Annotated in this window: 59 protein-coding genes (1 of these 59 only partly in view); 17 read left to right on the top strand and 42 right to left on the bottom strand. The window is 48.2% G+C overall.

Going from position 1 to position 55,470, the window contains the following annotated elements:
• From aat to CLV82_RS05070, 4 genes are all read right to left on the bottom strand, one after another.
• Positions 1-183, bottom strand: partial view of a leucyl/phenylalanyl-tRNA--protein transferase gene (gene aat / locus CLV82_RS05085; RefSeq protein ID WP_394346154.1) — the beginning only. The gene continues 477 nt to the left of window position 1, outside the view; 183 of the gene's 660 nt are visible here — the first part of the coding sequence; it begins with the start codon at positions 181-183; the stop codon falls past the left edge of the window.
• A 26-nt stretch (positions 184-209) separates the two neighbouring features.
• Positions 210-1,586: a short-chain fatty acid transporter gene (locus tag CLV82_RS05080; protein WP_133643197.1), complete on the bottom strand. Its 1,377-nt coding sequence runs from the start codon at positions 1,584-1,586 to the stop codon at positions 210-212.
• Positions 1,587-1,649: 63 nt separating this feature from the next.
• Positions 1,650-2,027 (bottom strand): DUF3127 domain-containing protein, encoded by a 378-nt coding sequence (locus tag CLV82_RS05075; protein WP_133643196.1) that lies wholly within the window; start codon positions 2,025-2,027, stop codon positions 1,650-1,652.
• Positions 2,028-2,030: 3 nt separating this feature from the next.
• Entirely contained in the window at positions 2,031-2,906 is an 876-nt protein-coding gene (locus tag CLV82_RS05070) for a flavin reductase family protein (protein ID WP_133643468.1), read from the bottom strand.
• Between the two features lie 118 nt (positions 2,907-3,024).
• Here CLV82_RS05070 and CLV82_RS05065 point away from each other — a divergent pair, with 118 nt between their 5' ends.
• Both CLV82_RS05065 and CLV82_RS05060 read left to right on the top strand, forming a co-directional pair.
• Complete coding sequence (locus CLV82_RS05065; RefSeq protein WP_133643195.1) at positions 3,025-4,179, top strand: sensor histidine kinase; 1,155 nt, start codon at positions 3,025-3,027, stop codon at positions 4,177-4,179.
• A complete protein-coding gene (locus tag CLV82_RS05060) occupies positions 4,176-4,532 on the top strand; it encodes a hypothetical protein (RefSeq protein ID WP_133643194.1) in 357 nt (118 codons plus the stop codon). The genes CLV82_RS05065 and CLV82_RS05060 overlap by 4 nt, the downstream gene beginning before the upstream one ends.
• A gap of 5 nt (positions 4,533-4,537) precedes the next feature.
• On the opposite strand, the gene CLV82_RS05055 is transcribed toward CLV82_RS05060, so the two are convergent.
• Both CLV82_RS05055 and greA read right to left on the bottom strand, forming a co-directional pair.
• Entirely contained in the window at positions 4,538-4,930 is a 393-nt protein-coding gene (locus CLV82_RS05055) for an HIT family protein (RefSeq protein WP_133643193.1), read from the bottom strand.
• 107 nt (positions 4,931-5,037) lie between these two features.
• Positions 5,038-5,514: a transcription elongation factor GreA gene (greA, locus tag CLV82_RS05050; protein ID WP_133643192.1), complete on the bottom strand. Its 477-nt coding sequence runs from the start codon at positions 5,512-5,514 to the stop codon at positions 5,038-5,040.
• 257 nt (positions 5,515-5,771) lie between these two features.
• Between greA and CLV82_RS05045 the strand changes: the two genes are divergently transcribed.
• The gene (locus tag CLV82_RS05045; RefSeq protein WP_133643191.1) at positions 5,772-6,227 is read left to right on the top strand and encodes a Rieske (2Fe-2S) protein; all 456 of its coding nucleotides are present in this window, start codon (positions 5,772-5,774) and stop codon (positions 6,225-6,227) included.
• A 4-nt stretch (positions 6,228-6,231) separates the two neighbouring features.
• Here the strand turns inward: CLV82_RS05045 and CLV82_RS05040 are convergent, their stop codons facing one another.
• The gene (locus CLV82_RS05040) at positions 6,232-6,891 is read right to left on the bottom strand and encodes a beta/alpha barrel domain-containing protein (RefSeq protein ID WP_208107967.1); all 660 of its coding nucleotides are present in this window, start codon (positions 6,889-6,891) and stop codon (positions 6,232-6,234) included.
• Positions 6,892-6,973: 82 nt separating this feature from the next.
• Entirely contained in the window at positions 6,974-9,145 is a 2,172-nt protein-coding gene (locus CLV82_RS05035; RefSeq protein ID WP_133643189.1) for a TonB-dependent receptor, read from the bottom strand.
• 392 nt (positions 9,146-9,537) lie between these two features.
• Between CLV82_RS05035 and CLV82_RS05030 the strand changes: the two genes are divergently transcribed.
• The gene (locus tag CLV82_RS05030) at positions 9,538-12,009 is read left to right on the top strand and encodes an ATP-binding protein (protein ID WP_133643188.1); all 2,472 of its coding nucleotides are present in this window, start codon (positions 9,538-9,540) and stop codon (positions 12,007-12,009) included.
• Here the strand turns inward: CLV82_RS05030 and CLV82_RS05025 are convergent.
• The 8 genes from CLV82_RS05025 to CLV82_RS04990 form a co-directional block, all read right to left on the bottom strand.
• Complete coding sequence (locus CLV82_RS05025) at positions 11,991-13,337, bottom strand: sigma-54-dependent transcriptional regulator (protein ID WP_133643187.1); 1,347 nt, start codon at positions 13,335-13,337, stop codon at positions 11,991-11,993. The two genes, CLV82_RS05030 and CLV82_RS05025, sit on opposite strands and share 19 nt — an antisense overlap.
• A gap of 280 nt (positions 13,338-13,617) precedes the next feature.
• Positions 13,618-13,926 carry a hypothetical protein gene (locus CLV82_RS05020; protein WP_133643186.1) on the bottom strand — a complete coding sequence of 103 codons (309 nt, stop codon included), beginning with the start codon at positions 13,924-13,926 and terminating at the stop codon, positions 13,618-13,620.
• A gap of 314 nt (positions 13,927-14,240) precedes the next feature.
• Positions 14,241-14,552, bottom strand: a complete 312-nt coding sequence (locus CLV82_RS05015; protein ID WP_133643185.1) for a hypothetical protein — start codon at positions 14,550-14,552, stop codon at positions 14,241-14,243.
• 221 nt (positions 14,553-14,773) lie between these two features.
• Positions 14,774-16,315 (bottom strand): DUF4301 family protein, encoded by a 1,542-nt coding sequence (locus tag CLV82_RS05010; RefSeq protein ID WP_133643184.1) that lies wholly within the window; start codon positions 16,313-16,315, stop codon positions 14,774-14,776.
• The gene (locus tag CLV82_RS05005; RefSeq protein WP_133643183.1) at positions 16,312-16,875 is read right to left on the bottom strand and encodes an AAA family ATPase; all 564 of its coding nucleotides are present in this window, start codon (positions 16,873-16,875) and stop codon (positions 16,312-16,314) included. The genes CLV82_RS05010 and CLV82_RS05005 overlap by 4 nt, the downstream gene beginning before the upstream one ends.
• A complete protein-coding gene (gene pnuC, locus CLV82_RS05000; RefSeq protein ID WP_133643182.1) occupies positions 16,830-17,468 on the bottom strand; it encodes a nicotinamide riboside transporter PnuC in 639 nt (212 codons plus the stop codon). Before pnuC ends, CLV82_RS05005 begins: the two co-directional genes overlap by 46 nt.
• The gene (locus tag CLV82_RS04995) at positions 17,452-17,712 is read right to left on the bottom strand and encodes a thiamine-binding protein (protein ID WP_133643181.1); all 261 of its coding nucleotides are present in this window, start codon (positions 17,710-17,712) and stop codon (positions 17,452-17,454) included. The genes pnuC and CLV82_RS04995 overlap by 17 nt, the downstream gene beginning before the upstream one ends.
• Before the next feature lie 35 nt (positions 17,713-17,747).
• Positions 17,748-18,383 carry a 4'-phosphopantetheinyl transferase family protein gene (locus tag CLV82_RS04990; RefSeq protein WP_133643180.1) on the bottom strand — a complete coding sequence of 212 codons (636 nt, stop codon included), beginning with the start codon at positions 18,381-18,383 and terminating at the stop codon, positions 17,748-17,750.
• A gap of 85 nt (positions 18,384-18,468) precedes the next feature.
• On the opposite strand from CLV82_RS04990, the gene ahcY reads away from it, so the two are divergent.
• Positions 18,469-19,785, top strand: a complete 1,317-nt coding sequence (ahcY, locus tag CLV82_RS04985) for an adenosylhomocysteinase (RefSeq protein ID WP_133643179.1) — start codon at positions 18,469-18,471, stop codon at positions 19,783-19,785.
• A gap of 217 nt (positions 19,786-20,002) precedes the next feature.
• Here the strand turns inward: ahcY and rpmA are convergent, their stop codons facing one another.
• The 4 genes from rpmA to CLV82_RS04965 all read right to left on the bottom strand — a co-directional run bounded on the left by rpmA (position 20,003) and on the right by CLV82_RS04965 (position 22,475).
• Positions 20,003-20,263 (bottom strand): 50S ribosomal protein L27, encoded by a 261-nt coding sequence (gene rpmA / locus CLV82_RS04980; protein ID WP_133643178.1) that lies wholly within the window; start codon positions 20,261-20,263, stop codon positions 20,003-20,005.
• Between the two features lie 54 nt (positions 20,264-20,317).
• Entirely contained in the window at positions 20,318-20,845 is a 528-nt protein-coding gene (gene rplU, locus CLV82_RS04975; protein WP_133643177.1) for a 50S ribosomal protein L21, read from the bottom strand.
• Positions 20,846-20,936: 91 nt separating this feature from the next.
• The gene (locus tag CLV82_RS04970) at positions 20,937-21,413 is read right to left on the bottom strand and encodes a DUF4199 domain-containing protein (protein WP_133643176.1); all 477 of its coding nucleotides are present in this window, start codon (positions 21,411-21,413) and stop codon (positions 20,937-20,939) included.
• 162 nt (positions 21,414-21,575) lie between these two features.
• Positions 21,576-22,475, bottom strand: a complete 900-nt coding sequence (locus CLV82_RS04965) for a DMT family transporter (RefSeq protein WP_133643175.1) — start codon at positions 22,473-22,475, stop codon at positions 21,576-21,578.
• A gap of 89 nt (positions 22,476-22,564) precedes the next feature.
• On the opposite strand from CLV82_RS04965, the gene CLV82_RS04960 reads away from it, so the two are divergent.
• Positions 22,565-22,999 (top strand): hypothetical protein, encoded by a 435-nt coding sequence (locus tag CLV82_RS04960; protein WP_133643174.1) that lies wholly within the window; start codon positions 22,565-22,567, stop codon positions 22,997-22,999.
• Here CLV82_RS04960 and CLV82_RS04955 read toward each other — a convergent pair whose 3' ends face one another.
• From CLV82_RS04955 to mutY, 5 genes are read right to left on the bottom strand one after another with little or no spacing between them, the layout of a single operon-like run.
• A complete protein-coding gene (locus CLV82_RS04955; RefSeq protein ID WP_133643173.1) occupies positions 23,000-23,938 on the bottom strand; it encodes a pyridoxal-phosphate dependent enzyme in 939 nt (312 codons plus the stop codon).
• A gap of 3 nt (positions 23,939-23,941) precedes the next feature.
• On the bottom strand, positions 23,942-24,502 hold the full coding sequence (gene gldD / locus CLV82_RS04950) for a gliding motility lipoprotein GldD (RefSeq protein WP_133643172.1): 561 nt from the start codon (positions 24,500-24,502) through the stop codon (positions 23,942-23,944).
• Positions 24,489-25,820, bottom strand: coding sequence for a gliding motility-associated protein GldE (locus CLV82_RS04945; RefSeq protein ID WP_133643171.1), 1,332 nt, complete (start codon positions 25,818-25,820; stop codon positions 24,489-24,491). The genes gldD and CLV82_RS04945 overlap by 14 nt, the downstream gene beginning before the upstream one ends.
• Positions 25,821-25,844: 24 nt before the next feature.
• A complete protein-coding gene (locus CLV82_RS04940; RefSeq protein WP_133643170.1) occupies positions 25,845-26,312 on the bottom strand; it encodes a single-stranded DNA-binding protein in 468 nt (155 codons plus the stop codon).
• Between the two features lie 15 nt (positions 26,313-26,327).
• A complete protein-coding gene (mutY, locus tag CLV82_RS04935) occupies positions 26,328-27,374 on the bottom strand; it encodes an A/G-specific adenine glycosylase (RefSeq protein ID WP_133643169.1) in 1,047 nt (348 codons plus the stop codon).
• A gap of 124 nt (positions 27,375-27,498) precedes the next feature.
• On the opposite strand from mutY, the gene CLV82_RS04930 reads away from it, so the two are divergent.
• The 4 genes from CLV82_RS04930 to CLV82_RS04915 all read left to right on the top strand — a co-directional run bounded on the left by CLV82_RS04930 (position 27,499) and on the right by CLV82_RS04915 (position 32,557).
• Positions 27,499-27,789, top strand: coding sequence for an HU family DNA-binding protein (locus tag CLV82_RS04930; protein ID WP_133643168.1), 291 nt, complete (start codon positions 27,499-27,501; stop codon positions 27,787-27,789).
• 249 nt (positions 27,790-28,038) lie between these two features.
• Entirely contained in the window at positions 28,039-29,586 is a 1,548-nt protein-coding gene (locus tag CLV82_RS04925; RefSeq protein ID WP_133643167.1) for an Rne/Rng family ribonuclease, read from the top strand.
• Between the two features lie 88 nt (positions 29,587-29,674).
• The gene (locus tag CLV82_RS04920) at positions 29,675-32,059 is read left to right on the top strand and encodes an alpha-L-rhamnosidase-related protein (RefSeq protein ID WP_133643166.1); all 2,385 of its coding nucleotides are present in this window, start codon (positions 29,675-29,677) and stop codon (positions 32,057-32,059) included.
• Positions 32,060-32,083: 24 nt separating this feature from the next.
• Positions 32,084-32,557, top strand: a complete 474-nt coding sequence (locus CLV82_RS04915) for a regulatory protein RecX (protein WP_133643165.1) — start codon at positions 32,084-32,086, stop codon at positions 32,555-32,557.
• Here the strand turns inward: CLV82_RS04915 and CLV82_RS04910 are convergent.
• The 4 genes from CLV82_RS04910 to bioA form a co-directional block, all read right to left on the bottom strand.
• The gene (locus CLV82_RS04910; protein WP_133643164.1) at positions 32,554-33,444 is read right to left on the bottom strand and encodes a cupin-like domain-containing protein; all 891 of its coding nucleotides are present in this window, start codon (positions 33,442-33,444) and stop codon (positions 32,554-32,556) included. The genes CLV82_RS04915 and CLV82_RS04910 overlap by 4 nt on opposite strands.
• A 64-nt stretch (positions 33,445-33,508) precedes the next feature.
• The gene (gene bioB / locus CLV82_RS04905; protein WP_133643163.1) at positions 33,509-34,600 is read right to left on the bottom strand and encodes a biotin synthase BioB; all 1,092 of its coding nucleotides are present in this window, start codon (positions 34,598-34,600) and stop codon (positions 33,509-33,511) included.
• 75 nt (positions 34,601-34,675) lie between these two features.
• Positions 34,676-35,848 carry a beta-ketoacyl synthase N-terminal-like domain-containing protein gene (locus tag CLV82_RS04900; RefSeq protein WP_133643162.1) on the bottom strand — a complete coding sequence of 391 codons (1,173 nt, stop codon included), beginning with the start codon at positions 35,846-35,848 and terminating at the stop codon, positions 34,676-34,678.
• Positions 35,848-37,116, bottom strand: a complete 1,269-nt coding sequence (gene bioA, locus CLV82_RS04895) for an adenosylmethionine--8-amino-7-oxononanoate transaminase (protein WP_243744145.1) — start codon at positions 37,114-37,116, stop codon at positions 35,848-35,850. Before bioA ends, CLV82_RS04900 begins: the two co-directional genes overlap by 1 nt.
• A gap of 67 nt (positions 37,117-37,183) precedes the next feature.
• Between bioA and CLV82_RS04890 the strand changes: the two genes are divergently transcribed.
• The gene (locus CLV82_RS04890; protein ID WP_133643160.1) at positions 37,184-38,668 is read left to right on the top strand and encodes an ArnT family glycosyltransferase; all 1,485 of its coding nucleotides are present in this window, start codon (positions 37,184-37,186) and stop codon (positions 38,666-38,668) included.
• Between the two features lies 1 nt (position 38,669).
• Here CLV82_RS04890 and bioD read toward each other — a convergent pair whose 3' ends face one another.
• From bioD to CLV82_RS04875, 3 genes are read right to left on the bottom strand one after another with little or no spacing between them, the layout of a single operon-like run.
• Complete coding sequence (bioD, locus tag CLV82_RS04885; protein WP_133643159.1) at positions 38,670-39,287, bottom strand: dethiobiotin synthase; 618 nt, start codon at positions 39,285-39,287, stop codon at positions 38,670-38,672.
• Complete coding sequence (locus CLV82_RS04880) at positions 39,284-39,673, bottom strand: putative signal transducing protein (protein ID WP_133643158.1); 390 nt, start codon at positions 39,671-39,673, stop codon at positions 39,284-39,286. Before CLV82_RS04880 ends, bioD begins: the two co-directional genes overlap by 4 nt.
• Positions 39,663-40,844 carry an aminotransferase class I/II-fold pyridoxal phosphate-dependent enzyme gene (locus tag CLV82_RS04875; protein ID WP_133643157.1) on the bottom strand — a complete coding sequence of 394 codons (1,182 nt, stop codon included), beginning with the start codon at positions 40,842-40,844 and terminating at the stop codon, positions 39,663-39,665. The genes CLV82_RS04880 and CLV82_RS04875 overlap by 11 nt, the downstream gene beginning before the upstream one ends.
• A gap of 75 nt (positions 40,845-40,919) precedes the next feature.
• On the opposite strand from CLV82_RS04875, the gene CLV82_RS04870 reads away from it, so the two are divergent.
• Together CLV82_RS04870 and CLV82_RS04865 are read left to right on the top strand one after the other, a co-directional pair.
• Complete coding sequence (locus CLV82_RS04870) at positions 40,920-41,468, top strand: GNAT family N-acetyltransferase (RefSeq protein WP_133643156.1); 549 nt, start codon at positions 40,920-40,922, stop codon at positions 41,466-41,468.
• Positions 41,469-41,526: 58 nt separating this feature from the next.
• The gene (locus tag CLV82_RS04865) at positions 41,527-42,048 is read left to right on the top strand and encodes a 5' nucleotidase, NT5C type (RefSeq protein WP_133643155.1); all 522 of its coding nucleotides are present in this window, start codon (positions 41,527-41,529) and stop codon (positions 42,046-42,048) included.
• 79 nt (positions 42,049-42,127) lie between these two features.
• Here the strand turns inward: CLV82_RS04865 and CLV82_RS04860 are convergent, their stop codons facing one another.
• The 3 genes from CLV82_RS04860 to CLV82_RS04850 all read right to left on the bottom strand — a co-directional run bounded on the left by CLV82_RS04860 (position 42,128) and on the right by CLV82_RS04850 (position 44,173).
• The gene (locus CLV82_RS04860; protein WP_243744144.1) at positions 42,128-42,718 is read right to left on the bottom strand and encodes a lipid-binding SYLF domain-containing protein; all 591 of its coding nucleotides are present in this window, start codon (positions 42,716-42,718) and stop codon (positions 42,128-42,130) included.
• A 224-nt stretch (positions 42,719-42,942) separates the two neighbouring features.
• Positions 42,943-43,428 (bottom strand): hypothetical protein, encoded by a 486-nt coding sequence (locus CLV82_RS04855; RefSeq protein WP_133643154.1) that lies wholly within the window; start codon positions 43,426-43,428, stop codon positions 42,943-42,945.
• Between the two features lie 133 nt (positions 43,429-43,561).
• A complete protein-coding gene (locus CLV82_RS04850; RefSeq protein ID WP_133643153.1) occupies positions 43,562-44,173 on the bottom strand; it encodes a TetR/AcrR family transcriptional regulator in 612 nt (203 codons plus the stop codon).
• A gap of 71 nt (positions 44,174-44,244) precedes the next feature.
• Here CLV82_RS04850 and CLV82_RS04845 point away from each other — a divergent pair, with 71 nt between their 5' ends.
• Together CLV82_RS04845 and CLV82_RS04840 are read left to right on the top strand one after the other, a co-directional pair.
• On the top strand, positions 44,245-44,697 hold the full coding sequence (locus CLV82_RS04845) for a cupin domain-containing protein (protein ID WP_133643152.1): 453 nt from the start codon (positions 44,245-44,247) through the stop codon (positions 44,695-44,697).
• A 13-nt stretch (positions 44,698-44,710) separates the two neighbouring features.
• Positions 44,711-45,508, top strand: a complete 798-nt coding sequence (locus CLV82_RS04840; protein ID WP_133643151.1) for a DUF5602 domain-containing protein — start codon at positions 44,711-44,713, stop codon at positions 45,506-45,508.
• 220 nt (positions 45,509-45,728) lie between these two features.
• Here the strand turns inward: CLV82_RS04840 and CLV82_RS04830 are convergent, their stop codons facing one another.
• Positions 45,729-46,205, bottom strand: a complete 477-nt coding sequence (locus CLV82_RS04830) for a GNAT family N-acetyltransferase (protein WP_133643150.1) — start codon at positions 46,203-46,205, stop codon at positions 45,729-45,731.
• 847 nt (positions 46,206-47,052) lie between these two features.
• Here CLV82_RS04830 and CLV82_RS04825 point away from each other — a divergent pair.
• Complete coding sequence (locus CLV82_RS04825; RefSeq protein ID WP_133643149.1) at positions 47,053-47,937, top strand: EamA family transporter; 885 nt, start codon at positions 47,053-47,055, stop codon at positions 47,935-47,937.
• A gap of 72 nt (positions 47,938-48,009) precedes the next feature.
• Here the strand turns inward: CLV82_RS04825 and CLV82_RS04820 are convergent, their stop codons facing one another.
• Both CLV82_RS04820 and CLV82_RS04815 read right to left on the bottom strand, forming a co-directional pair.
• Positions 48,010-48,690 (bottom strand): LytR/AlgR family response regulator transcription factor, encoded by a 681-nt coding sequence (locus CLV82_RS04820; protein WP_133643148.1) that lies wholly within the window; start codon positions 48,688-48,690, stop codon positions 48,010-48,012.
• On the bottom strand, positions 48,687-49,721 hold the full coding sequence (locus CLV82_RS04815) for a sensor histidine kinase (protein ID WP_166636669.1): 1,035 nt from the start codon (positions 49,719-49,721) through the stop codon (positions 48,687-48,689). Before CLV82_RS04815 ends, CLV82_RS04820 begins: the two co-directional genes overlap by 4 nt.
• Positions 49,722-49,913: 192 nt before the next feature.
• Between CLV82_RS04815 and CLV82_RS04810 the strand changes: the two genes are divergently transcribed.
• Positions 49,914-51,329 (top strand): serine hydrolase, encoded by a 1,416-nt coding sequence (locus CLV82_RS04810; RefSeq protein WP_133643466.1) that lies wholly within the window; start codon positions 49,914-49,916, stop codon positions 51,327-51,329.
• A gap of 207 nt (positions 51,330-51,536) precedes the next feature.
• Here CLV82_RS04810 and CLV82_RS04805 read toward each other — a convergent pair whose 3' ends face one another.
• From CLV82_RS04805 to CLV82_RS04790, 4 genes are all read right to left on the bottom strand, one after another.
• The gene (locus CLV82_RS04805; RefSeq protein ID WP_133643146.1) at positions 51,537-52,184 is read right to left on the bottom strand and encodes a YceI family protein; all 648 of its coding nucleotides are present in this window, start codon (positions 52,182-52,184) and stop codon (positions 51,537-51,539) included.
• Complete coding sequence (locus CLV82_RS04800) at positions 52,177-52,803, bottom strand: intradiol ring-cleavage dioxygenase (RefSeq protein WP_133643145.1); 627 nt, start codon at positions 52,801-52,803, stop codon at positions 52,177-52,179. Before CLV82_RS04800 ends, CLV82_RS04805 begins: the two co-directional genes overlap by 8 nt.
• Positions 52,804-52,887: 84 nt before the next feature.
• A complete protein-coding gene (locus CLV82_RS04795; protein WP_133643144.1) occupies positions 52,888-53,658 on the bottom strand; it encodes a LytR/AlgR family response regulator transcription factor in 771 nt (256 codons plus the stop codon).
• 913 nt (positions 53,659-54,571) lie between these two features.
• On the bottom strand, positions 54,572-55,447 hold the full coding sequence (locus tag CLV82_RS04790) for an alpha/beta fold hydrolase (protein ID WP_133643143.1): 876 nt from the start codon (positions 55,445-55,447) through the stop codon (positions 54,572-54,574).
• Positions 55,448-55,470 lie beyond the last annotated feature (23 nt).

Genomic DNA, 55,470 nt, shown 5'->3' with positions numbered 1-55,470 from the left:
CCACCAGAGGATCAGTGAATCTTCATTGAACCAAGGAAAAATCCCACTGCGGTAGGCCAGCAAAAGTCGGTCTGCAGAAAGGTCTCCCCCTACTGCCAGCAGGCCCTCGGAATTGGCATTTTCAATGGGCGGAAAAACCAGTGCCTTGGTCAGGAATGCTATGGAATCAGGAGAATTATTCACGGATATAGCTTTTACGCAAATTTAGGCTAAAAAAGCAGGAGACCGGTCAGGTAGATCACTGATCCGACCAGCATAAACATCAAAGTGTAAGGCAGTATCTCACTGGCTTTGAGTTTTGTGATCGCCAGCAGTGGCAATGCCCAGAAAGGCTGCAGCATATTAGTTACCTGGTCCCCGTAGGCAAGCGCCATCAGGGCCTTCGGCAGAGGCACCCCGAGTTGAAGGGCTGATTCGATTACCAGGGGACCCTGGACCGCCCACTGACCTCCCCCGCTGGGAACAAAAACGTTGACAAGGCCAGCGCTGAAAAAGGTTAGTATCGGTAATGTAGTACTGTTAGCAACCGACGCGAAAAAATCTGAAATATCACCGATCATCCCGGTCCCGGCCATAATGCCCATAATCCCGAAATACAAAGGAAACTGGATGAGTATACCGGCCGTATCTCCTATGGCAGCTTCAACAGCACGGCCGAAATTTGCCAGGCTTCCATGCAACAGCAAAGCCAGCCCCAGCATAAAGAAATTAAGCATATCAGGGGTGATATTCAGGGCAAGCAGGAACGAGGTGTATTGCAGGCAGAATACCCCGAGAATAAGAAGTCCGAAGACCGCAGAAAGCCAGGGAGACCTGTCCAGCTTTTCAGAACCGATGGCCTCTGTTTCCTTTTCTTTCTCCATAGTGAGAGCGGGCAGGGAAGTAGGTGTACTATTCGTGTTCCTCCCCAGGTAATATGCAATGCCGGAGATAGCGATCAGGACTGCGACAAAGATCAGCAGGTTAGAGGTACTGAAAACAGTGAAGGAGGTAGGTATACTTCCAGGCAGGGCAGAAAGCAGTTCCTCGTTACCGGATAACTGCAACAGTTCTGTGATATGACCTTCCTCTGAAGCTTTGATGGGTGCAGATCCACTGATGCCACCATGCCATACCATCAGCCCCAGGTATCCGCAGGCACCTACCAGGGGGTAGTTGACAGGAATACCGGCTTCCTGGGCATATTCCCCCACTTTCCGTGCCAGGAGAGCGCCGAAGATCAGTCCAAGTCCCCAGTTAAAAAAGGAAACCAGCATAGTAGGCAATGCTACCAACAGGGCTGCATTCGCCGGGTTGCTGACCAAGCCTGTAATCTTCTGAATTAGTTTCTCTACCGGTCTGCTCAATACCAGGACATGTCCGAGCACCAGGATCAGCATCATCTGGTAAGCAAAGACCAACAGACCTGTATTCCAGATCCCGGATTCCCAATGCGAGAGAACAGATCCCAGGTGCGATCCCGATCCAGGGGCATCTGTTGCGATCCAGGCAAGCAGGATAGTAAAAAGGGTCAGTAGTACGGCTATGGTAAAAGGAGAAGGCAAGTACCTCCTGAAAACCGTTTCTATGGCCCTGGTAAGTTTCATATAACAGGGTGAGATCCGGCCAGGACAAAAGCATCAGGCCGGATCATCCCAAAGTTTTTAATCTTAGAACGGAAGGTCATCGTGATCTTCCTCGTTCAGGTCATCAGCCGGTTCAAAGGCCTCCATAGGAGGAACCGGAGGGATATTCCCATCACCTTGTTCAGCCTGTGCGGCTTCTATTCTCCAACCCTGGATAGAGTTGAAGTATTTGACCTCTCCCTGTGGGTTGGTCCATTCGCGACCCCTCAGGTTGATGCTGATCTTTACCGGTTGTCCCGGCTTAAAGTTGTTCAGCAGGTCTGTCTTGTCCTGTACAAACTCGACCATAATGGTCTGGGGATATTGCTCATCGGTAGTAATTACCACTTCACGCTTCCGGAAACCATTATTTCCAAATGTTTTGGTTTCGCCGATTAATTTGATCGTTCCTTCTAATTCCATCTTCTAATTGTTTGCCAACAATACTTTCCAGGCAGAAAGCATGTCATTATTGTTTAAATATTCTTGTGCCATTCTGAACCTTCTCTCTTCATCACCGGCACGGATGATTTCTTTCAGTTCTTTCTTTTCCTCCACAAAAGCAGCCACTTCTTCTGTAGCGGGAAGTTCTTCCACGTTGCCCAGTTTACCGAGGTCATTTCCAGTCAGAAGCTTGCTGTGCCTGATCCTTTCCGGGATAGCGTCTATACCAATTCCCAGGGTAGATAAAGGTTTAGGCACCTCGAACATTCCTTTATTGGCACGACTGTACCAATTTCCTCCCATCCTGGCTACCTGGTCGATCTTATGCTGGTCTATACTGCCATTTTCATCCAGGATAGACTTATGGATATGTATTTTAACTACTTCCGAGAAAATTAAATTTCCTGCGCCCCCTTCATACCCCAAAGCTTCAACCTTGGTCACACGACATTCAAACTGCACCGGTGATTCTCCCACGCGGAATGGTTTTACTATTTCTGAAGGAAGCATTGTCAGCCCTGCCTTAACGAACTCGTTCTCACCCTCCGGGTATTCTGTGCTCGAAAGAGACATCTGCTGAACCATATCGTAGTTCACGATATTGATAACCACTTCCTTGGTTTTAAGGATATTTTCCAGGGTATGCTTGGTCGTATTATTGCGTACCCTCCTGGCAGGTGAAAAGATCATCACGGGCGGGTTTGCGCTGAATACATTAAAGAAGCTGAAAGGCGAGAGATTAGGTCTGCCCTCAGCATCCACAGTGCTTGCAAACGCTATAGGCCTGGGGCCCACGGCTCCCAGCAGATACCCATGTAACTCAGGGGTTGCAACTTCATTGGGACTAATTGTGATCATCTCTTGCATAGGTGGCAAATGTACGTAATTTGTAGGCTATATAAAACCGGATTAAGAGGTGAAAACCATCGCGGTCCCCCAATTTGGTTTATCTTTAAATTCGCAAAGAACAGCCCTGATGAAATTCAGCCGACCCAGGAAAACCTCGAATATTTTTTTGCTGATCGCCTCCTTCGTGATCGTTAGCCTGATCCTTTGGAATACGAACAGTTTCTTTAAAAAATTTAAAGAGGAAGAACGGTACAAAATGGAGATATGGGCCACAGCCCAGTCAGAGCTATTGCAGTCTTCAGAGGACCGGGACCTGGGTAACCTGCACGTCAAGATCTTCCAGAATAATACTGCCACTCCTATGATACTGGTGAACCAGGATGGTTCTATCAAGACAAACAATATGGAGGAAGATGCGGTATCGGACCCCGAATACGTTCAAAAGCAGATAGAAAGGTTCCGGGAAGAGAACACTCCCATTGCAATAGATTATAAAGGAGAACACCTGGCCACTCTATATTACGGGAATTCCGAGGTACTTAACAAACTGAAATATTACCCCATCGCCCTGTTGCTGATCATTTTCCTCTTCGGGGCAGTCATCTTCTTCTTTTTCCGGACCAACAAGGCCTCTGAACAGAATAAGCTATGGGCAGGGATGGCAAAGGAGACAGCGCACCAGATCGGAACACCGCTAACCTCGCTTCTCGGCTGGAACGAGCTGTTAAGGGCAGAGAACATCAACCCTGCAATCACCTCCGAAATTGATAAGGATATCAGCAGGTTACAAACCATTACGGAACGCTTCTCTAAGATCGGGAGCCTCCCCAAACTGGAACCGGCGGATATCGTTGAAGAAACCAGGCAGGCTTACGACTACCTGAAGCTGAGGAGCTCCAAGCTCATCCACTTTTCATTCCATTCCAAAGTCGAAAATTTTCCCGTACTTTTGAACCGTTCTTTGTATAACTGGACCATAGAGAATTTGGTGAAGAACGGCATTGATGCCATGAAGGGAAAAGGGCATATCTCTATCGAGATCCTACCGGACGGGAAGTATGTCCAAATCCTCGTCTCCGATACCGGTCATGGTATAGCCAAAGGAGATTACAACTCTATCTTCACCCCAGGTTTCACTTCCAAGAAACGCGGATGGGGTCTGGGTCTCTCCCTGGTCAAAAGAATCGTTGAGGAATACCACCAAGGAAAGATCAAAGTGCTTAGCTCGAGCAAGGAAGGCACTATTATGCAGATCTCTTTAAAATCTTTAGGCTCGTCATGATGAAGGAAAAACTGATCGTATTAAAAGAGGCTGACCTGACCAATAATTGTCCTGAATGCTTTGCCCAGGACCTGCGGCTTACTTTTTACCAGAAGGAGAGTTATGGAAAACTATTTCACCGGACAACGCGAAATCTCAGCCACGAAATCCAATGCAGGAAATGCGGTTCCGTGATCTACCCGGTACAGTGGACCCAGGACATAGACCGCACTTTTGAATACTACCAGAAACTGGTTAGCCCAAACCGGTCATCCATACGATTTACCACTTTGTTCTATGTATTAATGCTGTTGCTGATAGTACTGGTCGGGGCGGGCACTTATATGTTCATTCAAGGAGGGTTCCCAGAATAGCAGCCCTACTCCAGGGCTTCCCTGATCTTTTTGGCAATAGCTTCAAATTCTTCCTGTTCTAAAGAAACCTTATGCTGAAAAGTTGCATTCTGCATACTCTGAAGCGGTATCAGGTGCACATGAACATGAGGGACCTCAAGGCCGATTACGGCCATACCTACTCGTTTACATGGAATTGCTTTTTCGATCGCCTTTCCTATTTTCCTGGAAAAGGCCATTAAACCCATGTACGCCTCTTCCTCCATGTCCATGATCTTATCAACCTCCTGTTTCGGGACGCAGAGGGTATGACCTTCGGCATTGGGATTGATATCCAGGAAAGCGAAGTAGTTGTCATCTTCTGCGATCTTATAGCAAGGGATCTCGCCATTGATAATCTTGGTAAACAGGCTGGGCATCTTTTTGATATTACGGACCGGTGATCTGCGGCCCAGTTAGGTGAACTAAAATAAAAAATCCTTTGCTGAAAACAACAAAGGATGGGATAACATATTTACGTGGAGAATTAATTCCTGCTGATCTCCAGTATATCAAACTTCAATGTTCCATTGGGAACCTGTATTTCGGCCACTTCCCCAACGCGCTTACCGAGCAACCCTTTACCAATAGGTGAAGTCACGGAAATCTTCCCGGCCTTCAGGTCTGCTTCGCTTTCTGACACAAGGGTGTAGTTCAGCACCATGCCATTCTGCTGGTTCTTCAGTTTCACTGTAGATAATACCAACACCTTGGAAGTATCCAACTGGGATTCATCGATCAACCTAGCATTGGCTACCACCTCTTCCAGTTTCGCTATCTTGAGTTCCAGCAATCCCTGGGCCTCTTTGGCTGCATCGTATTCTGCGTTCTCCGAAAGATCCCCTTTATCACGGGCCTCGGCAATAGCCTGTGATGCTTTTGGCCTTTCTACGTCCCTGAGATGGTTAAGTTCATCTTTCAGCTTTTGTAAGCCTTCTGCCGTATAATAAGAAACATTACTCATAACTAATTCAATTTCAGGAATTACTTCTTCGAAATCCCCATGATCACCCAGTTGTAACTTACAATGGATGCTACATTACTGTCCGCCACGAAAGCAGTCACCAATCCTGGACACCTTTAAATTGCCTGCCTGCGGCAGTTACCTCAACGCTTGTAGAGTGGAAGTTGATACCTAGGTACCCTAATAGGAAAATCCTCTTTTTTCAAGAGGATTTAACGCAAATATACATAATTTTTGCTCACTTTTGTACCCTAAATATGAAATCGTTCCCACACATATCCCGCTGTCTATCAGCCCTTTTATTATTACTGACCTTCTCCTGCTCCAGTGACGGTACGAACAGGAATCCTTTCCTACCGGAGATCGGTTTCCGCTTTGAAGTGAACACCAACCTGCCCCTGTACAGTGCCCTTAACAACGATGGGAATTCTGTCTATATCAATACGCAGGGGGTGGGAATCAGGGGAGTATATGTGACTAATACAGGCTTTAGCACCTACCGTGCCTTTGAAGCTTCATGTCCCAACCACTCTCCTAATGAATGCTCTACCCTGGAACAGGACGGGCAGGTGGCAGAATGCGGTTGTGACAATTTCCGGTACAGCCTTTTTACCGGGCAACTCCTCAACAGGCCTGACGACGGAAATCGCTATTATGACATGCTGGAATACCGCGCTACGCGAAGCGGTAATGTTATCCTGATCTCTAATTAAAGATTTATTCTGAGCGGTAACGCTGCATCACCTCCCGGAAAAGGGTACCTGTACTTGGCGGGGTATAAGAGATGGCATTGGCTCCTGCATTTATGGCATTCATTATACTTTCCTCTGTCTTTCCGCCGGTGGCAATGATACTGATGTCCGGGGCAATATCCCTGATCTTCATGATAATATCCGGAGTACACTCTGCCCCTGAAACATTGAGGATATCCACCCCGGCCGCGATCCTGCCGCGGATATCATCCTTGAGGGAAACTACGGTTACGGTGACCGGGATATCGATGGTATCCTTGAGTTTTTCTATGAGTTTATTGGGTGTAGGCTTGTTAAGTACTACGCCCAGTGCCCCCTGGAACTCGGCATGCAGGGCAAGCGCCAGCGATCGTTCCCCGGTGGTCACTCCACCTCCCACCCCGCAAAAGATAGGTTTATCTGCGGCCAGGATAAGTGCCTGGGATATGGTAGGCTGTGGGGTAAAAGGATAAACAGCAATTATTGCATTGGCGTTGGTGTTCCTTATGATCGCTACATCCGTGGAAAAGAGGAAGGACTTCAGGACCTGGCCAAATACTAATATCCCGGAAGCTTCCGATATACATTCCGGGACCATGACAATATTATTCCGGAGCTTACTCCCAAAAGAAGGGGCTTGTTTCAATGCAGCTGTTTTTATCATATACGAAAAAACCGCCCCAGGCAGCTATGTCCGGAAACGGTTTTTTTCAGGGTTTTGTTACCGATCAGAACTGCAGCGTAGCCCCCAGCAGGAAGTTGATCCCGGCTTGCGGGTAATAACCCGCTCCTTCTATCGTAGTGATGGTTCCGGGGTTTGTGAAATCGTCATCATAGGTAAAGAAATATCCATTGGACACATACTGGGTATCGAAGATATTATTGACCAGCCCGGTAAGTACCAGTTTTTTAAGGATGCGGTCAAAATCAAAGGTATACTGCAGGTTCAGATCCGCCGTACCATAGGCCTCCAGCACTGAAGCCGCAGAATCTATATTTCCCATGTACTGTTCCCCGACGTATTTAGCGAGTAACGAAGCCTGGAAATTACCGGTGGGCATATAGGTAAGTACACTCCCAGCCACCACTCCCGGCGAGTAGGCGATCCTGGTATCCCCCAGCTGCTGCAGTTCCCCGTCTCTCTGGAAGACAAAATCCTGGTTCCTGTTAATGCTGAGCGCCAGGTTCGGTTGCCATAGCAACTTATCCGTCAATCGCATGCTGGCATCAATTTCCAGCCCGGTACGATAACTATCCCCCACGTTTGCACGTAACGGAGCCCCCACATCGTTCAGTTCGCCGGTCAGTACCAACTGGTCCTTATACTGCATATAATAGAAATTGGTATTCAGGGTAACAAAAGGGCTGACAAATCTCCATCCCAGCTCGATATCGTCCAGTTGTTCCGGCCTGGGATTCCCGTTCTCATAATCATTCCGGTTGGGTTCCCGGTTGGCACGGGCGTAAGAGAGGTAGAAATTGTTGTTCGCATCCAGATCGTAGGTAAGACCGAACTTAGGATTAAAGAAATTAAAAGTGTCGTCTACCAGGCCGGTGTCATCCCCATTTGCCCGGTAAGCTACACCCCTGTACTGCAGGTCGCCATACAGACTCCACTGCTCGTCCAGGGTAAAAGTGGCTTTGGCATAGAAATTAAGATCGGTCTTCCGGGAATCATCGTCATAATACCTGTCCTGGTATTCCAGATCCCCGGCATATTGCGCCCATATCACTTCTCCGTAGTGAAGGCCTTCATAGATATGGTATCCGCTTCCCAGGATCAGGTTAAACCTCTCATTTTCATATTCGGCCGAAAAAAGCGCCCCGTAAAAGTCGTTGTCCAGCCATCTTCTCCTTACCAGGTCCGTAGTACTGACCGTTTCCCCGTCAATCGTAGCCGGTGCTATCCCGTAGGTTTCCAGGTCGTCGTCTTCCCGGAATTGTTCAAAATACCCCCTGCCGCGGGTAAAGTGAAAGGATAGATTAGTTCTCCAGTTCGTGGACAGCCTCTGATTCCAATGGAGCTGCGCGTGGTCCTGTTTGTAATTATCCACTTCATTATCATAAAACCTCAGCTGCCCGTCATCATCCGTATAGGCACCTGCAGGATTAAACGTCCGGTCGGTCTCCAGGGTTTGGGCATCTATTCCGAACCATGCCTGGTAAGTGATCTCGTGACCGCCAAAAAGCAAACCTTTGATCAGGGTGTTTTCATCCAGGTATGCAGCCTGCAGGAAATAAGAATCGAGGTCTGCCCTGGCCCTGTCTATATAACCGTCTGAATTGATGCGGGACAGTCGACCAGAAATTTCCAGGTGTTCATTCAACAATCCCGTACTGAACTTAAATGTATTTTTCAGGGTATTAAAACTACCTACGGAAGATGACAACTGTGCATAAGCTTCCCGGGAAACGGCATCGGTAAGCAGGTTAAGGCTGGCTCCAAATGCTCCGGAGCCGTTGGTAGATGTGCCCACGCCCCTCTGCAGCTGCAGGTTCTCCACGGAACTGGCAAAATCTGGCATATTCACCCAGAATGTACCCTGGGATTCTGCGTCGTTATAAGGAATTCCGTTGATGGTGACATTCACCCTGGTAGCATCGCTCCCCCGCACACGGATACCCGTGTATCCTATGCCGGCACCTGCATCAGATGTGGTGACCACAGCCGGGAGGTAATTCATAAGGATAGGGATGTCCTGCCCCAGGTTCCGCGGTTGCAGGGCTTTCTTATCGAGATTGGAGAAAGTGACCGGGGTTTCCTTGGTCACCCTTACCGCAGACACCAGCACTTCGTCCAGTACGATCTCTACGCTTTCTAATGAATCCTTTTGTTTTTGCTGGGAATAGATTCCCTGGGCGATGGCAAATAAGACCATCATGGTCCACACTCTTTTCATTCGTGCTGTTCTTTAGACGAATAAAAGGGGCATTATCCTGGTTTATTAATCAGATTATTGTGCGGTTCTGCCGCCACCCTTCCGGAAAGATGTTGCCCTGCAGGAAATTAAAGTTCCAGGAGGCACTCCATCTCAGGCCACCATCCTTGCCGTATTTGCCCGGCTGCTGATTTAGGCCATCCCTTCGCGGCATTACCCGCGCAGGTTCATTGGGTATGATCTCAGCTTATCCTTCAATGCTTTTTGCACTGCAGGAGTTCGCACCCCTTTGAGATGGCACAAAGATACATGCCCGCTTATCTTTTTCATAGAATATTTTAAAAAATAAATTGGATAGAGAACATCAAATAGGCGCGGTTAGCCGTATTTACTTAGGAGTGATACAATTAAGAATGAGAAACTCATCCAACAAGAGGGTTACTTTCAAGATCATCGTGAGCTACCTGGTACTTGCTGTACTGGCGATAGTGGTCGGGTATCTCCTCTACGCGGAAGTCCGGACTTATTTTTCGACAGAATCCACGGACAGGAGCGATAATAAACTGTTACGGACAAGCTCTTTACTGACCCGGTTATACGAAGCCGAGAGCTTTTCACGACTCGCCCTCCAGACCAGGACCGCAGAAAATTTTGCCATCTACAAGGAGAACATAGATTCTATTCAGGTAGAAATAGATTCGCTTAAAATGCTGACCCAGAACGATTTTCAGCGGCAGTTACTGGATAGCGTGCAGGGTCTGCTGAACCTGAAGGTGGCCAACAACAACGAATTAAGCAGGTTAAAGGAAAAGAACCGGGCAGATAATTCGTTTGACAGTGCCCTGCAGCAATTTAATTCCCTTGAAGCTTCCCTGGGCAGAATAACACCGGAGGCCCTGGCCCCTAATATTGACCAGCTTTCGCCCAAAGCCCAACAGGTCATCAGGGATATGGCAAAGTACCTCAATGATAATATTCCGGAAGAAGGTGACCGGGTGGACAGTCGCCAGCTCGATTCTATCCTGCAGATCTCACGCCAGCTACTTACCCAGGCCAAACAGAAAGAATCTCTAAGCCAGAAGTCACTGGCCGACAAAGAAAAAGAGATCGTGAGGAACGATCTGGAACTTTCGCAGCAACTAAGAAGTATCATTGCCGCTATTGAACAGGAAATCCTTATAAATTCTATAAACGATAACCAGAACAAGCGGACCCTTTTCAGGAGAAGTATGCGGGTAGCAGGCATTGCAGCCATGATGGGGCTGGTCATCGTGGGTATTTTCACCTTCCTTATCTACAGGGATTTCTGGAGGGTTCAATCCTACCGCCAAAAGCTCGAAAAGGAAAAGAAGTACTCCGAGTCGCTGTTGCGGAGCCGGGAGCAGCTGATCGCCACGGTGAGCCATGACCTGCGTACCCCGCTGAACACCATCAGCGGGTATTCTGAACTTATGGAACACTCCAGCCTTGACCGGAAACAAAAATCCTACCTCACCCAGATAAAGTCCGCCTCGCGCTATGTAGACCAGCTGGTAAACGATTTGCTCGACTTCTCGAGGCTGGAAGCAGGGAAGGTACATCTTGAAAAAGTTCCTTTTATTCTGGAAAACCTTATCCATGAAACGGCAGATAATCTCCGGGCTGTCTATAAAGGAAAGGAAGCGGTGGAATTGCAGGTCTCGGTAGATAGCCCGCTGGATTTGCCGGTTCTCGGTGACCCGTTCCGGATCCGGCAGATCATCACTAACCTGCTCGGCAATGCTTTTAAGTTTACGGAGAAAGGACACATCCGGGTAAAAGCTACAGTAAAACAACAAAGGAGTAACCACCTGCAGGTAGTAATAGAGGTGTCAGACACAGGTATAGGGATCGATAAATCTAAGCAAGACCTTATTTTCCGGGAATTCACACAAGCCGAAGAGCAGACCGAGAAACGCTATGGAGGCTACGGGTTAGGACTGACTATTTCCAAAAAACTTGCCGGGCTGTTGGGAGGTTCGCTTTCCCTTAAAAGCGAACTGGGTAAAGGAAGCTCCTTTTTCCTGCAAATACCGCTGGAGCTTACCCAGATGCAGGTACAGGATAAGGTGAAAACGGAAAAGAAAAGTGTTCCAGAGAATTTCGGGATACTGATCATTGACGATGATACGGCCATGCTGAAATTGTTGAAAGAACTGTGCCTTCAGATGAATATCGAAGCTCTAACCTATGATGATTTTAAGAAAATCCCACGAGATGGTGCCCTCACTTACCGGGCTGTACTCACAGACATCCAGATGCCCGGGACAGATGGGTTTGAAGTGCTCAGTTCTCTTAGGCAGGGACATTTTTCCCATTACAAGGAGCAGCCGGTCATCGCCATGACAGGGAGACGGGACCTGGAAGAAGAACATTACAAGCAGGAAGGTTTTGCCGCTGTCTTACAGAAGCCATTTTCCAGGAACCAGTTGCTTGAGGTACTGGGTCGTCTTTTGGAACTGGAGCTGCATACACCCGTTAAGGAGCCGGATGGGGAAAGAAAGAAAGCGCTACCGGCCTTCTACCAGCTGGACCTCCTGAAATCCTTCCTCGGTGAGAACGAGGATGTGATCAACGAGGTACTGATCACTTTTATACAGGACACACGGGAAAACCTGGGTTTAATGCAACAGGCCATCCAGGACAAGGACATAACCCTTTTGCGGAACACCGCACACCGGATGCTTCCTATGTTCCGGCAACTTCGCATCGTATCAGTTATCCCCTTCCTGGAAAGACTGGAACAACCGGGTAACTATAAGAATACAGGGGAAATCCCGGGGCAGGAACTAGAACAGATGAAGGGGGAAACAGAAAAGATCCTTGTTTTAATGGAAGAGAAGCTGGGTCAGAGATCAAGCTTATAATGGTTGATCTTGTTGTACAGGGTCTTGCGTGTCACCTGCAACAATTTGGCAGCCTTTGTCTTGTTGAAATTGGTTTTCTTTAAAGCATTAACGATGCGTTCCTTTTCAAAATCTGCCTTTGAAAAATCATCGATGGCCGCCACGTCATTCTTGGCCATAAGTACTTCCTGGGGCAGGGATTCCACGGCCACCTCATCTGTAGTGGTCAGCAGTACGGCCCGTTTGATCACATTCCGCAATTCGCGCAGGTTACCCGGCCAGTGGTAACGCTGAAAAGCCTCTATCACCTCGTCGGAAAACCCCATGACTTCCTTTTCCAGGGCGTCATTAGCCTGCTGCAGGAACGCGTCTGCAAAAAGTAAGAGATCCTCAAAGCGTTCGGATAATGAAGGAATAGCAATAGAAAATTCGTTCAGCCTGTGGTACAGGTCTTCCCTGAAATTTCCTTTGGCCACGGCCTGCCGGAGGTCCTCGTTCGTAGCCGCAATGATCCTGACATCAACTTCGATCTCCTTGGTTCCCCCTACCCTTTTGATCTTTCGTTCCTGCAGGGTCCTTAGTAATTGTATCTGGTGTTCGTAAGACAGATTACCAACTTCGTCCAGGAAAAGAGTGCCTTTATTGGCCGCTTCAAAATGACCGATCTTATCTTCAACGGCCCCGGTAAAACTACCTTTCAGGTGTCCAAAGAATTCGCTTGTAGCAAGCTCTTTGGCAATAGCCCCGCAATCTACCGCTATAAAGTTCTCATCCTTCCGGGGACTGTGATCGTGGATCGCCTTTGCGGTAACCTCTTTCCCGGTACCGCTCTCCCCGGTGATCAGCACGGACATATTGGTCGGAGCTACAAGTTTAATATATTCCAAAAGCTTACGAGAGGGTTCGCTCACGCCTTTAATTACCCCGGGGGAATCTTCTGTAGATTTTTTCTCCGTGCTCCGGGGGGCGGACTTTTTTTCCGGGGATTTCACCGCCTGCAGCGCATTGGAGATCACCATCAGCATTTCTTCGGGTGTAAATGGCTTGGAGATATAATCGTAGGCACCTTTTTTCATGGCCGAAACCGCGGTTCCTACTTCTGCATAACCTGTCATAATGATAACCTGGGTGGCCGGGGCTGTGTCTTTGATATGGCTCAGCATGCGGATCCCGTCATAGTCGGGCAACCTTAGATCTGTTACGACGAGGTCAAATTGCTGTTTCTTAAGTGCTTCTTTTGCCTCCGGTGCATTGAAGCTTATTTCTACCTCATGGCCATGCCTGCCCAGGAAGCGTTGTAGCATCTGGCAAAATGCAGCATCATCTTCAATTATAAGGATTTTTGGCATGGCAGCGTTCTGTATACCTATGTACGCAAATGTACTGCTGAATAGATGCTGAGAGGGGTTATTTATGCGAAAAGATGTGCGCAATAGCGAGATACACAAAAAAATAACCCCGGGAGAATTTCCCGGGGTTACAAGGTCAGGCAGTCAAATCTGCCTTAGCAAGATGTGGGGTGCCGTAGCACAGTAGAAAGAAAGGGGCCGATTCACCGAGCCCCTTTCTAACCAAACCAACTTGATACAAAACAAATAACTCGGTTTTTAGATCAAACCGGAGTTATTTCTACTGCTCCAGCCAGTTACCTTGTTCGTCAGCATACAGCGTTCCGGTTGTACCGTCCTGCAGAGACACTTCCAGCTTATACTGGTTCTCCTCGTTCTTGTATGCTTTATCTATAGTTGCAGTTGGGTAGTTCTTCTCTACTGCATCTGCTACTGCCGCTGGAACCTCGTCCACAGCGATCTCAGAATAATTATCCTGTGCAGTTGCCACTACTTCAGTTCCTTCTCCTTGTACAGATTGGGCATCCTGTTGTGCAAATGCGGTTAAACTACCTAATGCTAATACTGATGCAAACATTAACTTTTTCATATTGTAAATTTTAAGATTAAACTTCTTTAGTAATTAAATTCACTTTACTTAATGCTATAATAGTACCAACATTTTAAAAAGCATCATATTTAACCTTATTAACTGATTTACAGTGTTTTAAAATTTTTTTTGAAATAATATACACGTGTAATTCTGTGATCAGCCTGCACAAAGTGTGTAATTCTTACACATTATTCAGCACCCTCAATAGGCAATACATCAACTCCTGCCGGGTAAAAAAGAAAAGCCCCGGGTTACCCGGGGCCTTACTAACTACTGCATATAATCATTTGCGCTTCGCTATGAAGCCGGTATTACATGTCCAGCCAGTTACCTTCACTATCTGCATACAGTTCTGCGGTATTACCATCTTCCAGGGTTACCTCCAGTTTGTACTGCTCTTCTTCATTTACGAAGGCGTTATTTATCTCAGCATCAGGATAATCCCTGGACAATGCCTCAGTAATGGCAGCAGGAACTTCACTTAATTCGATAGCTGAGAAGTCGTCCTGAGTTTCTGCGGTAGCAGCAACTTCAGTATCAACATTTATTTCTGCTTCGGTCTCCTGGGCAAAAGCGGTAAGGCTTCCCAGAGACATAACTGTGATCAACAATATTTTTTTCATGTGTTCTGTTTTAAATTATTTAAATGTTTGTTTTGTACTCACTCATACATACGAAATAATTGTGCCAGCGGGATCTCGCTACTGAAAATATAGTTAAACTACTTGTTTTCAGCATTTTAGGGTGTATGTCAGTCCTTTCCGGAACGTATAGCAGTGGGTAAGAAGCAAGAAAAGTGTGTAAACCTTACACACTTTTCTGTACAATATGAAAAAAGAGTTGATTACCGTACCTGGTGAGCGGGCTTTAAAAGGTCATTTACCGTCTTGACGGGGTTAAAGGTCTCCAGCGGTACTTCAACAAAAATAGTATTCCAGAAAGCCATGGCTCCATTCCACAGCCCCGGTAATTCGAGCGCCTTAAGTTTCTGACCTTCCTTTGTCTTCTGTGTAATGAAGGCGAGGCGTGGATTCACATAATTAGTAAGGTGATACTTTTCGCCGCGATGATTCTTTACCGAGCAGACCAGGTCTACCGGGTTAAAATGTGTGGCATCCCTGAAAAGGGATAATTGTTTCCCGTTCTTGGTATCCACCTGGGCAGATTCAATGATCTGCAGGGACACGTTGTTGTGTTCATCCCTGATCCAGAACGGGCCTCCCCCGGGCTCCCCTTCGTTCTTCACCATCCCGCAAACCCTTATCGGGCGATCCAGCTTATCTTTCAGTATTTCCAGTTGCTGGGCTGCACTGTAACCCTGGAATTTGTCCGTAAACCTTACGTTCAGCCGGTTTTCCAGGAATTCGCGAATCTCCTGTATCTGTTCTCCATGGAGGTCTCCTTTATCGAGCATGGCTGCATATTCAAAAGCCTTTTCCTGCACCTGCAGCAGCAGGCCGGCAAGAAGTTTTTTAGAGCGGATCACCTCGCCCGCCTGTTCAGGAACAACTACGTTATCAATATTCTTAATAAAGATCAGGTCTGCGTCTTGCTCGTCTAAATTCTCGATCAGTGCCCCATGGCCGCCCGGCCGGAATAAAATACTTCCATCCGCTTCCCTGAAGGGTTCATTCTCCATGTTTACCGCAATGGTATCCGTGGAGGACTTCTGATAAGAATAGCTGATATTGAAGGAGGTCTGGGTCTGGCTGGATACCCTGTCTTTTATAGCACTGAATTCGTTGTTGAACAGGTCCCCGTGCTGTTCGGAAATGGTGAAATGCAGGCTGGCATTGTTATCCTTACTCGCATAGGCAGCGCCTTCTTTCAGATGTTCTTCAAAAGGGGTAGCGAGGTAATCCCGGTAATTATGGAAGGGTAATAAGCCTTTGGGATAGAACCCATAGTTCAGTTTGTCTTCTTCCAGCATCTCTGCCACGAAGAGGTAAACCTCCTCATCCTTGGAACTAACTTTTCCCTTTATCCTGCTGCGGATCATTGTATAAAAAGGAAAATCCGTAATCCCGTCCACGAAACGTTTCATGGCTTTATCTCCCGTCCGTTCAAAGTAATCGTCCAGCGATTCCTCGCTGGGATCAAAATCAGAAAGAAAGGTGAACAGCGTTTTGAACATACGGGAGGCTGCGCCGGAGGCCGGTACGAATTTCAGCAGATCCTTATCCTTTTTATTCTCCTCGAAATAGTGAATATATTCACTTTCCTGTCCCGGGGTAAGCTTAAGGATACCATCATCGACCACAGCAGCCTTTTCCAGTTGCACGAAGGGAATCCCCTCTTTAAACATCTCTATCTGTTCCCGGACCTTCTGTTCAGAAATTCCCCTTGATTTAAATTGTTTCTGATCCTTTTCTGTGAATGTACTCATGCTGCTAATAATTTATCTATATGGGCGATTGCGGTTTGGAAACGGGAGGATTCGTCTCCTCTTAAAGTAACGAAATTACGATGATATTTTTCAAGGGTTGACCTGAAATAATCAAACATTTGCTCTCTTTCGTTTGGTTTGTCACGCAGGTCATCTTTTTCCCAGGGTACATCGATCCCTGTCAGGAAATACAGGTTGTACTGATTCTGTAAGGCGTATTTTTCGAGCAGCGGATCACAGCTTCCGAGGTAGTAGGCTTCGGAATACACTTTAGTTTCGAGCAGGTCTGTATCGCAGATCAGCAGGCGGTCTGCCTTCTCGGCCAGGGCATTTTCCAGCCGCATCTGCCCGATAGCAATGGGCACAAGATCTTGGGGTTCGCAGGTTTTTTGCACCCGGTCCCATTTCTCCTGCAGGTATTCCCGGGCATACTCAGGCACCCAGGGTTCTTTATAATGTTCAGCCAGTTGCCGGGCGAGGGTGGTCTTACCGGTAGATTCCGGACCGAACAACACTATCTTAATAAGGTCTGAGGGCTTTTGTTTAAGTCTTTCTTCCATGCTAGGTAACCAAAAATTGCAATCAGGGTGAACAGGAAATACTGCAGGGAAGTAAAGATAAGGCCTTTATACCAGTAGAGCGGTACCGAGATCAGGTCCCCGATGATCCAGTATACCCAGTTCTCCAGTTTCTTCCTTGCCATCAGCCACATTCCCACGAAAAAGATCGCAGTGGTCAGGGTGTCTACATAAGCAGTCCAGGTATTGAACCGGTCCAGCAGGTAATAGACAATGGTGACAAATATCACAGTACCCAGGAATAACAGGACGGACCATCGCTTCTCTTTTACTGTCGTTGTGGTGATGGGGATATAATGAGTATCATCGACCTTCCGGGTCCAGTTGTACCACCCAATTATACTCATGGCAAAGTAATAACCATTGATCAGCATATCGCCTATCAGGCCAAAGATTGCAAGGATGTATACAAAGATCGCTGTACTGATAATGCCGGTGGGGAACACCAGGATGTTCTCCCGTTTGGCGTACCACACGCTTAGGAACCCAAAGAAAACCGCGATCATTTCCAGTATTACCAGGTAAGCCTCCACCCCTTCATACTGTGAAAAGATCCAATCAGAAATGAGGTTCATAATCGCTTCGGTCAGATTTGACTATCTTCATGTATAACAACCCTCTTTCAACTGCATCAAAGGCGATCCTGATTTCCTGTTGCAGGAGTGCCATCACCTCATCATATTCGCCGTAAACCTGGGTACTGAGGGGATTTTCAAGTACTGTCAGGCCGGAATCCCTCAGTTTTTTAATAAAGTTGATGATCGCCGGTTCGTATTCGTCCTGTAATGGAGTAAGCGTAAGTTCTACAGAAATATTCATTGTGGTGCTCTGGATATTTTGGGTTTATAGATGACTCAGGAATTCTTTATGGCATAGACGCATGTGAATCCTTCAAATTCCAGGAAGGATATACGGTATTCGGAAGCATCGCCGTGATAAAGAATCTCCGCGGTGGTCTCACTGTCGTCAAAAGAAAAATCCTTGACATCAACATGGTGAAGGAAGCTAAGCCCTTGTTTCGCATAAATTTTATAGAGCGATTCTTTTGCTCCCCATACTATTGTAAGCTTGCGGATCAGCGCCTCGGAATTCGCCAGGGTCCTGTATTCTTCCAGAGGCGTAAATTTGTTGGCGATCCGGAGGATCTTTTCGCGCTGCATCTCGATATCTATACCCACCTCTTGTTCCTTGCTGATAATTATTGTGGTGAACTGGTGGGAGTGACTAATGCTTATTTTATTGCCGTCTTTCAGGTGGGGCTTGCCGCCTTCATCGTAAAACAAATCTTTATCCTCGTATCCAGCTTCTGCCATCAGGTGGCGTATACTCAAAAAGCCCCGGCGGTGCAATTCAGATTTCATGCCGTCCATCCTGCTTTTGCATTCGGGGGTCAGCTGTATACCTTTGGCCAATTCCTCCTCTGATTCGGTGATCTTCCAGATGTACACTGTAATGTGCTCAGTTACTGTTATAGTTTTGTAAAGAGGCATAGGATTACTTAACTTATTATTACCTTTGTTTTCGCTGTTTCAGCGCGAAAAAGGCTCTTTAACGAAAGTAAAAATAAAAAAGGATATGAGTACCAAAACTGTTCCTTATGTACCCTATAAGGTAAAAGATATTGCCCTTGCAGATTGGGGCCGGAAAGAAATAACCCTGGCCGAGGCAGAGATGCCCGGGTTGATGTCATTACGAGAAGAATACGGGGAATCCCAGCCTCTTAAAGGGGCGCGTATTGCCGGTTGTCTCCATATGACAATACAGACAGCAGTGCTGATCGAAACCCTGGTTGCGCTTGGGGCCGAGGTTACCTGGAGCTCCTGCAATATTTTCTCTACCCAGGATCATGCAGCAGCAGCTATTGCAGCAGCAGGAATCCCGGTATATGCCTGGAAAGGGATGACTGAGGAGGAATTTAACTGGTGTATAGAGCAGACCCTGTTCTTCGGGGAAGAAAGGAAGCCACTTAATATGATACTCGATGATGGGGGCGACCTTACTAATATGGTACTGGACCAGTATCCTGAACTAGGAGCAGGGATCAAGGGACTTTCAGAAGAGACCACCACCGGGGTTCACAGGTTGTACGAGAGGATGAAGAAAGGAACACTTCCGATGCCTGCCATTAACGTGAACGACTCTGTGACAAAGTCTAAGTTTGACAATAAATATGGTTGCAGGGAAAGTGCAGTAGATGCTATCCGCAGGGCTACTGACACCATGCTTGCAGGGAAACGCGTTGTTGTGGCCGGTTATGGAGACGTTGGGAAAGGAACCGCTGCTTCTTTCAGGGGTGCCGGAGCCATTGTAACAGTTACGGAGATCGATCCTATCTGTGCCTTACAGGCTGCCATGGACGGCTTTGAAGTAAAAAAGCTGGAGACCGTTATCGGGAATGCTGACATTATCTGCACCGCTACCGGGAATAAAGATATTATCCGTGAAGAGCATTTCAGAGCTATGCGCGATAAGGCTATAGTTTGTAACATCGGTCATTTTGACAACGAGATAGACATGGCCTGGCTGAACGGTAATTACGGGGATACCAAGGACGAGATCAAACCCCAGGTTGACATGTACACGGTAGATGGGAAGAACATTATCGTTCTTGCTGAAGGCCGTTTGGTCAACTTAGGATGTGCTACCGGGCACCCAAGTTTCGTGATGAGTAACTCCTTCACCAACCAGACGCTGGCACAGATCGAACTGTGGAAACACACTGACAAATACGAGAACAAGGTTTATATGCTTCCAAAACACCTGGATGAGAAGGTGGCTGCACTGCACCTCTCCAGGCTGGGTGCCGAGCTGACCGAGTTAAATGAAGAGCAGGCCGAATACATAGGGGTGACCGTAAAAGGTCCGTTTAAACCGGATTACTACCGTTACTAATCTCTGAGAAATTCAAATAAATTATAATCCCTGTGACTTTTGTCACGGGGATTTTTTTTGGCGTAAACCCCCCGCGTGGGTCGGGATCTTCCCTATGCTGAGATCGCTGCGGAAGAGGATAGTGTCTACTGTGAGGTTCAGCCATCCGGCACTTAGATTAAAGCCATAAAAAAACCCGGTAGATACCGGGTTCTTTATGCTGTAATACGTTTGAAAATTATGCTTCAAACGGCTCGATAGAAACGTAGGATTTCCCTCCGGCTTTCTTATCGAATTTTACGATACCATCAACTCTGGCATGTAAAGTATGATCTTTACCGGCGTAAACATTCTCACCGGGATTGTGCTTGGTACCACGTTGCCTGACAAGGATATTCCCCGCCATAGCAGCTTGTCCACCAAAAATCTTCACGCCTAGTCGTTTCGATTCTGATTCTCTACCGTTCTTGGAACTACCAACACCTTTTTTATGTGCCATGATAATTTATTTTATGCGCGTCCCGGGAATAGACCCAATGCGCAGGTTGTACTTTTATTTTTTCTCGATCGCTTCGATCAACTCAGCTTTCTTCATAGAAGAATATCCTTCTACGCCTTTAGCTTTAGCCATTTCTCTAAGCTCAGCTACCGTGTTCTTGCTCAGATCCTGGGAAGCTTCTTCTTTTTTAGCCTTAGGAGTAGCTTTAGCAGCAGTCTCTTCTTTCTTAGGCTCAGCTTTAGCTTTAGGAGCTTCTTTCTTCTTAGATCCTTTAGCAACGATATCAGAAATAACCAGTTCTGTCAGGTACTGACGGTGGCCATTCTTCTTGCGATACCCCTTACGTCTTTTCTTCTTGAAGACGATTACCTTGTCACCTTTAAGGTGCTTAATGACTTTGGCTTCAACTGAAGCTCCGTCTATAGCCGGGGCGCCGATCGTGATGTCACTACCATCTTCTAAAAGAAGTACATTGTCAAAAGTAACTTTGTTACCTTCCTCTTCTTTCAGACGGTGTACATACACTTTCTGGTCTTTTGCAACTTTGAATTGCTGCCCTGCTATCTCTACAATTGCGTACATAGCTTGTGTATTAATTTGTTTCTTAATTGCCTGGTACGGAACACGGGAGGTATCCCAAAGGCGGGTGCAAATATACGCCTAAATTGCAAATTCACAAGGACTTTTTAGGAAATTCAGCCGATTTTTTACCCTGGTTCCTCGAAGTTTTAAAAAGCTGCATAAAAGACAAGGTCAGCACCAGGCTGGTTGCGAACCCCATGATGGCGACGGTGAAGAAAACAATACCTTCAAAATTCTTATAGTCTTTAAACCAAACGGTTGAGAGCTCTTCCAGGAAATCCCGGTTCAGTTCTGTACTGTAGATCGCGAAAAACACCGTAAAGATCAGGGTTGCCATAAAGCCGGTAATGATGCCGGTGGTAAAGCCCATGGTGTAGTTGAATTTTTCACGCTGCTGGATACGCATGTACTTTATGGCCTCGTAGATCCCAAAGCCAGTGATCACCCCGTTAAAAAGGCTGTAAAAGACATTGGTATGAAGTCCGAACAGCGATAATATAAGGAAATATGCTATCAGGGACCCACTGGTGGCGATTCCAAACCGAATTGGTAATGTGAACAATTTCATAAACGGGAACGTTAATTATACTTCTAAAGATAATAATAGTTGAAGTATATTCCATAAAAACCCATCTCAAAGGCTGGTATTTTAAGGATAAATTCCGAAAGTATCCCGGGAGGAGGACCGGATCGCTATACGCTTTCACCCGGACACAGCTGATATTAAGGCTCAGGCAGCACCGGATCCGCTACTGCTTTTGCGTCGGTTCACGAGGTAAACCCCGAAAAGGATCACCGCCGCCGCCAGGAGCTGCCACAGAGAAAATCGCTCCCCGTCCAGCAGGCCCCAGATTACGCCGACAACGGGGATAAGATATGTTACAGAGACCGAAAACACCGGGGTTGAAATATGGACGAGCTTATTGAACATCACTTTGGCAAAGCAGGTGCCTACCACGCTGAGGATAAAAACATACCCCAGGGAACTCAGGAAATATTCACCCGTAGTAACCTTGGTACTGAAAGCCCCTGAGAATGCAAGTACGACCAGGGAAGGCAGCAGCACCACGGCAAAATTCCCGGCGGCAATGCCCATCGGGCTTACCCCGGACAGCTTGTTCTTAATGATGTTGGCATTAAAAGCATAAAAGACAGTTGCCAGGATCACCAGGCCGGCATACCAGTAATTCTGTCCCGGGTTAATATCGGCTCCTATCCCCACCAGCATGGCAGCCCCCACGAGACCTATGATCACCCCAATTACCTGGTTCCTGTAAAAGGGTATTTTGAAGACAATATACCCAACGAAAATGGTAAACAAGGGGACAAGGGAATTCAGGATAGAGGCAATACTGCTGTCTATTTCGGTTTCCGCAAAGGCAAAGAGGAAGGCTGGGAAAAAGCTCCCGATAAACCCCGACAGGGCCACCCATTTCCATTCCTTCTTTCCTATCTTCCGTAGAGAGCGGTAACCGAACAGCAATAGGAAAGTCGCCGTCATCACCATTCTCACCGAACCCAGCTGGATTGGAGAGAAGCCTTGCAGGCCTTTTTTAATAAGGATATACGAGGTTCCCCATATGACCGATAATACGACCAGATAAAACCATCTCCTGTTTACATCACTCATAGGGAACATTGAAAGGCCTCAAAAGTCTGGTTTTTTGTTGAAATATATGCCCGGTTATTTATTAATTTTAACATTCAAAAGATGATACGATGCTAAAAACACTGCAAATTCCTCTACTTCTCATATTTCTCCTTGTTCTCGGTTGCAAGGATCAGGAGAATACCAAAGATTCAGACGCGCGCATGCAGCAGGTCATGGAAATTCACGATGAAGCGATGCCAAGGATGGGTGAGCTCAGTAAGTTGGTCGGGGAGATGAAATCCAGGATCGACTCAACGGAAAGGGGGCAGGAATATGCCGAAGCCATGGAAGAACTGCAGGAAGCGCACCAGGATATGATGGACTGGATGCAGAATTTCGGAGATCGCTTTGAACCGGACGAGATCATCAATGGAAAAGAATTGTCCGAAGAAAAAAAGGAATGGTTGCTGGAAGAAGAAGAAAAGATCAAAGCGGTAAGGGAAAATATTAATTCGAGCATTAAAATGGCCCGCGAATTACTGGAGACTGATACAATACAGTGATTAAAAGGGCAGGTTCTCCAGGTCAACATTACCGCCGGAGATAATGATCCCGACCTTCTTGCCTCTCAGCTCTTCTTTTAACTGCAGGGCTGCGGCGAAGGGAACTGCGCAGGAAGGTTCTGCCGTTATCTTGAGTCGCTCCCAGATGAGGCGCATGGCCGGCACGATATCATCCTCCTCCACTCTTTCTATAGCACTGACATATTTCCTGATGATGGGGAAATTAATGTCCCCCAGCATAGTACGGAGTCCATCGGCTACCGTATCTGCAGTCTCATTGCTTTCGATTTTCCCGCTATGGAAGGAACGGTAGGCGTCATCAGCCTTCATAGGCTCTGCCCCTATAACCCGGCAATTTTTTCCGAAAAAGTGAGCGGAAAGTGCTGTTCCGGCCACCAGTCCTCCCCCGCCGACGGGGCACAGGATCACCTCCAGGTCCGGGTAATCCTGCAGCAGCTCGGTAGCCGCAGTACTGTTCCCGAGGATCACGTTCATATCATTGGAAGGGTGGATAAAAGTTGCGCCGGTCTTTTCTTCTATTTCTTTAGAAAGGGATTCCCTGGCCTGCAGGTTGGGATCGCAATCATACACTTCACCCCCGTACCCGATCACCGCCCTTTTCTTAACCGCCGTGGCAGTTCTTGGCATTACGATATAAGCTTTCACCCCCAGGCTTTGAGCAGCCAGGGAGAGCGCCTGGGCAAAATTGCCCGAGGAGTGGGTTACCACTCCCTTTGCACGCTTTTCTTCGGGCAGCTGCATGATAGCCTGGATTGCCCCCCTCATTTTAAAAGCTCCCATCCGCTGGAAGTTCTCGCATTTAAAATACAAGCTGGCACCCACCATCTGGTTCAGCAATCGTGATGTTAGCACCGGGGTACGGTGAATATGGGGAGCAATGGTCTTATGACATTCCAAAAGTTCTTCAGCCCCTACCATATCCTATTGCCATTTCAGGGTTTCCATGATTTTCCGAATATCTTTCTGCAGGTAAACTGCTGCCGGGTAGATCGAATCGTAATTCGGTTTGGCGTAAAAATAAAGGGAGCCCGTCACAAAATGATCGGTACTGTCTGTTACATAAAATTGTGCCTGGGAGGCAGCATTCCCCCTGACCTCGTAAAACATCCCGTATACCCGTTGATCTTTATTCACAAAGGGTTGCTCCAGGATATTATCAGCTTTGACCACATGTTCATAAGAAAGCTTCTGGGCGTCAGTGAGCAAGGATTGCAGGTTGTCTTCTACCTTTTTATAGGTGATGTAGATAGCTCCTTTCATCCGGGGATAGTCCAGGGTGAGGGCACAACCAGGACCCACTTCCAGTTCTGCCCTGCTGTTGTATTCAAAACCGTAAGGACAATCTCCCTGCCACCCGGACATTTTTGCTTCCGGGTAACTCAGCCGTAACATTGCCCTTGGTTTAGGCAATGGCTCTTCCCCGCAGCCATTAAGGAACAACAGGGCTATGAATATTAGGCTGGCATTTCTAAGTAGTGGCATGGGGAATAGTAACTTTAATTTGTTTCAGGCGTTTCCTGTCCAGGCTTTCTACCACGAACTTGTAGCCGTTAAAATGAACAGATTCACCTCTCTTCGGAAAACTGCCTGCTATTTCCAGGACGAAACCGGCAATAGTCTCTGATTCTCCTTTCTGTGCTTCAAATTCATCTTCATGTTCTATCCGGGCCACCTTGTAAAATTCCTTTAAGGTAGTTTTTCCATCGAATACGTAATTGTGCTCATCCAGTTTGGAGAAGATCAGGTCTTCGTCATCGAATTCATCGCTGATATCCCCGACGATCTCTTCAATAATATCCTCCAGGGTTACGATCCCGGAAGTTCCACCGTATTCATCCACGACCACGGCCAGGTGATTCTTTTTGGACTGGAAGTCGAGCAGAAGATCATCCAGCTTCTTATTTTCCGGGACAAAGAAGGGCTCTCTTATCAGGGAAAGCCAGTTAAAGGTCTTCCGCTCCAGGTAAGGCAGCAGGTCTTTTACATAGAGCACCCCGATTACATTGTCCATATGTTCTGAGAACACGGGGATTCGCGAATAACCATGAGCTTTTATCTCGGCCAGGACCTCTGGGAATTTCATCGATTCAGAAAGGGCAAAAATATCTATCCTCGGGCGCATCACCTGCTTGGTGTCTGTATTTCCGAAAGTCACAATGCCCTCCAGGATGCGTTGTTCCTCCTTGGTCGTATCTCCTTCAGAAGTAAGTTCCAGGGCCTGGGAAAGATGGTCGATACTGAGGTTCGACTTCTGTTTTCCCAGCTTCCGGTAGAGGAAGATGGTTCCTGATCTCATGGGCAGGCTCAGGGGACTGAAGACAAAATCGAGCACCCTTAAGGGGTAGGCCATAAAGTGGGCGAAATTGATCCTGTTCCTGTTGGCGTAGATCTTAGGCAAAATTTCACCGAACATAAGGATCAGGAATGTGGCAATTACCACGTCCACGATAAATCTCAGGGAAACGACTCCAAAGATCATGTAAGTGATTCCGGAAAAGATGTAATCACCAATGATATTAAAGAGAAGTACGATCCCGATGTTGATCGCGTTGTTGGCGATCAGGATGGTCGCCAGCAGTTTCTTCGGGCGATCCAGCAGGTAAACCACGATATTCCCCCGGGTAGTCTTCTTTTCCGCAATGTCATTGATATCCGTGGCAGAAAGTCCGAAATAAGCTACTTCTGCACCAGAGATAAGGGCAGAACAACCCAACAGCGCCACCAACAGGATACTCCTGGCTATTAAAGCGGGTTCTACGGCTATTTCACTTAAAAATATACTTAAGGGGTCAGGATCCAAATGTCAAGTTATTAGTTTGCAATACTAGAATGGCAGATCGTCCTCTTCTTCCTGTTGTACAGGCCTTGTATCCGCAGGTCTTTCTGGCTGGTTTCTCTGCTGACCCTGGGTAGTCGAAGCCTGTGCCCCACCTCCCTGGTTTGGCATCCCGCCTTCTTTGGGAGTGAGAAAAGTAAAATCCTGTACCTGGATCTCCGTAGAATAACGGGTCTGGCCGTCTTCTCCCTGCCATTGCCGGGTCTTTAGCCTTCCCTCTACATAAATCTTATCCCCTTTACTCAGGTATTTCTCACATATTTCGGCGGCTTTGTTACGCACTACGATGTTATGCCATTCGGTAGTGGTGACCTTTTCACCTGTCTGCCGGTTGGTATAGGATTCGTTGGTAGCGATCGGGAACCTACCAATGCAGTTACCTCCTTCAAAATAATGCATTTTTACTTCATCTCCCAGATGCCCGATCAGCATCACTTTATTCAATGTTCCGCTCATAATATTAATCTTGGTTCAAAAGTACGAATTTTTAAGTGTTTTAATATAATCTGCGATCAGTACCGGTACAGGATATTCGTCCAGTTCTTCCAAGGGTATTCCGCGCTCTAACTCCCCCGGAATTTCAACACGCCAGAAACGGGTATGGAGGTGCTGGTGACTTAATTTATGAACGATGGGTTCCTCGTTTTCCAGGGAGACTGAGGAGAGATCATAACCGGGCAGGGTTTCCTCTACCTTATTATATATAGACTCCTGTTCCAGTATTTCCTGGGATTCTACCAGCGGGAACTCGTACAGCTGTTGCCAGATCCCTTTGTCTTCCCGTTGCTGCAACCTGGTATTACCGTGTTCATCGAGGAGTACCAGGTAATTAAAATACCTATTTCGAACTTTAGATTTTTTGAGCTTTACAGGCAGTTCTCCGACCTGGTCTTTTTGCAGGGCGACACAGGAATTGTTGAGGGGGCAGGTATCACAGCCGGGGTTCCGGGGGGTACATTGCAAAGCCCCGAACTCCATCAGTCCCTGGTTGTATTCCGCGGCCCGTTCCGGGTCCATAACCTCCCGGGCCAGTGTTTTAAAATATTTCATCCCCTCCGTACTGTTCACGGGGAGGGTAACCCCGAAATAACGGGAGAGTACCCGGTAGACATTCCCGTCTACCACGGGTTCAGGACGATCAAAAGCAATAGAAGCAATGGCACTCGCAGTGTAATCACCTACCCCTTTCAGCTTTTTGAGTTCCGGGTAGGTATCAGGGAATTTTTCACCGTAATCATAGGTGATGGTCCGCGCTGTAGCATGGAGATTCCTGGCACGGGAATAGTACCCGAGTCCCTGCCATAACTTTAACACTTTTTTTTCACTGGCTTCTGCCAGGTCGCGAACCGTCGGGAAATGTTCCAGGAACAACTCGTAATACGGCAGTCCCTGCGCTACCCTGGTTTGCTGTAGCATGATCTCCGAAAGCCATATTTTATAAGGGTCCCGGGTATTTCGCCAGGGCAATTCCCTTTTATTTGCCCTGTACCAGTCTATTATTTTGGAAGAAAAATGCATGTGCTGGGTATAAAGAACAAAAGTAACGGTTTAAGGACTTAATATTAGTTTGTTAAGACGAAAGAACGAATTTAATTTATATATTTGCATCCCTTTAAAAACACATAGAAAATTAATTTTTGCAATGACGAAAGCGGATATCGTATCGAAAATCTCAGAAAAGCTGGGAATTGAAAAAGGAGACGTACAGGCGACGGTAGAAACGTTTATGGAAGAGGTAAAATCTTCACTGGAAAACGGTGATAATGTATACCTTAGAGGATTCGGAAGTTTTATTGTCAAAACCAGGGCTGAAAAGACCGGAAGGAACATCTCCAAGAATACTACCATAAAGATCCCGGCCCACAACATCCCGGCATTTAAACCTGCAAAGGTTTTTGTAGAAGGAGTAAAAAGTAACGTTCAAGTAAAATAATAACCTTTTAAAAGTAGAACTCTATGCCGAGTGGTAAAAAAAGAAAGAGACATAAGGTGGCTACTCACAAGCGTAAGAAACGCAGAAGAGCCAACCGACACAAGAAAAAGTAGTTTTCATAACTACTTTTTCGCTTTATACGTTCATTGACATAGAAATTCCAAAAGGATTTCGACGGGTTAAATACAACCTGCAACAAATATTGTTTAACCATTCATCCCAATTCGGGGTGGATATAAATTGATTCAGGTGAATAGAGAATTAGTCGTAAGATCCAATTCCAATGCCGTCGATTTTGCCTTACTGAAAGATGGAAAATTAATAGAACTACACAAAGAAGAGGACACCAACAATTTTAACGTGGGCGACATCATGATCGCCAAGATCAGGAAGCCGGTTACCGGTCTGAATGCAGCATTCGTAAATGTTGGCTATGAAAAAGATGCCTTTTTGCATTACCACGACCTGGGACCACAGTTGGCCTCGATGTTAAAATTTGTGAAAGCTGCGAGTACGGGGAAGCTTAAAGACTTTTCCCTGAAGAATTTTCCATTCGAAAAAGATATTGATAAGAATGGTAGCATCAAGGATGTTATCAAAGCGAATCAATCCCTACTGGTTCAGATAGTAAAAGAACCCATTTCCACCAAAGGACCAAGGATCAGCTCCGAGCTTTCGATAGCAGGGCGTTACCTGGTTATGGTCCCTTTTTCAGATCGTGTCTCTGTTTCCCAGAAGATCGGTAGTAAAGAGGAGAAAGACCGACTTAAAAGGCTTATTAAAAGTATTAAGCCCAAGGGATTTGGAGTGATCATCAGAACCGTGGCAGAAGGCAAGAAAGTCGCCGAGTTGGACAAGGACCTTCAGAATTTGCTGGATAAATGGACAGCAATGTGTAAGAAATTATATAAAGCGCCCACCCCATCCAAAGTCCTGGTAGAAATGAATCGTGCTTCCTCTATACTGAGGGATGTTTTCAACGACAGTTTTACCGGCATACATGTGGATGATGAAACGCTTTATAACCAGATCAAGGATTATGTTCTGGAAATCGAGCCCGAAAAGGAGTCTATTGTAAAACTGTATTCGTCACCTGTCCCGATTTTTGAAAAATTCGGAATAGATCGCCAGATCAAAACTTCCTTCGGCCGAACGGCTTCTATGAGTAAAGGTGCTTACCTGATCATAGAACACACAGAGGCATTACATGTAATTGATGTCAATAGTGGGAACCGTTCTAATAAGGCCAAGAACCAAGAGGACACTGCCTTCGAGGTAAACCTGTTGGCCGCTACTGAAATTGCAAGGCAATTGCGCCTTCGCGATATGGGCGGGATCATCGTGGTGGATTTTATCGATATGGTAAAATCGGACCACAGGCGAAAACTGTTCGATCACCTCAGGAACGAGATGAAAGACGACAGGGCCAAACACAAGATCTTGCCTCCGAGCAAGTTCGGCCTTATACAGATCACAAGACAACGGGTACGTCCGGAAATGAAGATCAAAACAACCGAAGCCAACCCCAGTGGTAATGGCCAGGAAATAGAAGCACCCATTGTGCTGATAGAAAAGATCAACGTTGACCTGGAGCGCCTATTAAAAGGTGCCGGGAAAGACAAAAGTATCACATTGAACACCCATCCGTTTATTGCGGCATACCTGACCAAGGGCTTCCCTTCCATACGTTCTAAATGGTTTTTAGAGCACAAGAAGTGGATAAAGATCCAACCCCGGGATGCGTATACGTATCTCGAGTACTGTTTTAAAGACAAAGAAGGTCAGACCCTTAACTAAATTAAAAGCGATTCCCATAACGGGAGTCGCTTTTTTTTTGCCTTAAAATCACTAACTTAAATCCTGATCTTTTAAGTTTTACCAACCCATGAAATCCCTGTATTTCTTTACTTTTCTTTTCCTGTTCCTGGGATGTTCCCCCGGGGAGAAGAACAAAGGTCAGCTGACCGGTATACTGCAGGACTTACCGTCAATTGAAGGCCGGGCAGAATACATCTCTTCCCCTTACGTCACTGCAGGCGATCGAGTTTATATGGTAGGGCAGCAGGACGGAAGTTTCCAGGAAATAGGATGGCACATCAAAGGCGAGATGGGGGGAATCTGGAATCACCCTGTAAAATTAATGGACGGCTTTTCTGCCCGATTGATCCATCAGGGAGATTCTCTATCGCTGGAGAAGGCAGATCGGTTTGTGAATTACCCTATGGCCAATGTCCTGGAATACTATCCGGAAGCGATTCCGATGAAAATAAAACGTCTCCAGGTAGTCCCGGATGGAAAACAAGGAATAATAATTCAGTATCTCTTCTCAAATTCGGGAAACAAAGACCTGGAATTCGATTTTGAATTCACTGCTTTTTCTGACCTTCGACCCACATGGCTGGGTGAGGAAACAGGTATGCATGACACTCTTGATATCGTAACATTTGAAGAAAATCTGGCGATATTCAAGGACCAGGCGAATCCCTGGTTCAGCGTGGTAGGCTCAGAGAACAGAGCCAGGGAATTGCGTGAGACCCATACACATTATTCCAGGCAGGGCGCCGCTGCAGCGTTAGTGTACCCGCTTAAGGTAAAAGCCGGGGAAGAACAAATACTTAACCTTGTGATAAGCGGGTCGTACAATGGGAAAGAACAAGCCCTGGAAACCTTTAATGAAATTCGGGATCAGGTGGTCTCTCTTGTTACTACCAAGAAAAAGCGATACCAGCAGCTTGCATCCCGATCCAAACTGAATATTCCCGATTCCTCAATTGCCGAGGCCTTTGAATGGCTGAAATACAATTCGGATTGGCTGGTAAGAACCGTACCCGAGATCGGGACAGGTATCACGGCGGGCATTCCCGACTACCCTTGGTGGTTCGGGGTCGACAGCGAATATGCCCTGAAAGGATATATGGCTATCGGGCAGTGGGAGCCGGCCTTACGAACCATTTCCCTGCTGGACAGTGTGTCCGAGGCTGAGAATGGCAATGGGCGCATCATTCACGAGATGTCTACCAATGGCAAGGTATTTAATCCCGGCAATATAAATGAAACCCCACAGTTCGCCTCCCTTATCTGGGAAACCTTTTTATGGACCGGAGACCGGGAATTCCTGGAGAAATACTACCCGACTGTAAAGAAAGGCCTGCAATGGCTGATGGACGAGAAGGATACCAATAAGAATCTTTTCCCCGATGGGTTCGGGATGATGGAGATCCACGGGATGGACAGCGAAATGATAGACGTGGCAGTCTATACTCAAAGGGCATTTGAGGACGCAGCACAGATGGCGGTCGTAATGGGGGACTCCAAGGTTGCCGCATATTATCGTGATCTGGCCGAAAAACTAAAAACCAAGATCAATAATGAATTCTGGTCCGAAGAATTTAAGTCTTATGCCGATTTTATTGGAACAGACGAGCAGGCCTTGCGATTGATCAAAGATGCGATCATCAGGGCGGATACCCTGAACAAACCCTGGGCCATTGAAGAATTAAAACGCACCGCAGAAAAAATCAGGAACTCACCCTCCGATAAACCCCGTCCTTTTGTACTACATCACAACTGGGTAGTTAACACTCCAATGGAAATGAAGGTAGCCGATTCTCTCAAGGCCATCCAGGCACTGCAAACTGCGGAAAAATTTGTAAATCCTTATGGCGTATTTGTAACAGGAATAGACCGAGATGAAAGCGCAGGGAAAGAAGAGGGTTCCTTTAAAGGGAGTAAGGTCTTTTCTTATACAGGGGCCGTTATGACCTTACCTACAGGGGTACAGGCAATTGCCGAGAATAACTACGGACGCCCCGAGATGGCTTTGGACTACCTGAAGCGAATGACCCGTACCTTCAGTTATGCCCTTCCCGGCAGCATGTACGAAGTATCCCCGGATTACGGGATGATCGTCCAGGCATGGAACATCTATAGTTTTGCGATCCCGATCGTTCAGCAATTCTTTGGCGTCCGGCCCAGGGCACATGAAAAACTGGTTAAGGTGACACCCCGGATGCCTGAGACATGGTCTGATGTATCCCTTATGAATGTGGCAATCGGGGATAATACCATTTCAGTATATTATACCAGGAAAGACTCCCTGGAAACCCTGACCGTTACCCAGGAGAATCCGGGGTGGACAATAGAGTTAAACCTCCCGGGTCCCGGAACTATTGAACTTACAGAGGGGACTGGGGAAACATCGGTTAGAGCAGATTCGGTTTTATACAGGAGTAAAAGTCAAAAAGTTACCCTTAGAAGGAAAATCCCGTGAAATGTCTTGCTAAATTTGTGGCCTATGTATTTTTCACGTGCAACTTACACCCTGGACGAAGCCAGGAGCAAGATAGAAAGCTATTGCGCCTACCAGGAACGGTGCCATAAGGAAGTGCGGGAGAAACTCCTTAAGATGAATATGATCCCCGAGGCCATAGACCAGATCATAGGACACCTGATACAGGAGAATTACCTGAATGAAGAGCGTTTTGCCAAAGCCTTCGCAAGGGGAAAGTACCACCAGAAATCATGGGGAAGGGTTCGTATCCGGATGGAACTCAAACAAAGAGACATCTCGGAATTCATAATCCGCGAAGCTTTAAAAGAGACCGAGGAAGGATACGAAGAAACGCTGCACGCCCTGGCCCTGAAAAGGCTGGAACAGATCCGGGAGAAGAACCCCCTGAAACGAAAAAAGAAACTGGCCGATTACCTGTTATACCGTGGCTGGGAATCCCACCTGGTCTACGAGAAACTAGGGGAACTTATCGGTTAACCCGCCTGCTCGCTATGTTCCAGGACCTGTAAATGCTCATGGGTTCTCCTGATAGCTTCCTCGTTCTTCCAGCGGATCCATTCTTCCCCTTTAAGTTTGCGCATCATCGCGTCATAATACCGCATCCAGACCACATTATACAGTGCTTTTCCCAGGTTCTTCGGGCGTAAGGGCAATGCTCTCAGGCTCATGGAAAACCCTGCATCCAGGTAGCGCATATAGTGCCAGTACCCTTCCGGCATATATAGCACTTCCCCGTGTTGAAGGGTGGTGCGATGTCCGCTGGCGTGTTTCAGGGCCGGCCAGTGATCCAGGTCCGGGTTGGAGAAATCTATACTCTCATGGGTGATCAGGGAATGAGGCACCTTGTATAAGTACGGGGTCTGGGTCTGGGGAAAGAGAATGCACTCTTTCTCACCTTCAAAATGTACGTGGAAGATGTTCCCCAGGTCTATATCATAGTGCATAAAGGTGTAGGCATCCTGTCCGCCAAAGAAAAGCATAGGCAGGCTTTTTAAAAACGGTAGCCCCAGGTCAGGATAACTGAAGTCCTGCTGCAGGGCAGGAACCTCTTTGAGTAAATTCCATAAAAAAATGCGGTACTGGGTGGGCCCTTTTTTAAGAAGATCGATGTACTCATCCATTCGCATCTTGGCGTGCGCCTGGTTAAAACCATCTTTATGACTCACCGGCCGGTTGTCATATAACGGCACCTCTTTTGACCCTGCTATATCCCGGATGTATTCCAGGCTCCACTTATGGTAAGCGGGCCAATCGGATACCAAACCCTGCAGCACCACAGGTTTCTGCGGTTTGTAGTAGTCCCTTATAAACGCTTCCTTACTGATAGAAGCAACTTTTGGTATCTCTTGTAGGTTCAAAGCCAATCTGGTTCTTTAGCCTGTAAAGTTATAAAAGCTGCAGAAGCTGAACCGGTATATTAACGATAACTTAAGAGCGCCTGGCCTTAGCCTTGGCCTCCTCGTTCCGTTCTATCTTGTGCCCGGGACGTGTCCATTTCGGTTTTTCTCCCAGGGGTTGCAGCACCGATTCCTCCTGTTCTACGGTCTTAGGCTGTGGTGCTTTTACAAAAGCCTGCTGGGGTTTCAGTCCCAGGAGTTTGAACATTTCCATGTCCTCGTTCACATCGGGGTTAGGTGTGGTAAGCAGTTTATCCCCGGCAAAAATCGAATTAGCCCCGGCGAAGAAGCAAAGTGCCTGTCCTTCACGGCTCATATTAGTTCTACCCGCAGACAGCCTTACCTGGGTCTTCGGCATTACAATGCGGGTTGTGGCCACCATACGGATCATATCCCAGATCGGCACGGGTTCCATGTCTTCCATCGGGGTCCCCTCTACCGCTACCAGGGCGTTGATTGGGACCGACTCAGGCTGGGGGTTAAGGGTTGCCAGGGCAACCAGCATCCCTGCCCTGTCCTCGAGTTTTTCGCCCATCCCGATAATCCCACCGCTGCAAACGGTAACATTACTTTTCCTGACATTGTCTATGGTTTTCAGACGGTCTTCAAAAGCACGCGTAGAAATAACATCCTTATAGTAATCCTCGGAGGTATCCAGGTTATGATTATAGGCATATAACCCCGCCTCGGCCAATCGCTGGGCCTGGTTCTCGGTAAGCATACCGAGTGTACAACAAACCTCCATGTCCAGCTTATTGATGGTGCGCACCATTTCCAGGACCTGGTCAAATTCCGGCCCGTCTTTCACGTTTCTCCATGCTGCTCCCATGCACACCCTGGAACTTCCCGAAGCTTTAGCTCTGAGTGCCTGTGCTTTTACATGGGAAACCGTCATCAGGTCGTTCCCTTCTATATCTGTATGGTACCGGGCAGCCTGCGGGCAGTACCCACAATCTTCCGGGCATCCCCCGGTCTTTATGGAGAGCAGGGTAGAAACCTGAACTGTATTGGGATCGTGGAATTCGCGATGAACATTTGCGGCGCGAAACAGCAAATCCATCATAGGTTGGTTATAAATCTCAAGAATTTCCTCTTTGGTCCAATTGTGTCTTTCCGCGCTCATACATCTGTTTTATGTGCCAAAAATAGCCTATAAAGATCACATTTTCCAAGAAAGGGCAACAATTTGCAATGCAGGTCAGGGAGTTTGCGGTCTTTGCAACAGTATGCTTACGGCGTTCCCTCCAAATCCAACGGCATTCACAAGGATGTACTTTAAACGACCGGGAGATGACATATTCCTGAGGTATGGGACTGGGATCCACTGCTGGTGCTGCAGCATAAGGAGGGCCAGTTCTATACTCAGCATGCCGGAGGCTCCGAAAGTGTGACCTATCTTCCATTTATTGGAGGTCAGGGCAGGGAGATCATTGCCGAAAACACTTCTGATGGCATTATATTCTGCCAGGTCCCCTTTCCGTGTGCCTGGGGCATGCATTACCACGGCATCCACTTCAGAAGGATCAATACCGGTTATGGCCATCTTCATAGAGCGCTGGAAACACAGGGCATCGGTAGAAAGGGACACGCTGTGCTGCAAGGGTTCGGTGGCGTACCCTATTCCTGCAACGACGGCCAGCGCATTTTCGACAGCCCCTTTTTCCAGGCAGGCCATGGCGGCTCCTTCGCCCAGGATCATGGTATTCCTGTTTTTGTCCAGTTCTAATGCCCTGCAGGGATATAGTTCTTCGCCTCCCAGGGTCGAATAGATCTTCAGTGCTTTCATCTGCGCCAGGGTGAATGGGGTCAGGGAAGCCTCGCTCCCCCCTACCAGGAATTTTCCGGCCATCCCTGCCTGTAGCCAGGCTACACCATTGAGAAACGCGTGCAGGGCGGTAGAGCAGGTAATGGAATGGGAGATCTCCGGGCCTTCAGTCTGCAGGTCATGTGCCAGCCAGGACGATATATTGCCCAGGGTAGTTGCCGGGGAGGCCTGGGTACTGCTTTGACCATCGCGCAGGAATTCCTCATGGTATCGTTCAAATAACCCGGTTGCGCCCCGGGATGAACCGACATTGATCCCAAAATTATCGCCCTTTTTCCAGCCTGCCCTGTCCGCAGCACTCCTTGCTGCCAGCAGCGCATACAGAACGCTCTCGTCCAGGGAGCGGTAAAAGGGGGATTCGAGCCGAATATTAGCCACAGCCTCCAGGCCTTCGCCGGTAAGAGGCGCGACCCACATCTTTTCCTGCCCAACATCCCGGAAGTTGAAAAAAGCTTTCTCGTCCAGGTAATTATTCCAGATCTCCTCCTGGTTTTGTCCAAGAGGAGATACGGATGCTATGGCTGTAATAGAAATAGGTTCTCTCATCAGAATAGATCCAGTGCAGTTCTGATACTGTCATAGACAGTCATCAATTGTTCTTCAGTGATCACGTAGGGGGCCAGGATATAAATGGTGTTCCCCAGGGGTCTCAGGAATACCCCCTGTTCCATGAAATGCCTGTACAACCGATCCCTGAGATCCCCGTATCGCTCCATGCTGGCATCGAGGTCCAACGCAAGGATCACCCCGCATTGCCTGACATCTGCCACCCTTGGATGGGACTGTAGTTCCCGGGCGAACCCCCTGTGGCTGTCAATAACCCGTTGTATATTTTGCTGTATCTGCTCAGACCTCAGCAATTCCAGGGCCGCCAGGGCTGCTGAACACGCCAGGGGATTAGCGGTATAGGTATGACCGTGAAAGAAACCTTTCCCCAACTCATCGCTGTAAAAAGCATCGTATATCTCCTGGCTGCAAGTGGTTGCGGCCATAGGCAGCAAACCGGCGGTCAAAGCCTTGGAGAGGCAGATAATATCCGGTTGGGTATCCATATAAAGGGAGGCAAAATGTTTACCTGTCTTGCCAAAACCTGTCATCACCTCATCCGCAATGGTCACTACCCCTTTCTTTTTCAGTAAGGCCAGTACAGGTTCAAGACACTCTGCCTTGTTCATCTTCATGGCAGCTGCGCCCTGCACCAGGGGCTCATACACAAAACCGGCGATATCCTGTTTTTCGAGGCGCTCTTCTAACCGCGCCAATACTTGTTTCAGGTTATCTTCAGTCGGGACCGGCAACCGTTCTACTTTCAGAAAAAAATCTTCGAAGGGACCGTTGTAGACGGAAAGGCCTGAAACAGACATAGCCCCGAAAGTATCCCCATGAAAACCATCTTCAAAAGCTAATAATACAGGTCTTTTCTCTCCCCGGTTAAAATGGTACTGCAAAGCCATCTTAATCCCGATCTCCACGGCGGTAGAGCCATTATCAGAATAGAAGACCTTAGCCTGGTTCTCCGGTAAAACCTGCAGTAATTCCTCTGCCAGCTGAACAGCCGGGGCATGAGTAAACCCACTGAATACCACCTGGTCGAGGGTCGACATCTGCGATGCCACCCTGGAGGTTATGCGGGGATTGCAATGACCATACATACAGGTGTACCAGGAAGAGATCCCATCGATGTAAGACCTGCCTTGCATATCGTAGAGCAGGCAACCTTCGGCCCTGGCAATGGGGAGCATTTCCGGGTTCCGCTTGTGTTGGGTCAGCGGGTGCCAAACGAACTTCTTATCTTTTTCCGAAATATTTTTCAAAGAGACCGGATTCACAGCAAACGTCTTTTTTCTATCTTGCAAAGATGGGAATAAAAATAGTGACCACATGCTAAAAAAGGCGCTGGAGCGGCTGCAACCTGACTATCAGAGGCTCAGTCACGGGTCTGTTTTTACCATATTATGCCTGCTTTCCTTTTTTATCCGCCTTCCCTTCTTCTTCAGGGATTATATTGACCGGGATGAAAGTACATTTATCCTGGTTGCACAGTCCTGGGTCGATGGGCATTTACCCTACACCGAGCTATGGGACCTGAAACCCCCGCTGGTCTACTTCTTTTTTGCTTCTGTGATATGGATATTCGGCAAGAGTTTTATCGCCATCCGGATGTTAGGGGTGCTGGCCGTAGCGGGAACTGCATACTTCAGTTACCGGATCGGCAAACAGTTCAACGGCACAAAAACAGGAGTCTGGGCAGGGATCGGAACCGTTTACCTGCTCAGTCTTTTCGGAAGCCTCCAGGGGGTTATGTCTGAACACCTGAGCATGCTTTTCATGGTTCCGGCCATATTTCTCCTGATACAGCCACACAGGTGGTGGACCGTCCTGTTATCCGGGATCATGTTCGGGCTTGCTCTAATGACCAAGCTCAACCTCGCTTACGCGGTTTTCCTGGTGGGCCTGTTCTTCATTTATGAAACCTGGCGGAGTGCAGGCTGGAAAAGAGCCGGCGGCTCCGCCTTCCTGTTGGGAGCCGGAATACTACTGGTCATTACTGCCACTTTTCTCCCCTATAACCTGGCCGGGCAAGGAGCCTTGTGGTGGGATTCGGTCTTTATGGCCCCCTTAGCCTACTCCGAGAATAAAAAAAGATCACTGCTTACCTTTCTTCCCCTCATCCTGGTCATGGGAGCGTTCCTGTACGCTGCTTTTAAAAAAGGCTGGCTCAGTAGCAGGCAGCCCGGGATATTATTACTGATCATGGCCCTGGCAGGAGTACTGTTCTCTTTTATGAAAGTTGGAAGGATCAACGGGCATTACCTTATCCAGTTTCACCCGCTATTCCTCGTACTGTTAGCAGTGGTGGCCAGCAGGGCCCTTCCAGGTCCGCGAACTACAATAAAAAAGGCTTTCATGGTATTATTGATTCTCCTGCCCGCCGAATCCTACCTGGAATATGTGGCCGTGACCAGGCATAAGGCAGACAAGGGCACTTTTTACAACGGCGAAGGTATAAGTGTTCCCCGCTGGCTGAAGGAGCAGGGGTTAGAAGATGAATCCACCTTATTCCTGGAATACCACATTGGGTACTGGCTGACAGACCAGCACCCGCCGACGAAATCGGCCACACATCCCAGCAATATCTGCAGACCGGAGCTTTTTCCCTTTTACAATAACCCCAGGGATACTGCTATGGAAGAAATCCGATACCTGATGCACAGCGTAAAACCCGGGATCGTGGTCGTGAGGAGGGGGAAACCCATATTTGACAAAACGCTACCGGAAGAAAACCATTATATGCAGACATTCCTGGATTCCCATTACCGGGTCATCGGCAGTGTTGAGGGAGCGGATATCCTACAGCGCAAATAGATCAGAGAGCCGCCAAGGCAGGACGGAACCGTTCTGCATAGAAACTTATCCTGGCTTTATCAAAGGAACTTTCTTCGTCGATACGGCCCAGGTAAGTAGCCCCGCTTTTTTTAAGAATGATCTCTTCGGTACTGGGATGCTCGGCCCCACTGAACATAATGGCAGGCCTTAGCCCGCGCTGCTGTAGTTGGTATAGGGTCAGCAGGCTGTGGTTAATACTTCCCAGGTAATGCCGGGATACCACCACTACGTTGTAATGGGGCTTGATCAGGTCCAGGATAGTATCCTCGTCGTTGAGGGGCACCAGGATCCCGCCGGCTCCTTCAATGACCAGGGTATTCTCTGTTTCCGGTTCATGAATATCTGTAAGTCTGATATTTATCCCATCTATGGCAGCAGCAGCGTGCGGGCTCATCGGTGATTTCAGGGCGTAAGCATTAGGGTGGATAACGGTCTTCTGGTTAGAGACCAGGTCGCGGATACGGTGACTGTCCGATTGGTCCAGGTCACCGGCCTGAACGGGTTTCCAGTAATCCGCCTGCAGGGCTTCAGTAATGATGGCAGCAGCTACGGTCTTACCGACCTCTGTCGAGATACCTGTTACAAAGATTCGTTTCATTGAGGATCGGGTTTAGTGATCATCTGGCAGTTTAAACATCGGTATTTAACGGGTTCCAGGAACGGAAACAAACGATGGAATATTTTTTTGCGGCTGTAATAGACTTCAGATCTCTGGGCTTTACAATTAGGGCAGGTGATCAGGTTACCCTCCTTATCCCTCGCATAGCTGCGGATCTCGTCATAGATCTCCATGGCGCGCTCCCGGTCCGAGGCATATACCTGCAATTTAACACCCCCTATGGCTGCACTGATCAGGGGATCCGTGGCAAGGATGGTCTCATCTTTAAGAAATACAGGGATTCCTTCGTATTCCAGCTTGGCCTTCACGATCTGTACGTCTGCCACGTACTCAAAAGTCCCTATGGTAATTAACCTATCCCCCATGATTCCTGACAGAAGCAGCAAGTTTATGCAATACTTCCTTTATTTCTTCTTCTGTATTATAACTGTGCAGGCAGAACCTCAGCCGCTCCTGTCCCCGTGGTACCGTAGGTGACATTATGGGACGGACATCAAAACCTCCTTTTTGCAACTCGCCCGCCACTGCTTTAACCCGGTCATTCCCGGGAAGCAGGCAGCAATGGATAGCTGAAGTACTCGGTATGAATATGTCTGCTATTCCCTGGCACTGTTGTTGTTCCCTAAAATAACGAATGTTTTCCTGAAGTTCCCATTGTTTTTTCTGACCATCCCGGGTTTCCATGAAATGATAGGAAGCCAGGACAGTCGCTACGGAATGGGGAGGTAAAGCTGTGGTATAGATAAAACTGCGGGCAAAGTTCAACAGGTAGAGCCGTAATTCTTCCGGCCCGATGACCGCTGCACCGTGAGCACCTATGGCCTTGCCAAAAGTCAGGATCCTGGCAAATACATCGAATTCCGGGTCAGCAGCAGCAACCATGCCTCCCGCCTGTTTCCCGCAAACCCCGACAGCATGGGCTTCATCAACGATCAGCCGGCAGTTGAGCTCCCGGCATAATCCTGCCATTTGCTGCAGGTCGGGGCTATCCCCATCCATAGAGAATACGGATTCCGTGACTACGTAGATCTCGTTCTCGTCTTCTGACCCGGGAGTGCTGAGCTTCCTGGCTTTCAGAATTTGGCTGCGGAGATCTTCAAGGTCATTATGCGCAAATTTGTAACTCCTGGCGAGGCCCATCCGGATCCCATCCCTGATACTGGCATGCGCAAATTCGTCAAAAAGGACGATATCCCCTCGCTGGGGAACAGCAGAAAAGAATCCTGCATTAGCGTCGTAACCAGAATTGAACACCAGCGAGTGCTGCCCGTAATACTGGTCCAGGAAATCTTCCAGTCTCTGGTACAGCTCGTGGTTTCCTGACAGTAACCTGGAACCGGTAGCTCCGTTAACACTGGCATCGCTATCTTTTACCATCTGGGATGCCCAGGTATGGATAGCTGCATGCCTCGCAAAGCCGAGATAATCGTTAGAATAGAAGTCGGTCCGCCGCTGTGGCTGCTGTAAGTTTCTTAAAGCATTTGAAGACTTTCGGTCAGCCAGTTTACGGCTTAATTTTTTCGGAAAAATTCCCATGAGCTCAAAGGTAGCATATCCTGAAATTAATTAGTAATTTCAAATATGGAAACTACCTCCCAAAACAGGCAAAAAATGGGTATTATCTACAGGCAGGCCCACAGTGCTGACCAGTTGAAACAGATACTGGAACTGCAACGTGAAAACCTAGTAGAAGGGCTGACTGAAGAAATTCGTTCAGCTGAAGGTTTTGTGACCTTAAAGCACAGCCTCGAACTATTGGCGCACATGAACGCGGTTTGCCCGCATATTGTTGCCCTGGACGGCGACAAGGTCATCGGTTATGCCCTTAGTATGCATCCTTCGTTTTCCGAGGAGCTGCCCCTGATCCAGCCGATGTTCAAACGTGTAAAGGCCTTATTGCCGGCCGGCAGCCGGTTTATGGTCATGGGCCAGGTCTGTATTGCCAAGGACTACCGAAAGAAAGGGATTTTCCGGGGACTGTACCACCGCATGCAGATCGCCTTGAGAAATGATTTTGAATGGATCATTACAGAGGTCGACGACAGGAACCAGCGGTCCCTTAATGCACACTACGCCATCGGCTTCAGGGATATGGAGGTATACGAATCTGATGGGCGCACCTGGCACCTTATCCAACTACCCACTGCAGCAGCTTCCTGATTCCCAGTTATTTCAGGAATAGCATAAATATTACGATCTTTGCAAAAAATTCAGATAGATGATCTTATACCTGGACATGGACGAAGTATTGGCAGATACTTACGGTGCGCATATTGAAATATACAACGAAGAATTTGGAGAGAGCCTGACGAAGGAAGATTGTATGGGTCGCGAGGTATGGCAATGTGTCCCCCAGGCAAGGCAGCAGAGTGTAAAGGACCATGCGCGACAGGATGGATTTTTCAGACCGCTGAAACCCATTGAAGACAGTATCCGTGTTGTCCGGGAGTTACAGAAGAAACACGAGATCTATATCGCATCCGCGGCCATGCAGTTCCCGAACAGTTTGCGGGAGAAGAGCGACTGGTTGGATGAATATTTCCCGTTCATCCCGTGGCAGAACAGGATACTGCTGGGTCATAAACACATCCTGGATGGGGATGTCCTTATCGATGACAGGTCTTATAATCTCAAAAATTTCAAAGGGCGCGGTATGTTATTCACCTCACCGCACAACGTGCATGAAAACCATTATGAAAGGGTAAACACCTGGCCGGAGATCGCCGGTTTGTTGCTTTAATTAAAAGAAAAAGGCCGGACCCATGCGACCAGCCTTTCCCCAGTCTTGTACCAAGACAGGTTAGTATGATAATTGTGTATTACTTCCTGTAATCATCTTCGTCATCTTCGTCATCATCGTCACCATCCTTAGCGGCATTTCCAAAGTCGTGGTAATCAAATCGCTGACCACCTACAGAGGCATCTGCCATAAGTCCGGCTTTAGAATGAGTGAAGACTTTTACACCATCATCATACTTTGCCGAATAGGATTTCCCGCTTTTCAAAGCCACAGCTGATACCCCGGCTGAAAATTCGAAATCCTCGTGTTTAAAGCTATCCAAGTCTTCCTGGGTTTCAAAGAATATCGCTTCAATGATCGATGCTCCGCCTGCCTGTAAGCCGACGGTCAGTTTCTTAAGGTTAGCCACTCCTATGGCTTGCCCGTTTTCAAAGACAATCCCATTACCGGCGGCTCCACCAACGATAAATCCACCCTTCCCTACATTCGGGAAAATGACATATCCTGCACTATTATCAAAATACACCTGTATATCAGGATTAGTGGATAATAATGTTTGTTTTGCTTTTTCAACATCCTTCATTAATTCGGCATCTTTATCAGACTGTGCCAGCCCGATAGCACCTATCAGTAAGGCGGTAATTATAATAATGTTCTTTATCTGTTTCATGATAATCTGGGTTTGAGTTAATAATGATAAAATTACCCATAGTCTCATGGAAAGACCGTCGTTATCCATCAAATTATTGGCGGGTAAAATGAAGATTTCATATTATTTTTCCTACAAGTTTTGCAGAAAGAATTCAGTACTCAGAATCATGGGGTACGGACACCGGGAAATGGACATCCCGGGTGAATTGTGAGGGTATGGGATCAATATAAAAAGACCTGGGTTCAGGGGGAATAAGGTTTGCCGTTAATATAGACCTGGCCTCCCAATTCCAGGATGGTGTAACCAAACCAACCTTTCTCGTTCTTTTTCCAGGTTTCTTTATGTCTTTGGGTAGTGAGCACGGTGTCCAGGGTAACCCCGTCCCTGCGGAACATCAGCCGTTCCCACCGCTGGGAATTAAAAACAAAAATACTGTCCCTGCCGGAGAACTGTATACTGTCTATAGTTACATCAATGTACAGAGTACTGTCTATGATCTCCCAGGCCTCTAAAGCGTATTGACGTTGCTGCTCCCTGCTGATGACTTCCCCGTTCTCGTCATATATTACCAGGTCTTCCGGCAATTGCTCCATATAAGTATCTATATCTTTATTGCGGGTAGCAATGACCCCGTCACGAACTTTCTTCCGGACAATTTCCCGGATCTCTTCTTTTTCCGGCTCAGAGAATACGGGCTGAGTTTCCTGCCGGCAGGAAGTGACAACCATACTATGACAAATTAGTATTGTTAAACCCCCGATTATCCTCCAGCTGATTCCCATAGTTCTAAAATTAATGAAACCTCTTTAGAACAAGGACGGGAGATACAGGGGTTTGTGGCAAGTATCTTATATAAATACGTCAGGCAGATTCTTTCATATCAGCCTGAATCCCTTTGAGGATCATTTCCAAGCCCCACCTGAGGGTGTGACTGATCTTATCCGAGGCAAGTCCGCAGACATCCTTCCCGGTCATGATGGCATCTACCATCAGTATGGCCGAGATATTCTTAAGGTTTTCAAGGGTCTCCTCGTCCATCTCCCCTTCATAGGTGGCCATCAAAGTCTCCAGGGCCGCTATCCTGCGACCTCCGCGGAGTTTTTTCTTAGAAGCTAAAGACTCTTGGAGAACAGCACTCAGGTACTGCCGGAAAACAGGTTCATGGGTCAGGGTAAGTTTATTAAAATATTCCTGTATATAGAGAAACCCTTCGTCTATGGTTTTACTGGCAACTTTTTCTGCCAGCTCTTCCGGGGAAACATAATGAATATCCAAAGAAGCTTCGATGATGAGTAAGTCCACGTTCGGGAAATACCGGTATATGGTGGCGCGCGAAATACCTGCCTGCCGGGCAACTTCCTCCAGGCTAAGCTTTTTCTTGGCTTTCATAATCTCTCTTGCCGCCTCCAGGATCTGGGACCGGGTTTCCAGCTTCTGGCGAACCCTTCCCTCTTTTAATGAAACTTTGCTCATGAGACAAATGTCTCAAATAATTTGTTCTAATCAAAAATAAAATATACTTTTATGAGACAAATGTCTTACGAATGAAACAGGAAAATGCATACTGGGTGTTGGGCCACAAGGTGGAACCGCACCAACCATCAGGAGATTACGATATGGTAGTGGGAGAAACACCTAAAGGTGTTCCCGGTCCACCACCGCACCACCATGACAAGTACAATGAAGTATTCTTTGTCCTGGAGGGACAAATGGACTTCATGGTAAACGGGAAAGTACAGCGATTAAAGGCAGGGGAATCTATTGATATAACCCCCGGAACCGTTCATACCTTTTCTAACTCCGGCGACAAAGCTTGCCGCTGGTTGAACCTACACAGCCCGAAAGGGTTTCTCTCATTTTTTGAAGCTTTCGGGGTGCCCCAGAATGAAGAGGGTGCCGTAGAACGTTCGGCAAAACCCGAAGTTATCCGGGCAGTGATAGAAAAATGTAGTCATTACGACATGCACCTCGCTCCCCAACCGGCTTCTTCTACTTAATCCTGATCATACTATGAAATATTTAATGTCGTTGCTTTTCGTACTCTTCCTGACCCTTGCGTGTACCAGTGATGACGACCCCAGCAACCCCGGGCCCGGCCCGGATCCTGAATTTTCTGTATACAAAGGCAGTGCGATTAATATCGGTAACGGGAAAGCCTGGAGTTTTATAAGGACCGATAAACAAAAACGCCCGCTTTCCATCGGGATACAATTTGATGCCGAAGCCCTGGAGGGTTTACCCACAGGTTCACCCCACGGGAACGAATTTGTACTCCCATTACCTGCTGAGATAGCAGTTGCGCCCTATGACCATATTACAATGGACTGGAACGAACACGGACATGAACCCGAGGGGGTGTATGATGTGCCGCATTTCGACTTCCATTTTTACTTTATCAGCATGGCAGAAAGAGATGCGATTACCCCTGATGAGACTGCTAAATTCAATGAGGCACTTCCGGCCCGTTACCTGGCCGAGGATTACCTGGAGACAGAAGGTGGAGTGCCGCGCATGGGAGCCCATATCATTGACCTGCGTTCTCCGGAGATCGCCGGCACAGGGCCCTTTACCCATACTTTTATTTACGGTAAATACGATGCAGAGATCAATTTCCTGGAACCCATGGTCACCGTAAGTACCCTGGATGCCAATGTGGATATAACCCAGGATATAAGAACCCCGGCCGAATGGCAAAAAACGGGATACTACCCTGACTCCTATATTATATTTTATGACGAAGATTCCGGCCTCTACGAACTGGCACTGGAGAACCTCAGTTACCAGGTAGGCACCGCGATCAATAATTAGAGTGCATGGACGGGTCCGCCCGGCCATCAAAACAACCCCTCATTGAACGATCCTTCGGGGGAGGGATCCGGGATGGGGGGTTTAGTGGTTTGAGGCCTGCCAGAGGCACGCAGGTTCGAGGTTTGAGGTTTGAGGTTTGAAGTTTGCGGTTTGCGGTTCGCAGTTCGCAGTTCGCAGTTCGCAGTTCGCAGTTCGGCACATAAGCTGTGTGACTGCACGCTTATCTCAAAACAAGCTCCATCTGGATATTACAGCGTTCATAGGGCGAGGTATATCCCTTGGTTTCGCTGAATCCCAGTTTCCGATACAAGGAAATGGCAGGAACCAACTTCGTATTACTTTCAAGGTATACTTTCTTGGCGCCTCTGTGGCGCGCTTCTTCGATCACGGCCTTGCCTAGGGTATATCCCACGCCTTTCCCCTGGGTGGATGGCGCTACGGCCATCTTGGCGAGCTCAAAAGTCAAAGGTTCCTCCTGCATTCGGATCATCGCGCACACTCCCGCCACAGCCTTCCCTTGCAGGGCTACAAGGATAAACCCGCCTTTGTCGAGTATATAACCTTCCGGATCGTTCAAAGCTTTGCGGTCAGATTCCTCGATCCTGAAATACTGCCTGATCCAGGCTTCGTTGAGTTCCCGGAATGCTGCCCGGTACTCGGGCCCGAAAGCCGTGATCATTATCTCTGGGGTATTCATCTGTATCTAATTGAGAATGCAATTTAAGACACCCCGGGTTATTGTAAAAACCGTAATGACATTACTGCTTTGTTTCCAGCATCAGGTTCTATAGTTTCGCAGAAGCCTCAAGATTACCTCCCCTTGTCAGACCTCGAACTTCGAACCTCGATCTCCTCGGTTACACAGGTACATAGGTACAAAGTGACAGAGAGGGACAAATGTGACAAAGGTGACAAGGTGTTGATATCACTGATACAACCTAGGCATCCCAGAACGGTGTAGCGAACCGCAAACCGCAAATTTACATGCCGCAGGCAGGCCGCGAACCGTGAACACAGAACCCTCAAATTAACATCCCCAAGCACGCCTTGAACCTCGAACCTCAAACCTATTTGAGGGGTGAAACAGTGATACAGCCCGCCCGACTGAACGTCGTTCGGGCGGGTGATGCCGTGATACGGCTAAAACTTCAAACCGGCACACGGGCACTCAGGGATACTGTTGGTAATCCGGCTACATTCGCATACGGGTATCCGGGTATATCGGAATCGTGAAAGTTAACCTCCCCCCAACGGCAAACCTCGAACCTCAAACCTCGAACCTCAAACCTATTTGAGAGGTGAAACAGTGATACAGCCCGCCCGACTGAACGTCGTTCGGGCGGGTGATGCCGTGATACGGCTAAAACTTCAAACCGGCACACGGGCACTCAGGGATACCGTTGGTAATCCGGCTACATTCGCATACGGGTATCCGGGTATATCGGAATCGTGAAAGTTAACCTCCCCCCAACGGCAAACCTCGAACCTCAAACCTCGAACCTCAAACTATTTCCCCTATCTTTGCCGCCACAAAAATTTTACCCATGCGAGGAATCCTCCTGATCTTTATTGCAGCCTGCTGTTACGGCGTGCTGTCCCCCATCGTTAAACTAGCCTATGGCGCAGGCTATACTGTAAGCGATGTTACCGGGGTGCAGGCTTTGATCGGGATGTTGTTCTTCTGGATCGTTTCCCTTTCTCAAAGCGCCGCGCGAAAAAGATCGGAGCGCAAGCCCTTAAAGGTCAAAAAAGCAGTAAAATTGATGTTACTGGGACTTCCTATTGGCCTGACCAGTATGTTTTATTACCAGGCGGTGGAATTTATCCCGGCTTCACTGGGGATCTTACTGCTGTTCCAGTTTACCTGGATCGGGATCCTGGCCGAAGCCATTGCCAACCGTGAATTCCCTTCCGGGATCAAACTAATTGCCTTGGTATTGTTACTGGGAGGTACTGCCCTGGTGGCAGGGGTAAGACCGGAAAGTTTTAATTTCTGGGGAACTATCTACGGATTCCTCGCTGCAATTTCTTACAGTGCCTTTATCTGGATCAATGGCCGGGTAGCCACGGACGTGCCTGCCGTTCCTAAAAGTAAGTGGATGATGACAGGGGCCACCTTGCTTATCTTCGCTGTCTATACCCCGGAATTCCTCTGGGATGGTGCCCTGACCGATGGGCTGCTGTACTACGGGGTTCCCCTGGCCTTATTCGGCACCATCATCCCCCCACTTTTCTTCGCCCTTGGTGTACCCCTTATCGGGGTGGGACTCACATCTATCCTGAGCGCGGTCGAATTGCCGGTGGCGGTGCTGTTTTCCATGCTGCTGCTGTCCGAACCGGTCAGCGCCTGGCAATGGGTCGGGGTCTGTATCATCCTTACCGGGGTATTACTGCCCAACCGGAATGTACTTGCCGAAGCAAGGGTTTAAAGCCGGTTTCCAGGATTTAACTTCAGAATGTATAATGTGATCCCTGCATTTGTATAAGGAAGCAGACCTGTTTTACCCAACCTTAAGTTTTTCGAGCAGTGCCCGCCGGTAGGAAGCCCCGATAGGTATCCTTGCTCCTTCCAGTTGCAGTTCATCCTTATCCCAGCTCAATACTTTCCGGGTATTGACAATAAAAGATTTATGGGCCCTGCTGAAATAATCCGGCAGTAAATGCAGCGTTTCTTCGGCGGTGGCCCGGGCCAGGATCTTCCGGTGGCTTAGGTAATAGGTCACGTAATTCCCATCCTTTTCCAGGTACTGAATTTCATCGGTACGGATGCGGTGTTTTTCATGCCCGCTTTTTACCAGGATGACCTCATCCGCCGCTCCGCCACTGGCCAGGGAAGCTGATTCCAGGATCTTACCCATGGTTTTGCTGAATCGCTCCATGCTGATAGGCTTCAGGAGGTAGTCGATCGCGGAAACCTCGTAGCTTTCGACCGCGTATTCAGAATAAGCAGTGGTAAAGACCACCAGGGTATCTTTAGGGATCATCCTGGCCAGGGAAATACCGCTGATATGTGGCATGTTGATATCCAGGAAAACAAGGTCTGCTCCTTCCTTTGACAGGTACTCCAGCGCTTTTAGCCCGTTGCGGAAAGTAGCGCAGAGTTTAAAATCACTGAAATGAGACAGGTAGTTTCTCAGCAGCTCGATCGCCCTTGGTTCATCATCAACGATAATGGTCTTCATATCCCGTGAATGGTTAATCGCACAGTAAACTGTTCATTCTTTACTATCTGCAGTTCATGCTTCCCTGGGTAGAGCAGATCCAATCGCTGCCGGGTAGCCTGCAGTCCTTTCCCTGTACCTTCCACTGATATCCCTGGGTGTACAGGATTGCTGATGGTAAAATTAAAAGATCTTTCTTTCCAGCAACTGCAGGTGATCTTAATGGTGCTTTGCTCTTCCGGAGCAGTACCGTATTTAAAGGCGTTTTCTACTAAGGGCAGCAACAACCCGGGTTCCAGGGTTAAAGAATCACAATCCCCGCTGGTCTCCCAGTTAATATTCACTTCCCCTTCTTCAAACCGCATGCATTGCAGGGCGGCATAGTTACGGATAAAGTCGAGCTCGTCCTGCACCGGCCGGGTTCCGGACTCGGGCACATGAATTACATACCGCAGCAGGGAGGACAATTTCTCAAAAGCCAGGGCCAGTTTCGGATCCCGATCCTGGTCTACCAGGGCCAGCAGGTTATTCAGGGCGTTAAAAAGAAAATGAGGCTGCAACTGGTTCCGCAGTAACTCGAGCTCGGCTTTACGTTTATCCAGTTCCAGTTCTTTGCGTCGTTGTTCGGATCGCCACCAGGCCTTAGCCGCCCCGTAAGCCGTTGCTGCCGCCATATAGAATACGGGGATACCAAAGCGGATATTACCGGGCAGGGGCAGCCTGTTCCCGGAAAGGGATAGAAACCCCGCCAGGTGAGCCATTCCGAATGCCAGCAGCAGCAGGGCCAGCGACACCCAAATTATTCGGTCTCCCTTCGCCCTTCGGCCTAAGCCAACCATATTATATAATTGCCCGTAGAACAGGAAAACGGAAATGGCCAGTTGCACGGCGAGCTGGAGCAAAAGTGACTGGCTCCGGAATACCCGGGTAGTCTCAACCCCGTTGATCAGCTCTATTTCCTGGGACTGAATGGAGTACCCGCTGAGAATGAGCCAACCGGTGCTCAGCCAGAAAATAAGGTTCAGGATTATCTCCTTTTTAGACCAGTGCATGGAATAAAAATAGCGAATTGTTGCCCGCTTACCCGTTTTTTGTGAGCAACCCCTTAATTCCTGTGATGAACGCATTATCTCTGGCTCAAATCTTCCAAAACCGGGCTTTTATCCCATTTCTGCCCCCGTTGATACCAAAGTTCCCCGGGACGTTAAAATGTGGCTTACCTTGATATTCAAAATTACACGATCATGAAATTATCACACCTTCTTCCCATCTGTTTAATGTTTATCTCTGCCTGCAACAGCCAGCCGGAGAAAAATTCGACCGTACTTGGTATAGCGCAATTCGAGTCCAGGGTAGATTCCCTGGTGCAGGCTTATGTTGATCTCGATATATTTTCCGGGGTGGTCCTGGTTGCCGATCATGGCGAAGCAGTATACCATAAAGCCTTCGGCCTGGCGAACCGGGAAAAGAATATTCCGAACACCGTGGATTCCCGGTTTGATATAGGTAGTATGAACAAGGCCTTTACTAAGGTGGCAGTCCTGCAATTGGTCAGTGAAGGAAAACTGGCCCTCGATGACAAGCTGGGCAAATTTGTCGAGGGGTTCCCGCAGGAAGTTGCTGAGAAGGTCACCGTAGGAATGTTACTGGAACATCGTTCCGGCTTACCCGGGTACCATATCCCTGCTTACTGGGATCTGCCTTACGAGGAAAAGGGAATAGACAAGGCCATTGAAGTGGTACAGCAGCAACCGCTCGAATTTGAACCGGGTACCGAACAGTCCTACAGCAACTCGGGTTACGTAGTACTGGGAAAGATCATCGAGGCGGTGACCGGGAAGTCCTATTACGAGGTGATCAAAGAAAGAATCACCGATCCCCTGGGAATGAAGAACACCTACCTGACCCGGAAGTACGATGTCCCAAACAGGGCTACGGGCTACTATAAGACCATGAAGGGAGAACTGAAAAACAACGATCACTTTATGGAGAAACCCAAACCGGATGGAGGTTTCTATTCGACCACGGAAGACATGCTGCATTTTTTCAGGGAATACCACTACGGCACTAAACTATGGGATAAAGAGACCCGGCAGCTGGATGAGCGCCATGCCTTTTACCAGGAGCATATGAACAGCGGGGGTGCCATGGTACATGCCGGGGGTTTCGAAGGATCAAATACCGTCCACTACGAGATCCTGCGTGACCAGGTATCTGTGATCATCTTTGCTAATGCGGACGAGGTGGTAGCAGAAAACCTCGGGGCCGGTATCCTCGCCATTATCCGCGGGCAGCAACCGGAGCAACCATCACTGCCTGCCGTACAGGCGGTATATTCCGCTTATACATCACATGGAGAAGGATATATCCGGGAGAACTGGGAATCGCTTACCAGGAATTTCCACCCCCAGGATCCAAAAGACATGATCCTGAACCAGATCGGTTATACACTGCTGGAGGAAGGAGAAACCGATAAGGCAGTGGAGGTATTCCAACTGAATACCCGGCTCTTTCCTGAAGTGGCAAACGTGTGGGATAGTTACGGGGAAGGACTCCGGGCCCAGGGTAATATTGAGGAATCGATAGAAGCCTATAAGAAAGCACTGGAGATCCGGCCCGGGTTAAGAACTGCCCTGCAGGCCATCGAGGAGATGGAGTAGTACCGTCGTTACCACTTCCACGCTTTTGCTGATGGGAGGATCACAGGCTGGTGTTTATTATATTTCTCACCGCCATCATCCCGCCCCCCTGGAAAATACAATGCATGTTTCCTGCAGGGCCAGTTATTACCTTGTGAGTGGGGGCGGGGTTAAGAACCCCGGCTCTGAGGAATCAGGGTCGGAGTCTTAAGATTCCAATTTTCGGGATTACAATGCCCCCTCCGGACGGAATACCAGGGTGACACTGAGTTCTACCTCCCTGTCTATCAGGCTGCGGTTTGCCCAGCTTCCCTGGTATGCGATATCCCAACGGAACCTGTCAAATTGCAGGAGGGCTTTCAGCTGACCATCTGCATACAGACCATGGAATTCGACCGGGTGCGTGATGCCCCTCATAGTAAGCAAACCGGAAAAAGATAAATGACCGCCCGTGGAGGGTTGTACAGAACTGATCTCCAAATGAGCCCTGAAAAAGCGTACCACATCAAAGAAATCCGGGTCCTTCAGGTGATTTTCAAGCCCCCGTTTGGGGATGGGATCGGTGTCAGGGATATCCGTAACCTCTATGGTCTCCATATCTACCGTAAAAGTACCGCTCACAGGCCTGTTATCTTTTACAACCAGGTAACCCTGCTGCAATTGTATAATGCCGGAATGACTTTTAAGTCCGAACATCTTGGTTCCCTTCCATGCAATAACTGATGACTCCGGGTCTGCGAGCAAGGTATCATTGGCTGTGCCCGGTATGCGCAGCCCCTGTTCGGAGACATATATGTGGGTGATAGGGGTGCCGTGACCTTCTTTACAGGCAAACAGTAAAACTGTAGCCATTACAAAAATGAAGAGCTTATTCATAATTTGGAATATTTTTCCCGAGAAAGAGATCGCGTTCCACCAGGTATATCCCGTTCTGCTTGGTGGGCATAACAATACCCGATCCTGCACGGTTCCGAAGTCTTGCCCGCCGTTCTTCAGTTAATAAAATATCATCATGGAAGTGGTAGTCATCCACGTAGTATTCCCGCTTACCCGGTTCCTTAATGGTCAGGTGAATATGCTCGGGCTCCCTGCCGTCAGGGTATGCCCCCGGTCTGAAGGTGTAGAAGGTATACCTTCCGTCAGGCCCGGTCCGGACCCAACCCCGGATAGAACCGTGCCTGCGCCCCCAGCCTTTTTCCTCCCCGATCCGGCGGTATATGCCCTGCCGGTCTGTCTGGTAGATGTAGAGAATAACATCCCGCGCAGGGGTTTTGCCATCAGCTTTAAAAACCGTGCCGCTGATCTTCAGCCGGGGTTCCAGCCCGAACAGCGGTAAGGTATCCACCGGGCTGAGTTTCCTTTCCCCGTATTCATATATTGCTTCGCAGCCCTCGCAAGGACCCCCTAATAATTTAGTTCTGTCCTGCCCGCAACAGCTTAATAAGCCAAGCAGGAAGAGTAAACTGAACCATCGAACAGATCTTGTTATATCCATGATTTTTTCTTTAAAATTATGCGATACAGCAATGTCATAACTTAAAAATATGGCAAGTGGAGTAACAAATAAGCTAAGCCGAGTTCAGCTGAACTTCCGGAAAAATTCTTTCGCATAATTACGACTCAGCCTTAGCTCGGTACCGTCCTGAAGGGTGACATCGTAATCCCCGTTGCCGCGGGACACATAAGACTTTACATATTCTGTATTTACGATACTGCTCTTATGGATACGAACAAACTGCTGCCCCCCGTAAGAATCCATAAAGGATTGCAGGCTGCAGGAATGCAGGTAAGTACCCTGGGTCGTGGTTATGGAGATATAAGGAGCATCTGTACATACATATAGTACAGTGGAAGGTGAAAGTACGATGTGCCTGCCAGATTTGGTCACCCGGATACTGTTATTCGCAGATGAGAGTCTGGAAGCTTTGGCCCGTTGTTCCCGGAACATCCTGAAGAAAAAATTACCAAGTCCGTAGATCAGGAGAGCAATCGCCCCGTTCTCAGGACCACTACCTCGTAACACATCTCCCATCCCGAAGGGGTGATCCATGAACAAGTTGGAAAAAATAGTGACGATCGACGCAAATAACAGCAAGTGTAGCAAGCTAAATACCAGGGCGTAAACCAGGTACAACCGGGGTTCTTTATAGTAGGCGACCCAGCCGTTCAGGGATAACAGGGGAATAAACAGCAACCAGAACGAACCAAACAAGAGGGACTCGGACCAATAGAACGCGTAACCTTCCAATGCAGCCTCCAAAGAGTCCTTGGCAAACACCAGCAGTACCAGTCCGGCTACTAACACTAATAACCAGCGGGACCAGGGATTTTGTTGCATATCAATAGCCATGGACGAGGGATTAAGGCGTATTACAAGGTAGTGATTTTCAAATAACTAGATTATATACTGTCACGCCGGCACACCGGCACACCGGCATGCCGGGATGCAAGCGGTGAAACGGTGATGCAGTGAAACGGTCATGCGGTAATGTCGTCATTCCGTCACACCGTCACGCCGGGATGCAAGCGGGGAAACGGCCCGCCCGAACGTACCGTCCGGTACGGGCGGGTGATACAGCCCGCCCGACTGAACGTCGTTCCTGCCCGTACTGCGCATATGCAGGCGGGCGGGCGGGTGATACAGTGATACAGTGATGCGGTGATGTGGTGATTCAAACAGTGATGCGGATATTTCGGGATGCAGGTACATAGGTACATAGGAAAAATGGTGACAAACGGGACAAGAGGAACAAAAGGGACAAGATATGGATCTCGAAATACTGCCTACTGCATACCGCCCACTGCCTACTGGAAGCTGGCCTCAAATTTACCTGCCCGCCCGTGCCGGTCGGACGGGCCTCTGGCAGGCTTCAAACCTCGAACTACCAGGGGATGCCGTCACACCGTCATGCCGGGATACAGGGATGCAGGGATGCGGGGATGCAAACAGTGATGCGGTGATACAGCCCGCCCGACTCAACGTCGTTCCTGCCCGTACTGCGTACATGCAGGCGGGCGGGCGGGTGATACGGTGATGCGGTGATGCAGTGATTCAAACAGTGATGCGGTGACGCGGTGATGCAGTGATGCGGAAATTCGGTGATAAAGGGGATAGAAGGAACTGTGAAATGGTTCTAGAATACTGCCTACCGCACACTGCCGACTGCCTTCTGGAGACAGGCTGCAAACTGCGAACTGCAAACTGCGAACTTCGAACTTCGAACTTCAAACTTCGAACTACCAGGGCACCCCGTCCTCCCCCTTTACCTCTTCCAGAAATCCATCAGGAGCGGAAGCAGCACCTGCTGTTCCGTGGCCCAGAGGTCATGGGTTGCATGAACGAGGTGGTGATGTTTCGCCTCAGGGTATTCCTGCAGCAGTTTCTTATTAGTACAGCGCAGCATGGGCATGGTGTTCCCAGCTGTAAGGATCAGCATGGGATACCCAGTATGGGCAGGGGACTGCACCGTAAACGGATCTTTACTGTAAGCCAGGGCCTTTACCTCTGGCAGGTTCTGTTCCAGCGCCAGCATGATCTCCGGCGAAATTTCCCCTTCAAAATCTGCTCCCCAGAAGAATTCGATCAGCTCATCCAATGCCTGTTCATCATTCCCGGTCTCGAATGCTGCTTTTGAATCCCCTATCAATTCCTGTTGCACTGCGTCTGCCTCCCCTTCGCAACCGGGAATACCGGGCACCCAGCTTACCAGGGCAGGTTCGGACAGCACCAGGCTTTTCACCATTTCAGGGTGATCACTGGCAAACTGCATAGTGATGATCCCGCCGAAGGAATGACCCACCAGGTGTACCGGTGCCAGTCCTAAAGTCTTTACAAGTGCTGCCAGGTCCTCGGCCTCTGAACGGGCTGAAAACTCGTCTCCCTTGGTATATGAATTGGTATTCGGATAGTTGTACCGCCGGCTGTAAGTGATCACCCGGAAGTCCTCGGCAATCGAATCCACATAGGCCGAAAAGACCCTGTGATCCTCCTGGGTGCCGTGAACAAAAAGAACGACCTCCCCCCGGCCCTGGTCTGTATAATGAAGTTCCGCCCCATTGACCGGGACCGATCTCAACTGGGCTGCAGCCACCCCTGTCACAAGAATGAAGCCGAGTAATAAACGACACCTGTTTCGCATATACGATATGTTTAAGTTCACCG

This window comes from Zeaxanthinibacter enoshimensis (assembly GCF_004362865.1).
Lineage (GTDB): Bacteria > Bacteroidota > Bacteroidia > Flavobacteriales > Flavobacteriaceae > Zeaxanthinibacter > Zeaxanthinibacter enoshimensis.
Note: the sequence above shows the minus strand (reverse complement) of the source record. Positions and strands in the feature narration are given on the sequence as shown.

What these genes read in the sequence shown, in the direction of transcription:
- CLV82_RS05080 (WP_133643197.1), bottom strand. Translation starts at nt 1,586, where the DNA reads ATGAAACTTACCAGGGCCATAGAAACGGTTTTCAGGAGGTACTTGCCT.
- CLV82_RS05075 (WP_133643196.1), bottom strand. Translation starts at nt 2,027, where the DNA reads ATGGAATTAGAAGGAACGATCAAATTAATCGGCGAAACCAAAACATTT.
- CLV82_RS05070 (WP_133643468.1), bottom strand. Translation starts at nt 2,906, where the DNA reads ATGATCACAATTAGTCCCAATGAAGTTGCAACCCCTGAGTTACATGGG.
- CLV82_RS05065 (WP_133643195.1), top strand. Translation starts at nt 3,025, where the DNA reads ATGAAATTCAGCCGACCCAGGAAAACCTCGAATATTTTTTTGCTGATC.
- CLV82_RS05060 (WP_133643194.1), top strand. Translation starts at nt 4,176, where the DNA reads ATGATGAAGGAAAAACTGATCGTATTAAAAGAGGCTGACCTGACCAAT.
- CLV82_RS05055 (WP_133643193.1), bottom strand. Translation starts at nt 4,930, where the DNA reads ATGCCCAGCCTGTTTACCAAGATTATCAATGGCGAGATCCCTTGCTAT.
- greA (WP_133643192.1), bottom strand. Translation starts at nt 5,514, where the DNA reads ATGAGTAATGTTTCTTATTATACGGCAGAAGGCTTACAAAAGCTGAAA.
- CLV82_RS05045 (WP_133643191.1), top strand. Translation starts at nt 5,772, where the DNA reads ATGAAATCGTTCCCACACATATCCCGCTGTCTATCAGCCCTTTTATTA.
- CLV82_RS05035 (WP_133643189.1), bottom strand. Translation starts at nt 9,145, where the DNA reads ATGAAAAGAGTGTGGACCATGATGGTCTTATTTGCCATCGCCCAGGGA.
- CLV82_RS05030 (WP_133643188.1), top strand. Translation starts at nt 9,538, where the DNA reads ATGAGAAACTCATCCAACAAGAGGGTTACTTTCAAGATCATCGTGAGC.
- CLV82_RS05025 (WP_133643187.1), bottom strand. Translation starts at nt 13,337, where the DNA reads ATGCCAAAAATCCTTATAATTGAAGATGATGCTGCATTTTGCCAGATG.
- CLV82_RS05020 (WP_133643186.1), bottom strand. Translation starts at nt 13,926, where the DNA reads ATGAAAAAGTTAATGTTTGCATCAGTATTAGCATTAGGTAGTTTAACC.
- CLV82_RS05015 (WP_133643185.1), bottom strand. Translation starts at nt 14,552, where the DNA reads ATGAAAAAAATATTGTTGATCACAGTTATGTCTCTGGGAAGCCTTACC.
- CLV82_RS05010 (WP_133643184.1), bottom strand. Translation starts at nt 16,315, where the DNA reads ATGAGTACATTCACAGAAAAGGATCAGAAACAATTTAAATCAAGGGGA.
- CLV82_RS05005 (WP_133643183.1), bottom strand. Translation starts at nt 16,875, where the DNA reads ATGGAAGAAAGACTTAAACAAAAGCCCTCAGACCTTATTAAGATAGTG.
- pnuC (WP_133643182.1), bottom strand. Translation starts at nt 17,468, where the DNA reads ATGAACCTCATTTCTGATTGGATCTTTTCACAGTATGAAGGGGTGGAG.
- CLV82_RS04995 (WP_133643181.1), bottom strand. Translation starts at nt 17,712, where the DNA reads ATGAATATTTCTGTAGAACTTACGCTTACTCCATTACAGGACGAATAC.
- CLV82_RS04990 (WP_133643180.1), bottom strand. Translation starts at nt 18,383, where the DNA reads ATGCCTCTTTACAAAACTATAACAGTAACTGAGCACATTACAGTGTAC.
- ahcY (WP_133643179.1), top strand. Translation starts at nt 18,469, where the DNA reads ATGAGTACCAAAACTGTTCCTTATGTACCCTATAAGGTAAAAGATATT.
- rpmA (WP_133643178.1), bottom strand. Translation starts at nt 20,263, where the DNA reads ATGGCACATAAAAAAGGTGTTGGTAGTTCCAAGAACGGTAGAGAATCA.
- rplU (WP_133643177.1), bottom strand. Translation starts at nt 20,845, where the DNA reads ATGTACGCAATTGTAGAGATAGCAGGGCAGCAATTCAAAGTTGCAAAA.
- CLV82_RS04970 (WP_133643176.1), bottom strand. Translation starts at nt 21,413, where the DNA reads ATGAAATTGTTCACATTACCAATTCGGTTTGGAATCGCCACCAGTGGG.
- CLV82_RS04965 (WP_133643175.1), bottom strand. Translation starts at nt 22,475, where the DNA reads ATGAGTGATGTAAACAGGAGATGGTTTTATCTGGTCGTATTATCGGTC.
- CLV82_RS04960 (WP_133643174.1), top strand. Translation starts at nt 22,565, where the DNA reads ATGCTAAAAACACTGCAAATTCCTCTACTTCTCATATTTCTCCTTGTT.
- CLV82_RS04955 (WP_133643173.1), bottom strand. Translation starts at nt 23,938, where the DNA reads ATGGTAGGGGCTGAAGAACTTTTGGAATGTCATAAGACCATTGCTCCC.
- gldD (WP_133643172.1), bottom strand. Translation starts at nt 24,502, where the DNA reads ATGCCACTACTTAGAAATGCCAGCCTAATATTCATAGCCCTGTTGTTC.
- CLV82_RS04940 (WP_133643170.1), bottom strand. Translation starts at nt 26,312, where the DNA reads ATGAGCGGAACATTGAATAAAGTGATGCTGATCGGGCATCTGGGAGAT.
- mutY (WP_133643169.1), bottom strand. Translation starts at nt 27,374, where the DNA reads ATGCATTTTTCTTCCAAAATAATAGACTGGTACAGGGCAAATAAAAGG.
- CLV82_RS04930 (WP_133643168.1), top strand. Translation starts at nt 27,499, where the DNA reads ATGACGAAAGCGGATATCGTATCGAAAATCTCAGAAAAGCTGGGAATT.
- CLV82_RS04920 (WP_133643166.1), top strand. Translation starts at nt 29,675, where the DNA reads ATGAAATCCCTGTATTTCTTTACTTTTCTTTTCCTGTTCCTGGGATGT.
- CLV82_RS04915 (WP_133643165.1), top strand. Translation starts at nt 32,084, where the DNA reads ATGTATTTTTCACGTGCAACTTACACCCTGGACGAAGCCAGGAGCAAG.
- bioB (WP_133643163.1), bottom strand. Translation starts at nt 34,600, where the DNA reads ATGAGCGCGGAAAGACACAATTGGACCAAAGAGGAAATTCTTGAGATT.
- CLV82_RS04900 (WP_133643162.1), bottom strand. Translation starts at nt 35,848, where the DNA reads ATGAGAGAACCTATTTCTATTACAGCCATAGCATCCGTATCTCCTCTT.
- CLV82_RS04890 (WP_133643160.1), top strand. Translation starts at nt 37,184, where the DNA reads ATGCTAAAAAAGGCGCTGGAGCGGCTGCAACCTGACTATCAGAGGCTC.
- bioD (WP_133643159.1), bottom strand. Translation starts at nt 39,287, where the DNA reads ATGAAACGAATCTTTGTAACAGGTATCTCGACAGAGGTCGGTAAGACC.
- CLV82_RS04880 (WP_133643158.1), bottom strand. Translation starts at nt 39,673, where the DNA reads ATGGGGGATAGGTTAATTACCATAGGGACTTTTGAGTACGTGGCAGAC.
- CLV82_RS04875 (WP_133643157.1), bottom strand. Translation starts at nt 40,844, where the DNA reads ATGGGAATTTTTCCGAAAAAATTAAGCCGTAAACTGGCTGACCGAAAG.
- CLV82_RS04870 (WP_133643156.1), top strand. Translation starts at nt 40,920, where the DNA reads ATGGGTATTATCTACAGGCAGGCCCACAGTGCTGACCAGTTGAAACAG.
- CLV82_RS04865 (WP_133643155.1), top strand. Translation starts at nt 41,527, where the DNA reads ATGATCTTATACCTGGACATGGACGAAGTATTGGCAGATACTTACGGT.
- CLV82_RS04860 (WP_243744144.1), bottom strand. Translation starts at nt 42,718, where the DNA reads ATGAAACAGATAAAGAACATTATTATAATTACCGCCTTACTGATAGGT.
- CLV82_RS04855 (WP_133643154.1), bottom strand. Translation starts at nt 43,428, where the DNA reads ATGGTTGTCACTTCCTGCCGGCAGGAAACTCAGCCCGTATTCTCTGAG.
- CLV82_RS04850 (WP_133643153.1), bottom strand. Translation starts at nt 44,173, where the DNA reads ATGAGCAAAGTTTCATTAAAAGAGGGAAGGGTTCGCCAGAAGCTGGAA.
- CLV82_RS04845 (WP_133643152.1), top strand. Translation starts at nt 44,245, where the DNA reads ATGAAACAGGAAAATGCATACTGGGTGTTGGGCCACAAGGTGGAACCG.
- CLV82_RS04840 (WP_133643151.1), top strand. Translation starts at nt 44,711, where the DNA reads ATGAAATATTTAATGTCGTTGCTTTTCGTACTCTTCCTGACCCTTGCG.
- CLV82_RS04830 (WP_133643150.1), bottom strand. Translation starts at nt 46,205, where the DNA reads ATGAATACCCCAGAGATAATGATCACGGCTTTCGGGCCCGAGTACCGG.
- CLV82_RS04825 (WP_133643149.1), top strand. Translation starts at nt 47,053, where the DNA reads ATGCGAGGAATCCTCCTGATCTTTATTGCAGCCTGCTGTTACGGCGTG.
- CLV82_RS04820 (WP_133643148.1), bottom strand. Translation starts at nt 48,690, where the DNA reads ATGAAGACCATTATCGTTGATGATGAACCAAGGGCGATCGAGCTGCTG.
- CLV82_RS04815 (WP_166636669.1), bottom strand. Translation starts at nt 49,721, where the DNA reads ATGCACTGGTCTAAAAAGGAGATAATCCTGAACCTTATTTTCTGGCTG.
- CLV82_RS04810 (WP_133643466.1), top strand. Translation starts at nt 49,914, where the DNA reads ATGAAATTATCACACCTTCTTCCCATCTGTTTAATGTTTATCTCTGCC.
- CLV82_RS04805 (WP_133643146.1), bottom strand. Translation starts at nt 52,184, where the DNA reads ATGAATAAGCTCTTCATTTTTGTAATGGCTACAGTTTTACTGTTTGCC.
- CLV82_RS04800 (WP_133643145.1), bottom strand. Translation starts at nt 52,803, where the DNA reads ATGGATATAACAAGATCTGTTCGATGGTTCAGTTTACTCTTCCTGCTT.
- CLV82_RS04795 (WP_133643144.1), bottom strand. Translation starts at nt 53,658, where the DNA reads ATGGCTATTGATATGCAACAAAATCCCTGGTCCCGCTGGTTATTAGTG.
- CLV82_RS04790 (WP_133643143.1), bottom strand. Translation starts at nt 55,447, where the DNA reads ATGCGAAACAGGTGTCGTTTATTACTCGGCTTCATTCTTGTGACAGGG.